Below are 57,671 nucleotides of genomic sequence, written 5' to 3' on the forward strand. Positions count from 1 at the left end.
CCCTGTATTCCACCTTGTCTCCCTCGCCCGGGTAAAACAGATAAGAAGGATTGTCGCTTAGACGCACGGGGAAAGTCTCCGCCAGTTTGCCGGACGGGCTGGCATCGCCGAACAGCAGATCGGCGATAGCGCCGCCGAGCGCCTGGCCTCCCAGATACGCTTCAAGCACAGCTTTGGCGCTGCCAAGCCAAGGCATCTCCACAGGCGCTCCGTTGCTCAGCACGACGATGAGATTCGGCTGGACAGCCGCTACCGCTTCGATCAGGGCCACTTGATTCGCCGGCATGCGCAGATGCTTGCGGTCGAAGCCCTCCGATTCATAGCGCTTCGGCAATCCGGCGAACAAGACGGCTGCGTCCGCCTGGGCAGCCTGCTCCAGCGCTTCCTTCGTCAGCTCCGCGGAGGAATCATCCAGATTCAGCTCATAGCCCTGGGCATAGGTCAGCTTCACGCCGTCTCCTGCCGATCGTGCCAGCTCCTCGCTAATATCCTCCAGGCGGGTCGGATTGATCTGGGAGCTGCCGCTGCCCTGATAACGCGGCTCCTTCGCCAGCGCGCCGATGACCGCCAGCTTGCCGGTCCGCTTTAAAGGCAGCATGCCGTCATCGTTTTTGAGCAGCACCATGCTTTCGCGGGCCACCTCGCGGGCCAACTGATGATGGGCTTCCGGATCGAATACAGTGCCCGGCTTACGTCCATCCACCGCTTGGAAGATTATACGAAGCAGCCGCTCAACTGCGCCATCGAGCTTCTCCACCGGCAGCGTGCCGTGCTTGACCGCCTCGATAATGGCGCGGTCTCCCTCGCCATGGCTGGACGGCATCTCCAGCTCCATGCCGGCCGCCAGCCCCTTCACGCGATCGTTCACCGCGCCCCAATCGGACACGACAAACCCTTCATGGCCCCACTCTTCCTTCAGGATCGCGGTCAGAAGCGTCTCATTCTCCGCGGCGAACTCGCCGTTCACCTTGTTGTACGAGCACATGACCGTCCACGGCTGAGACTGCTTCACCGCGCCCTCGAAGCTGGCCAGATAGATCTCCCTCAGCGTCCGCTCATCCACGATGGAATCGGAGGTCATCCGGCGGTGCTCCTGATTGTTGGCGGCAAAATGCTTTAGCGAAGTGCCGACGCCCTCGCTCTGCACGCCCTTGATATGGTAAGCCGCCATCTCGGAGGAGAGGTACGGGTCCTCAGAGAAGTATTCGAAGTTCCGTCCGCAAAGCGGAGAGCGCTTAATATTCGCGCCCGGCCCCAGCAAGACCGCTACGTTCTCCGCCTGGCATTCTACGCCTAGCGCCTGGCCCATCCGTTCGATCAGTTCCCGGTTCCATGAGCTGGCTACGCCTGCCGCTGACGGAAAGCATGTCGCGGGCACGCTGTTGAACAAACCCAGATGGTCAGCCGACGCCCGCTGCTTGCGCAGGCCGTGCGGGCCGTCCGTTACCATAACGGACGGAATGCCGAGCCTCTCGATCCCTTTCGTATGCCAAGTATCGAGGCCGGAGCATAGCCCGGCCTTCTCCTCCAGCGTCATCTCTTTGATCAGCGCCTTAATGTCGCGATTGTTCCCCATCGTAATTCCTCCCCGCATATTCATCGATTACTAATTCTATGACTTGCCCGCCGTCCATACGAATTCCGCCGCTTGCACATCGCGGCTGCTAGAGCCTATATACAAGCTGAATCGGCCTGGCTCCGCCGCGTAACCCTTGCCCGGCGACCAGAACGCCAGATCCGCCTCTCCAATCTCGAATACGGCATTCCCGCTCTCGCCTGGCTCCAGCCATAGCTTGCGGAAGCCCTTCAGCTCCTTGACGGGACGCACTATGCTGCCGTGGAGATCCTGAATATAGAGCTGCACGGTTTCTTCGCCGGCCGCATCCCCTCTATTCGTGACTGTAACCGCAGCAATCAGCTTTTCGTCCCCTTCTATCGCTGAGCGGTCCAGCTTTAGCTCGGAATATTCGAAGCGGCTATAGCTTAGGCCATAACCAAACGGGTACAACGGATCATTAGGTCCGTCCAGATACTTCGAAATATATTTGAGGTTCTTGTTCGCTTCCGTTAGCGGCCTTCCTGTCAGGAAGTGATTGTAATAGACCGGAACCTGGCCCTGATGCGCCGGGAAGCTCATCGTCAGCTTGCCGGACGGGTTGTATGCTCCCGTCAGGACATCCGCAATGGCAAGCCCCGCTTGCGAGCCAAGGAACCATGTCACTACGATGGCGTTAACATTCGCGGCATACCAGTCCAGCACAAGCGGACGGCCGTTCGTCAGCACCAGCACCGTCGGCTTGCCCAGCGCCGCAATCGCCTCCGCCAGTCGCTGCTGCGCCTCCGGCAAGTGAATGCTTAGACGGGACGCAGCCTCCCCGGACATGTCGCTGCTCTCGCCCAGCGCCAGCACGATTACATCCGCTTGCTCGCCAATTCGCAACGCCTCCTCGATGCCGCCCTCCAGCGAATCGTTAATACCGCTGCCCTGCGCGAATAGCAGGCGTTCCTCTTCTATGCCGCTTGCGGCAAGCCCTTCGTAGAGCGACACCGTCTCATGCCCGTAGCGGGAGAATTGCCATGGGCCAAGCAGATCCTTGCTGTCCGCGAACGGACCGACCAGCGCAATCTTGCCGCCGTCTTTTGCCAGCGGCAGCGCGCCGTCATTCTTAAGCAGCACGATGGACTTCCGGGCAAGCTCTCGGCTTGCCCGGAGATGATCCTCATGGAAGTGGTATTCCTGCTCCTTCTCCGGCCGAACGTAGCGGAACGGATCATCCATCAGCCCCAGCTTGTACTTCAGCCGCAGAATACGCCGGGCAGCCCCGTCAATCGTCTCCTCCGCCACGCTTCCTTCGCGGACTAGCTCCGCGAGGTGCTCATACGAGCGCGTCGCCATCTCGATATCCATCGTTGCGCCCACTGCCATCTTCGCCGCTTCGCGCACATCCTCGGCAAAGCCGTGCTCGACGATCTCGTCCACAGCGCCGTAATCCGAGATCAGCACGCCTTCGAAGCCCAGCTCCTCGCGCAGCAGCCGCTTCAGCAGCTCTTCGCTGGCTGCCACCGGTACGCCTTGATAGATATTGAAGGCGTTCATGACCGATGCGGCTCCCGCTTCAAGTCCGGCTTGGAATGGCGGCAAGAAGACGTTGCGCAGCGTCGCTTCGGACATATCCACCGTGTTGTAGTCGCGTCCCCCTTCGGAAGCGCCGTATCCGATAAAGTGCTTCAGGCAAGCGACGATCGTCTCCTTATGGAACAGCGACTCCCCTTGGAAGCCCTCAACCTGCGCCTTCGCGATTAACGCGCCCAGATACGGATCTTCGCCCGCGCCTTCCACGACGCGTCCCCAGCGCGGATCGCGGCCGATATCGATCATCGGGCCGTGATTGTAGACCGTGCCCGACGCGCTGGCTTCCTTCGCCGCAATGGCACATGCCTCCTTGATCGCTTCCATATCCCAGCTGCATGACCAGGCCAGCGGCACAGGGAATACCGTCTGCGAGCCATGAATGATGTCCGCGTTGAACAGCAGCGGGATGCCGTGCGGCGATTGCTCCACGGCGATCTTCTGCAGCTGGAACACCCGGCTGACATCGAATGCGCCCAGGACGGAGCCTGCACGTCCCTCCGCAATAAGCTTCTCCGGCGGATCGGTTGCAACCTCATTGCCGAACGAGAAGTTCGAGGCCAGCACCTGAAACATCTGGCCGATCTTCTGCTCCAGCGTCATGCGTCCCAGGAGGGATTCGACCTCCGAGTCGATCTCTTCGTCGGACCGTTCTCTGACCGATTCCTTCCGGTATGGTATAATCTCCTCGATAAGCGCCTCCGACAGATGCGGACCGCGCCCTCTTGCGCCTTGAAGCGGCAGCTTGCCGATCGCGGGGATATAGATTTCCCCCTCGAAGGCCTCTTCCTGGAAGGCCAGACGCACCTCGATTTCCTCGCCCGGCATCCAGAACGCCTTCGCCCTGGCCGTCAGCCGGTTATCCTCGACCAACAGCGTATCGATCTGTATTGGAATAGCAAGCGGCTCCGTCGCCATGTCCAGCGTATAGACGGCTTTCTTCGAAACCTTGAACTGCAGCTTCATCTTCATGGATGGCGTCTCCACGATCGCATGCCATAATCCGATCATATCTTGTTCTCCTCCTTAGCCTTTAACCGCGCCGATGGTCAGACCTTTGACAAAAAACTTCTGGAAAAACGGATACGCGATCAAGATCGGCAATATGCCGATAACCGCAATCGCCATGCGGAAGGTTTCGCTAGGCAGCTGAGCAATAATGCTGCCCGAACCCATGCTGGCATTGCTGGACAGAAACTCGATATCGCTCATAATCCGGTTCAGCACGTTCTGCAGATTGAACAGACCGGCGTCGGTCACAAATACAAGTCCGTTGTTCCAGTCATTCCAGTAGGCCAGCGCCTGGAACAGTCCGATTGTCGCCATAATCGGCAGCGACAGCTGGAGCACGATTTTGTAATAGATCGTAAATTCGCCCGCTCCATCGATGCTCGCCGACTCCAGCACAGGCTTCGGAACGCTGTTCATGAAGAACGCTCGCATAAGCAGCACGTTAAAGCCGTTCATCAGCAGCCATGGGACGATTTGCGCCAGCAGCGTGTTTTTGATATCGAATAATTGCGTGTAGACCATATAAGTAGGGACCAGGCCCCCATTGAACAGCAGCGTAAAAAAGACGATAAAAGCGAGCACCATGCCGCCGGGCATATCCTTGCGGGACAGCGGATAAGCGAGCATGGAGGTCATCAGCAGGCTTGCCGTCGTGCCGACCACCGTCGTCAGAATCGTAATGCCGTAAGCATTGAAGATCATCTTCGAGTTCTGCCACAAGTAATCATAAGCGGCAAAGCTCAGGCTGGAAGGAAAGAACGTGTAGCCTTCCGTCACAATGACCTTCGAATCCGTTACGGAGGAAGTGAACAGCAGCACAAACGGCAGGATGCACGCCAGCGCGAATAGACCTAAAATGATATGCGCCGACCAGCGCCAGCCCCGGTATTCCTTTGTCATATGAATCTCCCTCCCTAGAACAAGGCGTTGTCCTTATCGAATCTGCGCACAATATAGTTGGATACCAGGACCAGAATGAAGCCGACCAGCGATTGATAGAAACCTGCCGCCGCCGACATGCCAATGTCGCCAAGCTGCATCAGCCCTCGGAATACATAGGTGTCGATAACGTTCGTCGTCTCATACAGCGCGCCGGAATTCATAGGCACCTGATAGAATAGGCCAAAGTCGGAATAGAAAATGCGTCCGATGCCAAGCAGCGTCAGCATGGTGATGATCGGCGTGATCATCGGGAACGTAATTTTGCGGATCTGCATCCATTTCGATGCGCCGTCCAGCTCCGCCGCCTCGTAATACTCGCGGTCGATGCTTAATATAGCGGCCAGGAAGATGATGCAGGAGTAGCCTGCTCCCTTCCATATATGGACAATGGTTAAGATATACGGCCAATACTTCGGCTCCAGATACCATGAGATGGGATCAAGGCCAAGCATGGGCAGAATCGTCTTGTTGATAAAGCCCGCATCCACGCTGAGCATGGCATATACGAGATAGCTGACCAGAATAATCGAGATCAGATAAGGCAGCAGAATTACGCTTTGATAGAAGCCCCTCGCCATCTTGCCTCTAATCTCGTTCAGCAGAATGGCAATCGCGATTGCTATCAACAGGCCAAGCACAATAAAAACAGCGTTGTAAAGCAGCGTATTTCTCGTAATGATGTAAGCGTCGGTCGTTTTGAACAAATATTCAAAATTTTTAAGCCCTACCCAATCGCTGGCCCATATGCCCTTGGCATAGTTGATGTCCTTGAATGCGATGGACAAGCCGAACATCGGCAAGTAGTTGTTAATGAACAGATAAGCCAGCCCCGGCAGCATCATGATGTATAGCGGGATAAATCTGCGCAGACGGGCTCCTCTCTTGCGTCTAGTTGTCGTATTCACCCTGTTCTCTCCCTCTCCCTCCGAGACTGCCCGGAATAATAAGCCCGGCCAACTCGTCATTGGCCGGGCAGCATGTGTGGCATCCCACTATTACTGAACCGAGTTGTTTTTAGCCCACTCATCCAATTGCTTTTGCTTCTCTGCGATAATCTTGTCCATGCCGGCCGACTTCAGCTTGGCGATGAACTCCGGCAGCAATTTGTCCGGATCTACGCTCCCTGTCTCCAGCGGCAGCTTGTATTGGGTAACGACGTTGGACACCGCCGCCACTTCCGTCTTCACGGCAGACGCATCGAATACGAAGCCAAGCGCTTTGGACGGCCTCGAGGTGCTGTTGAATTCCGCCGTCTTTTTCCAAATATCCGGATCATCGGTTTTCATGACATAGGACAGGAACTGGTTGCCGAACATCCAGCCCAGCATGTTGTAGCCGATCGTCGTAGCATCCTGGCCGGCAGGGTAGGAGATGATATGGTCGGCTTCGCCCTTCTCCTTCACATAATGCTTGCCTTCAATCCCCCAGTCGAACAGGTTGACGATATCTGCATCGGAATACATCAGGTTCAGGAATTGCATTGCTTTCTCTTGATGCTTGGAGTTTACCGGAATGCCCCACAGCGCATTCGTCACGTTGCTTGTCGTCGCTACCGGCGCAAGCAATTCCTTCGTGACCATCTGTGTGCCGGATGCCTTCGACTCCTGCGCGGCGAAGCCCGGCTTCTGCAGCGCCATATAGGAGAAGGCTTTGCCGGATTTGATCAGCTCGAAGGTAGTGGTCTTATTCGTAGCCGCATCCGGCAGGATGTAGCCTTCCAGATACCACTTGCGGATACGATCGATAAATGCCTTGTATTCCGGCATCTCGTACATATTTACGATTTTCAGATCGTTATCGTAATCAGGCAATACGCCCATGAAGTCGCCAAGCGGATCGACGAACACATGGTTCTCACGGAAAGACTGTCCTACACCGCCCGGCACAAGCGGGACAACATGAGGCTCGTTTGCTTTGATCGTTTTGAACAGGTTCTCGACATCATCCAGCGTCTGAATCGCGTCGATATCAATGTTGTACTTGTCCACCATGTCCTTGCGCATCGTCAGGCCATAGCTGCCCGCCAAGTCGCGCACGGTCGGCACGCTGTAGATTTTGCCGTTGATTTTGGTTGCGTTCAGATACTTCTCGTCGAACGCTTGCTTGATGCCTTCGCCATGCGCATCCAGGAGCTCATCAAGCTCGATCAGCTGGCCTTTGGCAACCATATTGCTGTACATTAATCCGGAGACAAATGTCAGGTCGAGCGTCTCGCCGCCGCTGAAGATCAGGTTCATGCGCTGTGCCCATTCGCCTGCGTTGATCGGCAGAAACTTCACCCGCACTTTAATTTTCTCCTCGGAAATTTTGTTGATTTCGTCCTCCACCAGCTGCAAGTCCTGCTGAGAAGTGCTGACGAGCGGGAAGGCTACTGTAATTTCCTCTACCTTGCCATCCTGCTGATTCCCCGGATTGGCGCTGCCGCCCGGCTCGCTGCCGCTGCCATTGCCGCCTTTGCCGCAAGCCGATAGAATCAGGACAAAACACAGCATTAGCAGAGTAGCCCCGCGCATGATGTTTTTCATTTTGTTCTCCCCCGCTTTTCATATAATGGTTGGTGCTGTGTACATTGTACGATCGTCAGCCTATGCGCCTCTGCCCTCTTTACGACTTCCCGCTGTCACTTTCACGACTTGCATTCGAAGGGCTTGCAGCCTGATGGCGGCTTCGGTATTCAAGCGGGCTCAGGTTCAGGTACTTCTTGAACATTCTGGAGAAATGCGAGAAATTGGCATAGCCGACCTTGCTCGCAATCGCGCTCACCGGCAGCTCCGACTGCGCTAACAATCCTGCCGCTAGCGTAAGCCGCTGCTGCAGCACGTAATCGGAGACGGACATACCGGTCTCCTTCTTGAAGATCCGCGTCAAATAATCCGGGTTTAGGTAGACATGGCTTGCAATATCGTCTCTTGAGATATCCTCGGCAAGATGCTCATGGATGTACGCTTTCGCTTTATCGGTCACGCTCTGAGTATGGTCCAGAGCGGCGTCGAATTGTATCGACTTGTCCACGATATGGCGCATCCAGCTCAAGGCATCGGTCGATGTCCGCGTTGCCGCCGCATGCAGCGTAATGGAGTCATTGTCACCGAAGAGCTGATGCGCCTGGATGCCTTTCACTTGCATGACGTAATAAACCATCTGCTGAAAGTCCTGAATCAATTGATTGAGCCGGTCAAAGTCCAGACCGCCGGATGCGACTTGCTCCTCCATATAATCTTCAATCGCTCGCAGGAGCGGCTCGCGCGCGCCTTCCTTCAGTAGAATAGACCACATTCCGATATCGGGAGGCATGCCTACCGGAGACAAGGTCTGTTGATCCTGCAAGGAGAAGACGCCCTGATCATGAGCCACATTATTCTCATCCAGCTTGCGCAGGCGAAGGAACATATAAGCAAGCTGGTCGGGATGCGCCGTCTCGCCGATATAGCACGACACGCCCGCGAAGAAGTACGTGCGGCATGCTTCAATCCATTGCTCGCAGCCCGCCCTCAGCTTCTCGTTCACGTCCGATTGCGACTCCAGATTAAGCATGGCGAGCATATAACCGTCCGCCAGCGAAATCAGCAGCCCTCTCTCCAGCTCATTCAGAAGCAGCTCCTCGGCTGACTTGCGGATAGCGTACTCCATAATTTTTTCATCGCGCAGCGTAATTTTTTTATGCCATCTCCGCACATGGATCAGCACCGGCAGAAACCGCATTTCATTCGTATAAGGAATATTGCGCTCCTCTGCAGCCTTCCTGATCGCTTCCGCATCGCCCGGGATCGTCTGGTTCAGAATATCGAGCCAGAACCGCTCCACAAGCAGCGGCTGATACTGCACCCAATACTTCCCGTATTGGCTGAACTCGCTGTTCCGGTTATCCTGGTCCAGCTTGCGTATCGCCCTCTTGATCGTTTCCTCCAAATCGGGATACGGAATCGGCTTCAGCAAATAATCCAGGCTCCCCAGCTGAATCGCTTGCTTGGCGTACCCGAAGTCCGCATGGCAGGTGAGAAAGATCGTCTCCGTCCGGGGATAATGCAGCCGCACCCATTCCAGCAGCTCAAGACCGGTAGCCTGCGGCATCTCGATATCGCATAACAGGATATCTATCCTCTCTTGCCCGAATAAGGTCTTCGCCTGCTCTGCGCTATGCGCAGTGAATACCTTGCTTATGCCGATCGATTCCCACTGCACGCCCGACTTCAGCCCCTCCACCGCTATAAGCTCATCATCCACGATTAGAAGCTGACACATCATTCTTCTCCTCCTTAAGAGACGAATCCGCTCTGAGCGGTATGCCCAGCTCCACCACTGCCCCATGCGGCTCGTCATTATAACAATCCATCCACGACCGGTCCCCGTATTGCAGCCGCAGCCGTTCCCGGGCATTCCACATGCCGATATGCTCGCCCTTCTCATCTACTTGCTGCTTGCCTGAGCGAATCGCTTCCAACGCCTCATCCGAGAAGCCGGGGCCATTGTCGCGCACCGACAGGATGACCGTCGGCTCCTCCTCCAGCCCGCTTAGCGAAGCTTCAATCGTCACCGTGTTCGTGCCGTCCATCCGCACCGCATGCTTGACCACATTTTCCACGAAAGTCTGCAGAAGCAGCGGCGGCACTCTCGTCTCCTGCAAATAGTCCGGCACATCGATCTCAATCGCCAGCCGATGCGGGAACCTGAGCTGCTGGATTCGCAGGAAGTTGCGTACATGCTTCAGCTCGTCTCTCAATAGCACAAGAGATTGATTGCTTTGCAGCGTATAGCGGAAATATTGGACCAGGCACATCGTCATCTCTTGAATAAGGCTGTACTGTTTCACTTGCGCCAGATTGTACACAATATTTAATGAGTTCATAAAAAAATGGGGATTGATCTGCAGCTGAAGATGCTTCAGCTCCGCACGCTGCTTGCTGATCTGCTCTTCATAGATATGGATTTTCAATTCCTCAATCTGCGTAATCATATGATTGAAGGTCCGGTTCACCAGCTGGAATTCGTCCTGTACGGGAGACTCCTCAATTTTCGTGTTGAAATTGCCCTCTCCAATACGGCGCATCGCCTTGGTCATCTTCTGAAGCGGCAGCAGCAGCACCTTGCGAAGAAACCATAGGCTTAGCGGCAGCATAATAATCGCGATTATAATGACGACCCCGGCTGCCTTCGCCAAGTACGGGAGATTCTCCAAAATGAGCTTGTCCGGCACGACCGAAACCAGGCTGAAGCTTCCCTTCTGCGAGCTCTCGCCAACGACCAGATACTCCTCATCCGTCCCGGACAAGTAGTGGCTGGCGAATCCCCGAGTAAAATCAAGACCGGCATGCGACAGCTCCTCCGTGCCGGATAGGATTTGACCCGCTCCATCCACAATAAGAGAAGCGCCGTTCTCACCCGCATGCATATCGCTAAGGGGCTTCAGCATCGATGCTGCCTTCACCCAGGCGCCGATATAAAGATTGCCCTCACCGAACAAGCGCAGGATATAGAATTCGCCATTCATCTGCTGCACGCGCCATTTGTTGTTCAGATGAGTCGGCTGCTCGGCCAGTCCGGCAGCAAGCTGCTCTACCGTTGCCCGCAGGTTGGTCAGCTCCTTGTAGCTCATTTCGCCGCGGAAGGTCTCTACGATATCCCCCCTTGGGATGGAATAGACAAAAAAACCGTCAATATAGGGATAGACGATCAAATCCGAAGTCAGCCTGCGCGACACGCTGCTCTTCGCCATCATATAGTCATCCTCGGGACTGGCCTCTCCCATCGCCAGCAGGTTGGGCTCCGTCATCATCAAGCCCATCAAGTGGCGCTCCGCTTCGGAGAGCTGGTCATCCATCTGCTTCATGAAGACGGATACAAGATTTTTGTTCGAATTCGCAACCTGATTGTGAATGACATTGACGCTGTAGCGATTGTTATAGATCAACAGCGCAATCAATGGAATGGTAATGCATAGAAGGCCAAGCACCAGCCTGACCCTAATCGTTTGCCATGGGATACCGCTTAACCGTCCCCTCATGCCATCACCCTTTTCATGTTCGGTTATCCGGCAGCTATCATTTTCCGCAAAATCGTCCTTCTATCCTAACGTCTCTGCTCATTATGAGCTACCCGCCATACGACTATTCAATAGTACTTTCACGACTCTCGCAGCGGCAAGAGACCTCCGGCGCCAATCTGCGCATGCCAAAAAGACGCAGTCCGCTGGCTCATAGCCATGCGAGAACACTGCGCCATACGTTCAAGGCCTGTACAACAAGCTTTCTATAAGATAGGAAGCTCCATCATTCAATCTGCGGATTGTGCTTGCTCCGAGGTGATCGTACGATCCTTCTCTCCCGAGTTCTCGTAAGCTTCCAGAATGGAGGTGAGCAGCCCAGGGAATTTGGCCTCCAAATCCTCGGCGCGCAGCGAGATAAGCCGCTGCGTGCCGGCGCTTCGAACATAGATAATGCCGGCTTCCCTCAGCGTACGAACGTGATGGGATTGCGTGGACTTGGCCACAGGCAGCTCGAATTCGCCGCAGGCTCTCTCGCTCACACTCCGAAGCTGTGAGACAATCATAAGCCGGAGAGGATCGCTTAACGCATACAGCACGGAGGATAAGTGGATATCTGCACGGTCAGGATGCACTAATATTTTCATGTCTATAGCCCCCTGTAAAAAAATCATAACGGATGATTGCATTATAGCATAACGCGTGCTATCATTCTATTATTCGATAACAATCGAACTTTAAAACTCGGAGGTGAACCCCTTGATTCAAACAACTCATGATCCGGCTGTGCCGCAATCGATGAAGGAAGGCGCAGTGCTTGGACTGCTCGGCATTACGATCGTTGTCGTCATTATGAATACGATGATGTTCAATCTGGCCCTGCCTGATGTGGCGGAAGCCTTCCAGCTGTCGGCGTCCTCGACATCTTGGATCGTAACGGGGTACTCCATCGTCTTTGCGATCTCATCCATTACGTACAGCCGGCTGGCTGACTTCGTGCCGATCCGCAGGCTGTTCATCATCGGCATCATGTCACTCAGCCTGGCGGCTATCGCCGGCATATTCAGCAACAGCTTCCTGATGCTGATCAGCGCGCGCATTGTTCAAGCCTCGGGCGCAGGCGCGATTCCCGCCCTGGCGCTGGTCCTCATCTCCCGTTATATACCGCTTGAGCGGAGAGGGAAAGCGATGGCTCTTGTGATGTCCTCGGTATCCTTAGGTCTCGGCCTTGGTCCTGTAGTGGGGGGAGCCGTAGTAGAATACTTGGGCTGGCACATCCTATTCGTGCTGACAGCCGTTACGATTCTGCTTGTCCCGCTATATATGGCTTATATCCCGAGGGAAGAGATGAAGAAAGGCTCCTTCGACGCCCTTGGCGCCATCTTCATCGGCGGCGGAACGACAGGGCTGCTTCTGTTCCTGACGAGCCAATCCTTTATCGCATTGATTATCGGACTCGCATCCTTAATTTTGTTTATTGTGCGCATCCGCACCGCGGCCAATCCGTTCGTCCTGCCGTCGCTCTTCCGCAACCGCTCGTATTTGATTCTCGGCGGAGTCGGCATTGCCGCTTACCTCTGCAGCTTTGCGACGCTGTTCTTGATGCCGCAAATTCTTGTGAAGCAATACGGTCTAAGCGCCATTGAAGCAGGACTGATTATCTTCCCTGGCTCCATGCTCGCGATGTTCGTATCCAGACGAGTAGGACAATATATCGATACGCAGGGCAACGCATCGATCATCCGCTATATCCCGCTGTTCTTGCTTGCCGCGGTCGTGCTGTTCGCCTTGTTCGAAGGCCTGTCTTATTGGGCTATCCTGTTCATCTATATGCTGCTCAGCACGAGCTTTACGATTCTGTCCAGCAGCGTCTCGAACGAGATGTCCCGTATTCTGGAGCCGTCCCAGATCGGCTCTGGGCTTGGCTTGTTCCAGCTCTTGCAGTTTTTCAGCGGCGCCTTCGGCGTGGCGATATCGGCAAGTGCGCTGGTATGGCAGAAGAACCTGTCTCTCTCCCATGCCTACAGCAATATCTATTGGGGATTGACCGTCGTCGTGCTGGCGGCTATCGCTTGCTCGATGCTATACTTCAGAAGCGCATTTCGCAATCCGCAGGTCCAATCTTAAATGCCTGCAGAACCCAAAAGCCCAAGCTAATCGCCTCCCGGCGGCTGCTTGGGCTTTCTGGTTCCTGGTACAGTCAAGATTGCAAAGAATCTTGCACATAATCAAGGGCCCGAATGTATCCGCTGGCAAGTACAGCCTTATTCTCTGCATGAATCGCTTGAATCTCGATGGCATCAGACTCGGCTAAGCGAACCCCGGTATCTTCATCCAGCAAGCCGGCTGCTGCTGGAATCGAGATCGATACACTGCCTTTATGCCATGCTGAAGGCTCCAAGGCAGTAGGTTCCGCCAAGTCTCCGTTTACGCGGAGATGCTCCAATCCGATCAGTTCTCTCCACTTGCCATCATGAATGAAGATTTCAACATATACATTCTCCGCTGCGGCTGCTTCATTCCCAAGCAGATACTCGAACGTTACAAGCTTATCCTTGCCGTCAATGTCTATGATTGTTGCTTTCAATTGATCTTGGACAAATCGTATAGCTTCCTCTGCTGCGTCAGCTTCTGGAAGCTCAGCTTCGAGCTCATCTTGTACAACCTCTTTATGTTCGTCCGCTTTATAGTCTGGATAAGTATCCTTGCTTTCTTCATTCGCGCAGCCCCACAGCAATCCTGCAACGATCATCACTAGCGCCAGCTTGCCGAACATGAATATACAACCTCCGCTTCGTACTTGGCTTCACTTCTTATTAAGCCATACAAAGGGAAAAATTGTAAAGCGTCTTCAACTCTTATCGCCAAATAACCTACCCCTTCACCGCTCCCATCGTAATCCCCTGCGTGAATGACTTCTGGAAGAGCACGAAGATGGCGATCATCGGCACGGACGCAATGGCCGCGCCTGCCATCAGCACGCCGTATGGCGTCGTGTATTCCCCTTGAAGCGTCGCAACGCCAAGCGGCAGCGTCATCATCGGCGTCGAGCGCGTTAGGATCAGCTGGCTGAAGTAATCGTTCCAGCCATTAATGAAAGTAAAGATCGCAAGCGCGCCCATGGCCGGCTTCAGCAACGGCAAAACAATGTTGTAGAATAGCCGAAGCTCCGAGCAGCCGTCAATCTTGGCAGCCTCGATTAGTTCGCTTGGAATCGTCTGGGCGAATTGCTTCATTAAGAAGACACCGAACGGCCATCCTATAGCCGGAAGAATCAGACCATGATAGGTGTCGACCCAGCCGAAGTCGGCCAGCATCGTGAACAGCGGTACCAGAATGACCTGCTTCGGCAGGGCCATTGCCGCCACGAACAAGGTGAAGATGATGACGCGGCCGGGAAAAGATTTTTTGGCAAGCACATACCCTGCCAGCGAGGCAGCCAGACAGACGCCGATCATCTCGCAGGATGCGATGAAGAAGCTGTTGAACGTCCAGCGCCATACCGGATTTTTGAACAGATCGGCGAAGTTTTGCAAGGTCGGCTCAAGCGGGAACCATTCCGGCGGGATCGCCACCGCCACAGTCTGGATCTTAAAGGCGCCCGTCACAATCCAATAGAAGGGAAAGATGAACAGCAGCGCAAATAAAATGACAAGCCCATTGGAGATGACGGGACTTCTGTTTGTTTTCATCGATATCCTCCTTAATACTCCACGTCGCTGCCGAGATATTTGAATTGGATAATAGAGATGATGCCGATCACGATCGCCAGAATGACGCCCATCGCTGAAGCGAGACCGAAGCTGCCCAGCATAAAGGCTTGCTCGTATACGCCGTACATGACGGTCGAGGTCTCATACATCGGGCCTCCGGAGGTCAGCAATTGAATAATGGCGAACACCTGGAACGAATTGATCGTCGTGATGACGATAATGTACAGGTTGGTCGGCATGAGCATGGGCCATATAATTTTGCGGAAAATTTGGCCGGAGCTGGCCCGGTCGATCTGGGCAGCCTCGATATAGGATGCGGGAATGTTGCCGAGCGAAGCGACATACAAAATGATCGGCTGGCCGACGGAGGTCGTGATCAGCACCAGAATAATGGACAGCAAGGCAGTCCGGGGTTCGCCCAGCCATGCAATCGGCTCCGCTCCGAAGAAGCCCGTAATATAGTTGAGAATCCCATAGTTGGGATGATAGATCGATGCCCATACCACCGTTATGCTCACAACCGACGAGACGGCGGGCAAGTAGAAGATGCCCCTGAACAAGGAGCGCAGCCACTCCGACTTCCGATAGATCGTCATTGCTACGAAGATGGAGAACGAGATGACGACAGGGACCGCGATGATGACAATCATCACTGTATTGCGCATCGACTTGATAAAGGTCTCATCCTGGAACAAATGTTTGTAATTGGCCAGCCCGACAAAATCGAATTGGCTAAGCGTATAGTTAAAAAAGCTGATATAGACGCCCTTCAGCATCGGGTAAGCTACGAACAGCAGAAAAAATCCCATCGCGGGCAGCAGGAACAGATAGCTCATCAGCCAGTCGCGCCATACGTAGCGTTTCACTCTTATGATGGAAGACAACATGCGGACTTCCTCCTTCTGCAGTTATGGCAAGGAGCAGCGCGGGTAAGCACGCTGCTCCTTCCGTTTCTTATGATTGCGCCTTCGCCTTGCCGATCGCTTCATTCGCCTTGGCGGCAAAAGCGTCCAGCGCTTCCTTGCCCGACACCGCGCCAAGCAAAGCGCGCTGCAGCTCAGGGAACCAGAAGGTGCGGATTTCGGCAAATCCGTCGGCTATGGTAGGAGGGTCTGTGATGAACTGGCGGGCCAGCTCCGCATATTCATATTCCGCATCGTCGTATAGTCCCGTTATGGAGCTGCGCGCAGACAAGCCGCCGGTCTGAATCAGATTTTTGCGTCCCCACTCCGGATCATTGGCAATGAAATCGATCAGCTTCTTCGCAGCTGCAATCTTGGCATCATTGCCGTTGTTGAAGATCGCCATCCCGCCGAGATAAGGCTCCAGCTTCGGCGGGGAGCCGTCCAGCGTCGGGAATGGCAACAGCACTTCCTCGAACTCCGCTTTCTTGTTCGGGACATTCTGCGCCTTAAGCACTGCCGAATAGTTGATGGTAAAGGCCAGCTTGCCTTGCAGGAACAGGTCGTTCACATCTCCTGCGGCAAGGGAGGAGGAGCCGCCCACGACAAGCTTGTCCTTCTGCGCCTGCACAATCCAGTCCAGCGCCGCGGCTGCTTCGTCGGTATTGATCGCAACCGCGCTGTTGTCTTCGTTCAGGAAGCGGGATACGCCCAGGTTAGCGAGGTAAGCGCGCGTGCCTTGATCGCCCGCCTGGCTCTTCGCGAAGAAGCCGGACGGAATGACATCAGGCGCGTTCTCCTTCACCGCTTGCAGCGCCAGCTTGTATTCCTCGAATGTCCAGGTGCGGTCAGGGCGGTCAAGCGGAAGCAGGTCCAGCTTGCCGATCTTCTCGAATACCGTCTTGTTGACCGCCATCATGAAAGGCGCTGTGTTGATCGGATACATATACGTCTTATCCCCAACCATGGACTGCTTCCACAGTGCAGGGGAGATATCGCCGCGTACCTCGCTAGTAATCATATCGTCCAGGGGTGCCAGCAGCTCCTTTTTGCCCCAGTCGATAATGCGTCCCGGTGCGTCATAGATCACGTCAGGTGCCGAATTCGTGGCGATGGCCACATTCAGCTTCTGCGGTCCCCCGTCGAACGTAATCATCTCCAGCTTTACTTTGATTTCCGGATGCTTCTCGTTGAATGCTTTAATAATCTCTTTCTCATATTTCCCGACCTCTCCGTCCAGCGTCTGATAGCTTGGGAAGTTCCACCAAGTAATCTCGACCGGCTCGGCTTTGGCCGGCTCTTCGGAAGGCTGGCTGGTCGGTTCAGGCTGCGAGGAAGCCTCTTTCGTCGGCTTCGGTTCACCATTGCCGGAGCTGCATGCCGAGATCAGCGTGAGAAGAAGCGTCATAATCAAGCCAAGCGCAAGCCATTTGCTTTTTGCTGCCATTTCATTTCCCCCGATTCGATGATTTATGGAAGAACGTGTCAACGTTTACTTCCGTGCATCAAGCATAGACTACGTCGCAAGGAATGGAGAATCCCTATCCTTTTACATTCATGGGCCAATTTTGACCTCTTGCTTAAAAACGGCTAAAGCGGCATCCTTATCCGATGTATGCGCTTTATAATTCCGTTATAATGGACATATTCCACATCATTATCCCTTAGGAGAATGTTATGTACAAACTGATGATCGTAGAGGATGAACCGCTGATCCGCGCAGGACTGCTGCAGTACTTCCCTTGGGAGGAGCTTGGCGTAGGGCCTGTACTAGAAGCGGAGAACGGCATGGAAGGCGTCCGGCTGGCGCTTCTGGAACAACCGGATATGATCATTACCGATATTCGCATGCCGGAGCTGGACGGCCTCTCGATGATTGAGAAGCTGCGCTCCATGCTGCCGGATACGTTATTTATTATTTTGACTGGTTACAACGAATTCCATTACGCTCAGCGCGCGCTTAAGCTCGGCAATGTCAAAAACTATTTGCTCAAGCCTCTGGAGTATGAGGAAAGCATGGCTACGCTGCGGGACTGCCTGGATCAGCTGCGGCGCAAGGCGAGTGAAGCCAGCTCGCTGAGAGAGCTTGAAGAGGCGGCGCATGGACATGCCAAGCTTCAGTACGATACCGTCGTTCAGCATCTTCTGGAGGGTGCCGATCTCGAGACGACAGAATTCCAGCCGCTGCTGGAGCTGGAGGCGCAGCGCTATCATTATGTTCCCCTTGTCGCAGCATGTACCGGAGGAATCACAGCAGGCACCCGTCTTGATACTCTAAAGGATATGGCAGGCCGGGCATCGGACTTGCTGGGGCAGCTTCCCGAGGTCCGACGAATCATGAGCTTTTATCGCCATTCCAAGCTGTATTCGCTAATCGCCTATGATGGCTCTGACTCTGATGAGGCTCTGCCAGGCAGCATTCAAGAGGCATGGGAACAGACAGCAAATGATTCCCAGGCACGCATCTATCTGTCCATAGGCGGACCAGCTGCAAGGCTGTCGCTTGGCGGACCTGCGCTCAAGTCGGTGGACAAAGCGTTGTATCTGCGTTACTTCCATACTGGGCAGACGATATTCCGCCCAGATGCCTCTGCTCTCGCAGCATCTTCTGCCGACCGACCGATGCAGCTGAGGCACGAGGACAAGCAGGCGCTTGCCGCTTGTCTGGAGCAAGGCGATCGCGCAGCCGTCGAGGCCTTAATGCACCGGCTCGCAGAAGAGACTAAAGCACTGGCTGCCCCCGCCGATATCGCCCCGTGGCTGGCCTGCCTGCAAGAGCTGATGAGCCTGACGCTTCGCTTCGCCCATAAGAATGGCATTCCCGTGCAAGGCGTATACAATGACAAGGTATTGTCGCTTGCCTTCACAGACGACTTCGGCACGGCCGATGAGCTGTTCGCCTGGGTCGGAGACTGGATTCTGCAGGTAAGCGCCGACTTCAAGGCTGGCGGCCAGCGGGCACCCTTAAGCGACAACCATATTTTCGAATCGATCGAAGCCTATATCCGGCAGCATCTGGATGAGGAGATCACCCTCCAGACGGTAGCCGACCGCTTCTTCTACAATCCTTCCTATTTGAGCAGGCTATTCAAGACCAAGATGAACAAAAACTATATGAGCTTCGTGACGGAAATCCGTATTCAGGCGGCACAGCATTATTTGCGCGATCCGAATTATTTGGTGACGGATGTGTGCGGCATGTGCGGCTACAAGAGCTACAAGCATTTTGTCAAAACATTCCGGGTCGTCACCGGCATGACGCCAACCGATTATCGGAAAGGAATAGGACTGTGAGGCTATGAACCCGCTCAAGCGACTAAGCAAGCGCATGCAGATGAAGCATGTCAATCATCAGATCTTCCTGCTGTCCATCGTGACCATTACAGTGCCGCTCTTGATCATGTCTGGAATTGCCTACGGATTCATGCTCCAGAGCATGAAGAATGAATATCAGGACAGCGCGAGCCTGATCCTGAACAATCTGTCCTTCAATATTGACCAGTACCTGCAAAGCATCGAGAAAGGCACCGTCACGGCGCAGCTGGACGAGCAGCTTCAGGATTCACTGATGAAGTGGCGGGACGGAGACCATATCGACCAGTCCATCCAGTATCGCAATGTGATTGAGCACTTTGTCAGCACCATTGAGATGACGATCAAAAACGTCGACAGCGTGCGCATCTATGCCGGCGACCGGGTATTCTATTCGCTTAACTTTTATAGGGCCGATTATGAGGAAAGCGACTTTACGAAGGAGGGTTGGTACGAGGCAGCGCTCGCGGGCAAAGGCAAAGCAACGCTGATCGGCGCGCATCTTCCCTTCCACCGGATAGGCGCCAAGGAGCCCGTGATCTCCATCGCCCGCGTCATCAATAAAACCGGAACAAGAGATCCGCTTGGCGTTATCCTCGTGGACATCCGGTTGGATTCGCTGCGCGAAATCTTGAACATGTCGGAGAGCCGCAACCGCAGCTTCCTGATTGTCGACGACAAAGGCGGCATCGTCTATTCCTCCGAGCATGAGCAGCAGGATCCGCCGATCGGGAACGAAACGATCCAGCAGGTGCTCTATGCGGACAGCGGCGACTTCTATGCTGCGGTATCGGGCGAGAAGACCTATCTGAACTTCGTCACCTCGCCGTACTCAGGCTGGAAGGTTATCCAATACATTGCGGAGAAGGAGATGACGAAGGATGCCAAGCTCTTCCGCAAGCTCATGCTCGGCTTTGCCTTCTGCTCACTTGGGGCGGCGCTGCTGTTCCTGCTTATTCTCGCCGCGCGCGTGACCAAGCCGATCATCTTCCTCAGCAGCCAGGTAAGGGCTGTAGGGATGGGGAAATTCGACGTCGACCTAAGCAGCGACCGTCAAGACGAATTCGGCGTGCTCTATCGGGGCATCCGCAAGATGGTGGAGGATTTGGAATCGCATATTGAACGCTCCTCCCATACGATGGCCCAGCATAAGCTGGCGCAATACGGCGCGCTCAAGAGCCAGATCAATCCGCATTTTCTGGCCAATGCGCTGGAATCCATCCAGATGAAAGCGATTCTGTCGGGGCAGCGGGACATTAGCGAGATGGTCGGCTTGCTCGGCCGCCTGTTCCGCCTCCATATTCAGACGGGCAAAGAGATCGTCACCCTGAAGGAGGAGCTGGAGCATACCAGACTGTATGTAAAGGTACAGCAGATGCGCTTCGGCGACCGGATTCGCTATAGCGAGCAATTGGAGGCGGGCACGGAGACGCTGGCCGTTCTTCACTTTACTTTGCAGCCGATTGTGGAAAATGCCATTGTCCATGGCTTGGAGGGCAGGAGCGGTCCCGGGCATCTGCGCATCTCCTCTCTGATTGACGGAAGCGACCTGATCATTCAGGTGGAGGATGACGGGACCGGAATGACCGCGGCCAAGCTGGATGAGCTGCGCCGCAGCCTGAGCCAGCCTTCCGATACGCTCGGCAGCGAGCATATCGGCGTCAAAAATGTCCACGACCGGATCCGCTACTACTACGGCGAGGGATATGGGCTTGAGCTGATGAGCGCGCAGGGCGAAGGAACAACCGTAACCGTCCGTATACCGGCAGCGGCGTTGGAATTAGCGTCGGGGGAAGACTTAAAGCCTTAAATGATACAAGTAGTGAAATGATCTAGTCTTTCTTCGCAGTCGATACAATTGTGGCGCCGATAACAAGGGTTGCAACTATAACGGTGAGTCTAATAATGATGTCAATCGGACCATGAGGATAATACTTAAGATTATTCAACCGCAAAAAAGTGGGCTTCCTCTCCAAGAAGGAACCCACTTTTTTGATGTTATTTTAGTATAGCGCGTTAGAGCGATGCGGCTTCTACAAATCTGGCCGTTATTTCCTTCGGACGCGTAATCGCGCCGCCCACGACAACCGAGGATGCGCCCAGCTCCAGGCAGCGTCGGTACATATCCGGCGTCATGACATTGCCCTCGGCAATGACAGGCACGCGGACGGCTTTAAGCACGGCTTTCAAAAAGGCAAAGTCATTGTGATACAGTTTAGACTGCGACGTATACGGCGTATAGCCGTGCAGAGTCGTCGAGACGCAATCGAATCCAAGCGCTTCTGCTGCTTTCGCTTCCTCGACCGTCGAGATATCCGCCATCAGCTGCACCTTCGGATTGCGCTCGCGGGAGTAGGCCACCAATTCCGCGAGCAGCTCCTTGCCTGGCCGCTCGCGCAGGGTGGCATCCATCGCAATCATCTCGCAGCCGCTCTCCAGCAGCTCGTCGATCTCCTTGGCTGTCGCTGTAATGAACACTTCACTGTCCTCATAGTTGCGTTTCACGATGCCGATGACGGGAAGCTCGACCTCCCGCTTGATCGCTTCAATATCCGCTTTGGAATTGGCTCTGATGCCCGCAGCACCGCCTTCCTTCGCCGCCAAGGCAAGCTTGCCCATAATATAGGAGCTGTGCAGCGGCTCATGCTCCAGCGCCTGGCAGGATACGACGAGTCCTCCTTTAATGATGTTCAGCATCTCTACTCATCTCCTTAGACTGTTGCATATTGCCGAATAAGGGCCAATATATCCCCATTCAACACCGACAACGATTCATGATGCTCCGGCAGCACAGGCAGCAGCGGCAATCTCGGCTGTCCCGTCTCTACCCCTCGAAGGGACAATATATATTTGCTGGCGCCATAAAGCGACGGATAGGCAAGCAATCGTTTGATAACGGCATTGATTTTGTACTGCAGCTCCTGCGCCTCCGTTATCCGGCCCGATCGAAACAGCTCGTTCAGCTTGCAGAACAGCTCCGGCATAACCCCGTACGTTCCGCCGATGCCGCCATTGGCGCCCATAATGCGCCCCGCAAGAAATTGTTCGTCCGGACCGTTAAAGACGAGAAAATCGTCGCCGCCTGCGACCTTGTACTGCTGCAGATCAAAGGTGCTTTCCCCCGACATCTTCACGCCGATCACCTTGTCCTGCTTGGCCAGCTTCGCCAGCAAGGCCGTGGACAGCTGGAAGCCGGTCGTCTGCGGGATATTGTAGATAATGAACGGCAGATTGCTGCTGTCGATCATCTCCTGCCAGTGACGCTCTACCGCCGCTTCGGACAAGCGATAATAGATCGCTGGAACAGCGGAGATCGCATCCGCTCCATGCTGCTCCGCATGCCGGGACAATTCTGCGCTCACGCGCGTGGAATTCGCGCCGACATGAACGATAACTTTCAGCTCGCCGCGGACCTCCTCCATGACCGCTTCCAGCACGAGCTTGCGCTCCTCCGCCGTCTGCAGGATGCCCTCGCCGGAGCTGCCTCCGACATACAACCCCTTCACGCCTGTGCCGGCATAGTAGCGGGCCAGCTTCTTCACGCGTGAAGCGTCTACTTCTCCCGCTTCGTTATATGCGGAATACATGGCGACATAGATGCCTTCGAATGTTGCTACATGGTTCATAATCACAGCTCCGTCTCTTCTATATAATATGGATACACCGCGCCGTAGAGCGCGGCTTTGTTGCCTAGCTGCGCCGCTGCAAGCTCCGTCTGCGAGAAGGCTGGCGGCAAATAAGAAGCGACATGGCGGCTGATCTTCTCCAGCAAATAATCACCCTGCTCCGACACGCCTCCGCCAATGACAATGAGCTTCGGATCAGCCAGCACGATGACGCCCGCAATGCCCCGGGCGATCTCTTCCGTCCAGCCGTCGATAATAGCTGCGGCAGCCGTATCGCCCGCCTTCGCCGCACCGAACAGGGCATGACCGTCACCGGAGAAGCCGGGCAGCCTGCGGCGAGCCAGCTTCAGCAGCGCGGACATCGATGCCCGCTGCTCGTACGTAGTGCCCGTGGCCCTGTCATATAAGGAATGTCCGATCTCGCCAGCGCGGTAATGAGAGCCCAGCACAAGCTTCCCTTCATGAAAGAGCGCTCCGCCAATTCCGGTGCCAAGCGTCATGCAGAAGAAGGAATCGACGCCTCTTGCAGCCCCTCTCCACCATTCGCCCACAGCCGCCGCATTTACGTCATTGGCCACCATGACTGCCAGGCCAAGCTTGCCTTCGATCTCTCGCTTCCAGTTCGTTCCCTTATATCCCGGTATAGTTCCGCCGGCAAAAATAATCTCGCCGCTATCGGGATCGACGACACCTGCCGTGCTGATCCCGACGCCTTGAGCCTTGCCGAAGTTCACCGTCAGCTCCTGGACAATGCGAGCTGCCGCTTCCGGTATGAGAATGTCGGCTTCGCCGCCGCTTGGCGTATCGCATTTGCCATGATGGAGGAATTCGCCTTTCTCGTTCAACACGGCATACTTGATCTCCGTGCCGCCCACATCTACGCTGAACCAATGTCTCATGGGCTGTATCCGCCTATTCTTTCACCGCGCCAATGGAGAGGCCGCGGGTGAAATATTGCTGGAACAGGAGAAAGATGATCAGCATCGGGATCGCCGCTACGGTCGCACCGGCCATCTTGTAGGCAAAGTTAGGGTTCAAATCCTGCATGAGCGTGGCGATCCCTACCATCAGCGTCTTCATTTCCTTGTCCTGGCCGATGACCAGCTGCCACAGATAGTCATTCCATACCTGGACGAAGTTCAGGATGAAGAGCGCACCGATGCCCGGCTTCACAATCGGCAGCATGATCTGCAGGAACGTCCGTACCTCTCCGGCGCCGTCGATTCTCGCCGCTTCCCGCAGCGCATCGGGTGCCGAGTCGAAAAATCCTTTCAATAAGAAGACGCCAAAAGCGGTCGCGACGTTAGGCCAAATCATCCCGTGCAGGTTATTGACCAGCCCGAAGTCCTGCGCAATGCGGAACAACGGCACAATCATTACTTCCTTCGGAACCATGAGGCTCGATACGAAGATGACGAAGAGCACATTGCGCCCCTTGAACCTCAGCTTGGAGAATGCATAAGCCGCCATAGAGCTTGTAATGACAAGCAGCACGGTAGACAGACCTGCTACGTACAAGCTGTTCAGCGTCCAGCGGAGCGCCGGCTGGCTGTTGAAGACTTCCACATAATTCGAGAATGTGAACGTCTGCGGCCACCAGTCAGGCGGCATCTTGACGACATCCGAGCTGTTTTTCAGCGAGCTGGTGAACAGCCAGTAAAGCGGGAACAGATTCAGTACCGCAAAAAAGATAACTATGATATTGGACAGGACATCAAAGGATTCCCGTTGTTTCTTCGCTTTTACTTGCTGCATCGTTTGATCCCTCACTTATCCTTGAACATGGCCCGGAGCTGAGGCACCGAGAGCAGCATCGTAATAAGGAACATAATAACCCCTACTGCCGAAGCGACGCCGAGCTGGTTGAACTTGAACGCATTGTTGTAGAGATAATACATCATGGTCACGGAAGCATTGTTCGGGCCTCCGCCGGTCAGCAGTTGAATCACCACGAATATTTTGAGCACGGCAATGATGTTGATGATTGTAATGTAAATCGTGGTCGGCTTGACGAGCGGGATGAGAATTTGAAAGATAACTTTGAATCGGCTCGCGCCGTCTACTTCCGCGGCTTCGAACAGGTCCTTCGGCACGCCGATCATGGAAGCGATATATAGAATAATGGCCTGGCCTACATTCGTTGCGAAGGTGACGAGAATGATAACCGGCAGGACCGTGCTTTTATTCCCCAGCAAATTGACGATGCCCAGCTCCATCTCGCGGGCCGCATAGGAGATGAGGCCGTTGGCGGGACTAAGCAGGAAGCTCCATACCATACTCATGACCACCATGGATACCATGACCGGAATATAGTAGCTTCCGCGTATGAACGAGACGTATTTCGCATTTTTGTCGAAGACGGCAGACGCTACGAATAACGAGAAACCCACTGTCAGGATGACGATAAAGACGACAAAGATAACGGTATTGATAATGGACTTGAAAAACACCGGATCGCTGAACAATGTGGCGTAATTGTCGAAGCCGACGAACGTTTCCTGTTGATACTGAACCTTGTACAAGCTGAGCCTGATGCCTTCGATGATGGGATATACGATAAACAGCAGGAACAGCAGAAATTGCGGTAACACGAACAGATAGCCGGTTATGTTTTCTTTCAAGTAAGGATTGCGTAATTTCATGGTTATCCGTTACCTTTCTTCCCGCTGCCTGATGGGCATTCAGCCCGTCAGGCAGCGGGAACGTTATTTTGCTGGCTTTGTGAAAGGAGTTACTTCAGGCTGGAGTTCTCCCGCGCTTTGGCGATAACCTCATTGCCTTTGGCCTGATAGTCCTTGACGGCCTGAGCCGGCGTTTTCTCCCCAATATAGAGCGCCTGCAATTCCGGGAACAGCACTTGTCTGAGCTCGCTGTAGCCTGGCACATTGCCGGTGAAGGCGAACATGTAAGCCGCATTGGCATCATAAGCAGCGAAGAACGGGTACTCCGACTTGTATTGTTCGGCAACGGAGCTTCTTACCGGAACGCTGTTCTTGGAGGACTTCACAAAATCGGTATCCGTAGAGAAGTAGCGGATGAAATCCTTTGCCGCTTCCTCGCGCTTCGCGTCGCCCGTCTTGAACGCGCTGGCTCCGACCACATAAGTGAAGGTCAGCGGGTCGCCGCCCTCAGACGGAATATTGGCAAGGCGGATATCGAATTTAGGCGCTTTGCCCGCAGCCATATCGGCCTTCGCATTGTTGAACAGAACCGCATTCGTGAAGCTGATGCCTAGCTGCTGATTTTGGAACATCGCATTGGCGTCGTTGGAGGATACGGATTCCGCACCCGGGTTGGTGTAGCCTGCGTCATAGATTTTTTTGAGCCACTCTGCCGCTTTCACGCCCTTCTCGTCGTCAAGCACGATGCTGCCGTTCTCGTCGAAGAAAGAATTGCCGAACATGCGGAGGTAAGCAAGATTCCAGGTGTCGCCTTGGTTGTTCAAGCCGTATAGAGCCATCGGATAAGCATTGGAGAACTGGTCCTTCGGCATATTTTTTAGCCCTTCCAAAATTTGCTCGTACTGGTCCAGCGTCCATGTCTTAATCTCTGTCTCGCCGCCGATCATATTTTCAAGGCCAGCCGCCTTGAACATGTCCGCGTTGTACGCGAGGGTGCCTGGATTGTGGGCGAACGGATAGAAGTACACGTCGTCGCCGAAGGTTACGTTGTCCCAGTAGCCCTGCGCAATGTCGGCGCGCGCCTCGTCGTCCACGATGTCCGTCAGCGGCAGCAGCGCGCCGCGATGCGCGTAGTCGCCCATGGCGAACACGCTTTCAAAAAACACATCGGGAGGCGTTCCGCCGCTCAGATTGACGTTCAGCAGCTCATCCCGCTGGTCGCCCGCCACCACTTGAACGTTGACTTTCACATCGTATTTGTCGTATTGCTTGGCGAACTTGTCCGCCGCGTGCTTGAAGAAGCTGTCGTAGTCGGCATTCTCTTCTGTTGCGTCAAGCACGCCCTTCCATTGCGGCGTCAGCCATACGGCGATTTCCACCTTTTCCTTGGAGCCGCCGCTAGCGCTGCCCCCCGTGTTGCCCGGCGTACCTGCGTTCTTATTGCCGCCGTTATTGCCCGAGCAGCCGGCAAGTATAGCCAAAATGAGCACAAAAATGATTCCTGTCGTGAAAACCTGTTTTTTCATCTTCGATAAGCCCCCTTAGAGTGTGTTCGAACGTTGAATACAGCGCTTACACTTGCAGCAATGCGAGATGAATCTTGATGACAACCTTGCGAATGCGGGATGGAGCGTCTTCAGTCAGACAAGGGCGATGCAGATCCTCCGGGAACAGCACAGCCAGCATACCGGGCGTCAGCTTCACCAGGGACTCATTCGCAAGCTCTCCGTACAGCGCATAGTCCTGCTCCGGATCGTAGGCTTGCACAGGGCTTGCGGCACCGTCATCCTGCATCCAGCCGATCGTCTCCTCGCCTTCCAGCAAGTAGTGCACGTCGATATACGACTGATGCCGTTCTGCGGGCTGCTCGCTGGCAGCCTTCGTCGACAGCGTCATAATCCGCGCATACATCTCCTCGCCTTGGATAGGATGCTTCCCGTCCTCCATCGCGGAGAAATCCGCAGCAGACAAGTATTCAAGCGCCTGCGCGATAGCCGGATGAGCCAGCTTGCGCTCCCAGCATCCATGCTTCAAAGAGCCGACGATCATGTGCTTACCTCCTGTTGCTTGTGGAATGGCCCTCCATGCCTTTGCCGGCGATGGGCCGTGAGATCAGTATAGATCGCTGCCGAGCGGTGGAACATGAACGCATTTTCGCGATTTGTTCACGATCTTTGTCTCTTTATCCGAATGTTCACAATATTCCGCCTCCACCCCGCCAGCATTCACGATTTTTGGATAGACGCCCGGCCCCTGCTCTGATCAGTGCGGTATTTCTGCGGGCTGACCCCTTTAATCTTCTTGAAAATCCGGCCGAAATAATTGCTGTTCTCATAGCCTACCCGCTCCGAAATCAGATAGCTCGGCAAATCCGTCGCCGTCAGGAAAGAGGCTGCCTTCTCCACCCGCAGCTGGTTAATCCAATCGACGAAGCCTATTCCCGTCTCCCGCTTGAACACCGTGCTCAGATAAGCCTCGCTCATGCAGATCCGCTCGGCGGCATCTCTTAGCGTCACTTGTTCCGCATAGTGCTCCTCCAGATAGCGAAGCAGCGTCCGAATGTCCTCGCGTATCGCCTCCTTTTGCCGGGGGATCCCTTCCTCCAAAGCATCAAGCAGCTCCGCGTACAGGCGCTTGGCATCCCTCCATCCGTTCATAGGCGCGCTAACGCGCGCAGCAGCCTCAATGCCGAGCAAGCTCCCTGACGCATTCAACAAGCTGCCCAGCCTCGCATCCATACCCGCTAGCTCATCTTCATCCGGCTTCAGCAGTGCGGCGAAGTCCCGGTCGCTGATCTGAACCGGCTCTCCTTCTATCAAGCCTTTCAATTCCGCCTCGATCATATGCTTCATCAGCCCTGCCGCCGAGTGATGCGGCACGCCTTCCCGAATTTGGACAATGCGCACCGCCATCAGGATCGCTCCCTGGTTCAGCGGCGAAGCAGTTGCTTCTGGCGGAAGACCGTTGCCGTCATACGCCAAGACGCTCCCCAGCCAAGACGCTGCTTCTGGCTGAGCTGTACTCTGTTGATTCGGGATAGAAGGTGACAGCTCAGGCAATATCCCCCGCTCCTGCAGCTTGCCCGATGTCGCGATCAGCAGACCCAGCAGCTCTTCCGGCCGAAGAGAGGTTTTGAGCAAATAATCTTCTACGCCCAGCTTCATCGCTTTCCGCACATAATCGTATTCATTATGGCTGCTGAGCACGATGATGAGCGTGTCCGGATAGCGGCGCCGCACCGCTTCAATCAGCTCAATGCCGTTCATATTCGGCATGACAATGTCTGTGAGCAAAATATCCGGCGGCCCATCCTCCATCAGCTCCAGCGCCTTCGCTCCGTCCGGAGCATCCCCCATAAATTGAAAGCCGTGCGCCTCCCATTCGATAAGCGACTTGATGCCCAGCCTTACCAGCATCTCGTCATCCACCAGCATCACTTTAACTGCCATGAGCCCTGCTCCTCTCCGCTTTTCTGACTGGCAATACATACGTTACGATGGTCCCTTCTCCCAAGCTGCTGCTGATGGAAAGTCCGGCTCCTTCCCCGTATTGAAGCTGGAGCCTGTCATGCACGTTTTTGACCCCGATCCGCTCCGGCGGCGGCTCGCCTGCATCTGCGGACAGCCGCCCTTGCAGCTCCGCCAATCGGTCCTTTGGAATTCCAGCGCCATTGTCTGCAACCGTGAGCACGAACAGCTCATGTTCGATACGCGCCTGAATGCGGATCACCCCAGTTCCCGCTATCCCTTCAATGCCGTGAACCAGACTATTCTCGATAATGGGCTGCAGCATTATCCGCACGACCTCCTGATCCATAAGCTCCTCCGGAATGTCCAGCTCCATCGCCAGCTTGTCGTGGAACTTCATCTTCATCAGCCCGATATAATTGTCGATATAAGCGATCTCTTCCCGCAGCGGAATAAGATTTCCCTTACGGCCGATGCTCCCTTCCAGAATGCCGCCTAAATTCGAAAGCATATCCCCCACATCGCGGTTGTCCCGGAGATAAGCCATCCATTTGATATTGTTCAGCGTGTTCAGAATAAAGTGAGGATTGATCTGCGCCTGAAGCGCCTGGAACCGCATCTCTTCCTTCTGCTCGTATTCGTCCTTGACCCGAAGCAGCAGCCCGCGTATCTCCTTGACCATGTTGTTGTATGTGCTGATCAGCGATGATATTTCTTCAGGCCCGCCGACGGCGATAGCGGAATAAAATTGCTTCTCCTCCAGCTCCGCCATACGCTTCTTAAGCAGCTTGAGCGGCCTGGTAATGCTATAGGAAATCGACAGCGTAATGATCGTGAACAGAATAAAAATAAATCCGATGATTTCAATATTGGCCTGCCTGATGTCAAAAATTTCTTTGAATACGGTATCATAAGAAACGACCTGAACGATCTTCCAGCCGTTCAACTGGACGGTATCATAATTAAGAATCCATTTGCCCTCATCCGTCTCCATAATCCGTTGTCCCTGCGCCTGTCCCTTCAGCTCCTCATAATGAATCTCCGCCGGAAGCGGCTTGCCGATTCGATCCTTGGACGGGCTGGATACAACGATGCCTTCGTTGTTCACAAGATAGGCCTGTCCTTCTAGCCCGTTCAGATAAGGCCGGATATCCTCCTCCGCCACGCTGAAGGCGATCATGCCGATATTGCGTGTCGTCTGCAGATCCGTCACCGTTCGGGCGAGCGTAATGATCGGCTTGCGGTCTGCATAAAGCATCTCCTTATCGTTGAACATCCAGCGCAATTGATAAGGCCGCTCCATCATCTCGCCATACCAGCCGGCATTCACATATTGTGCAAGCAGCGTATGCACGATATAGCTGGTGCTCAGCCAATTGCCCTGCCGATCGAACACCGTCACATACGTATTCGTAAAGTAAGAGCTGAACAGCCGGTTCAGCACCTCGTCATTCAGCCTTAGCTTCTCGTAGCCGGACATCGAATCCGGATTTTTCAGCAGCTCGGTCATCTCCGGATTGATGGTGATCTCGACGGAGGACTTCAGCATGTCTTCAAAAAACAGCCCGATGTTCAAATTGACCAGAAACAGCGCATCCTGAGCCGCGCGTCCGATCTTTCGCTCAATCACGCTCTCCAGCGGTTTATCCATGAAATAAAAGGTCAGCATGACCGGAATGATGAGAAATGCCAGGATGGAGAAAAAAATCTTGTTGCGAATGGAGTTGAATTTGCCTAGCCTGTCGCGAAGCCTGCTCATGCTGTTAGCCTCCCCTGCGGACGAAAGCGCGCCCGTTATCGGATGATCGAGACCAGTGTAACGCAATCCGCCGCCGGCGATATCGCGCTTTATTGACCTCTTTGGGGCTCATTTTTGACTACTTGCCCGCAAGCCGGAAGACCCTTCCTGAGATGGATATGGGTTCGCTCCGAAGCTTGAAGAAACCATGCGACAACTATCCTTCGGTCGTATGGAACAGGGCAAATTTGGGGTCCAAGTATGCCGGATGGTATAATGGGACTAACATCCTACAAGGAGGGCAACATGTTTATCGCAATCGGCATTGTTTTTCTGTTGGTTTACGGACTTATTGTGTTCTACATAGGCTGGAGCGGCTGGTCCTGGATGCGGCCGTCCGTATCCAGAAGATTCCGCCTGCTCTACATCGCTGTACTGGTCTTTCTTGCTGTATCCTTCATTCTGGCCAGAGTATTCGCCGGCTCGGCCATTCTGAACGTCATCGGCTCCTATTGGCTCGCCATCTTCAGCCTGCTTGTCCTGATGCTTCCTATTGTTCATCTGATCGTATGGCTGACAAGGCTCACCTCCTTGCCTCGCCATCATGTGCAGAAGTGGGCTGGCGTCATTACACTTACAGCGCTGGTCCTGCTTATTGGCTACGGCAGCTACAATGCGTATACGCCGACCGTTCGCTCCTACGAGATCAGCATCGACAAGCCGGGTCCCGCAAGCGGCGAACTGACAATCGCAATGGCTTCGGATATGCACTTCGGCTATTTGTCCGGCAAGAATCACGCTATCCGGCTAGTCGAAGAAATCAATGCGCTTCAGCCGGACATCGTGCTGTTCCCCGGGGACATTATCGATGACGATATCGTTCCGTATAAGGAGAAGGGAATCGGCGAGATTCTGGCCGGGATCAAAGCGCCGTATGGCGTCTATGCCTCGCTCGGCAATCACGACCGCTTCAACGGCGAGATGCAGGAGCTGATCGATCTTCTAGAGGAAAGCGGCATGACGGTGCTGTATGACGAATCCGTGGAAATCGAGGATTGGCTGACGCTGATCGGGCGCAAGGACCACAGCGACAAGAACCGTGCAGAGCTCGCTGAGCTGACTGAAGGCATCAATTCTGCGAATGCCCTGATGATGCTGGACCATCAGCCGCTTGGGTTCGATATCGCGCAGCAGCAAGGCATCGACTTGGTCGTCTCCGGCCACACCCATCGCGGCCAGATCGCGCCTGCGCATCTGGTTACCCAGCGTTTATTCGAAAATGACTGGGGCTACCTGCAAAAGGATCAGCTCCATACGATCGTCTCCTCCGGCTTCGGCTTCTGGGGACCGCCGATTCGGATCGGATCGCAAGCGGAAGTTGTTCTTATTCAAGCTACTTTCTCGAACAAGGCGGATTAGCGCCTGCCATGTGAACGGGATGCCCCTCAAGCGGGGCATCCCGTTTGTATTTCTACAGACAAGTGGTGTGAGGAAAACATTGACAGCCTCCATTTATGTAAAGTATACTTTACGTAAAGTTAGCTTTACATTATGATTGCCGCATTTGGAGGGGGTCCGCATTAAAAATCATATCCGGGCATTGCGCAACGAGCATGGCATGACGCAAGAGCAGCTGGGGGAGATTATCGGCGTCTCCCGGCAATCGGTCATCGCGATCGAGACCATGAAATACAATCCGTCGCTGGAGCTCGCTTTCCGAATCGCCAAGGCTTTCCGCATGCAAATCGAGGATGTATTCGTATTTGAAGAAAAGGAGGAGAAGTAGATGGTATACCTAGGCATATATGGCGGACTCTTGTTCGGGATTGCAGGCTGGTACTTCGGCAGGCGCGCCGCAGCCAAAAATAACGGTCTGGATGAGATGCTGGCTTATATGACAGCCAAGTCCCGCTCGATCTCATGGTACTTTACAATTGCAGCGATCTATGTGCTGCTGTCTCTGGAAGTATTCGGCCTGTCCGTCGGCACGATTCCGGCGCTGGCGATTCTGCTGTTTGTTCTTCTGGGCAGCTGGGGGCTGTCGTTTTTCATCCTTCAGGCCCGTATGACGGCTGATCCCGACGACGACACCGGCAAAGGAAAGCTTCAGCTCGTAATCAGCATTACAATCGGCGCATCCATGCTGATCCTGTTCGCCATTATCTCCGCTCTAACCGGCGAATGGCGCTTCCTGCTTGCCGCTATCCCTCCCGTCATGTTGAACGTGCTTATTATGACGTCCCTCAGAAAGAAACAAGCGGACAGCGGAAAAAAGGCGGGGTGACTGGACTCAGCACCCCTGCTAATCAAGCCTCGTTAATGCAGTCAGGCTATTGGATAGGAGGACTGGAGCAGCAGCTCCTGCCGCCGCCATCAGACAGAATATCAAAGGAGCCCTCTATTCCACTTGGTCAGTGGAACGAAGGCTCCTTTTTCATACGTAAATCATTTAGCTTCCCTGAAGGTTTACAGCTCTGCAGCCGCTGCACGCCCCGCTGCTCTGCCGGAGAACAGGCAGCCGCCGAGGAATGTTCCCTCCAACGCCCGGTAGCCATGCACGCCGCCGCCGCCAAAGCCGGAAGCCTCTCCTGCCGCATAGAGTCCTGGAATCGGCTCGCCTGCGGCATTCAGCACACGGCCCGACAGGTCAGTCTGGAGACCGCCCAGCGTCTTGCGGCTGACGATGCTCAGCCTCACGGCAATGAGCGGCCCGTTCTTCGGGTCCATCAGCTTGTGGGGCTTGGCGGTCCGGATCAGCTTGTCGCCGATATAATGGCGCGCGCCGCGGATTGCCGTGACTTGCAAATCCTTCGTAAACGCATGATCCATCTCCCGGTCGCGCGCCACAAGCTGGCGCTCGATTGCTGCGGGGTCAAGCAGGCTGCTGCCCGCAAGCTTGTTCATTCCATCAACCAACTGCCTGATGCCGCGAGAGATCACAAAATCCTCTCCCTTATCCATAAAGGCCTGCACCGGTCCTGGCGCTCCCGGCAGCACCCGCGACAGCACCTTGCGGACGCTCTTGCCGGTCAGGTCAGGATTTTGCTCCGAGCCGGACAATGCAAATTCCTTTTCGATAATCTTCTGCGTCAGGATGAACCAGGAATAATCATAGCCGGTCTTCTGAATCGCCTCCAGCGTGCCAAGCGTATCAAAGCCGGGGAAGTTCGGCGCCGGGAATCGATTGCCTGCCGCATCCAGCCAGATCGACGAAGGCCCCGGCAAGATGCGAATGCCATGATTGGCCCATATCGGATTCCAGTTCTTCAGTCCCTCCGTATAGTGCCACATCCGGTCCCGGTTGACGACCCGGCCGCCCGCTTCCTCCGTAATCCCGAGCATTCGGCCGTCCACATGCGCCGGAACACCTGACAGCATTCGTGCCGGCGGTTCGCCCAGCCTGCCCGGCCAGTTACGGCGAACCAGCTCATGATTGCCGCCGATGCCTCCGCTCGTCACAAGCACCGCACCCGCTTCAAGCTCGAACGTGTCCTCGACTTCGCTAGAGCTGGCTTCACCTCGCGCGGCCTGGCTCGGTACCAGGATGGAACCGCTTGCACCAACAATCGCCCCATCCCGCTGAATCAGCTGATCGACGCGATGGCGCGGACGGTATTGGATCCGTCCCTCAGCTATGTGCTCACGGACCCGCCGCTCGAACGGAGCTACAATGCCGGGGCCTGTACCCCATACGATATGAAAGCGAGGCACCGAGTTGCCATGCCCCTCCGCCAGATAGCCGCCCCGCTCCGCCCAGCCGACGACCGGGAAGAACCGGACGCCCATGCCATGCAGCCAAGCCCGCTTTTCACCCGAGGCGAAGTCGACATAGGCCTCCGCCCATAGCCTGCCCCAATAATCTTCATCGTCATCGCGGTCGAAGCCGGCTGAACCAAGCCAGTCCTGCCAAGCCAATTCCCTGGAGTCTCTGATGCCCAGCCTGCGCTGCTCCGGCGAGTTGACCAGGAACAGCCCTCCAAACGACCACCAGGCTTGGCCGCCGAGCGAAGCCTCCGGCTCCTGATCCAGCAGCATCACCCTCTTCCCCGCATCGGCAAGCTCCGCCGCCGCCGCAAGTCCCGCAAGCCCCGCGCCTATTACGATCGCGTCCGATCGATGCATCCTATACCCCTCCATTGACCTGTTTCTTCTATCATCTTATGCGAGGAAGGAAATGACAATAGCTAATTTAGGCAGGATGGCGGACAAGAAATATTGCCGCCGGTTAATTGCAAAAAAGACGATACCCGCCAGGGCATCGTCTCTATTCATTCTCCAGCAAACTGCTAAATTCATCAGGATCTTCTTTCTCTGATTATCATCCTAGTTTCCTTGTTTTTTCACGCGTCCCATAAAACCATGCAGCGTACGAACAAAATCATTCCCCGTCAAATGTCCCAACCCTCCATATGCGCAGTCCATTTCATTGAACTCTGTGACGCGGTCTTTACGGATACTGGGCCCGCTTATGAGAACCGGAACGGGGTCTCCCGTATGCTCGCCGATTTCGCACGGAGTAGAATGATCCGCTGCTATAGCCAGATATACATCCTCAGGGATGCCTTTCTCAATTAAACCTATCATCTCATCGAACATTTCGATTGCTTTGGCCTTCTGAAAGGGCTCATTGTCATGACCTTGCAGATCCGGCGCTTTTAAATGAACTAATATCATATCGTTCTCAGCCAAAGATTCCGTAGCCAGTTTCGCTTTCAATTGAATATTCGTATCCATATTCCCAGTCATGCTGCTATGAGTCACGGTCTGAAAGCCAGCCATTCGGGCAACGCCTAATACCGTGCTCTCCCCTGCGATGCAACACCCTTTAATATTCAACTTGTCCGTAATGGGTTCCAGCTCTGTCATCTTGCCGGCGCCTCTTGTAAGAATAAAATTCGCAGGAAGCTTTCCTTGACTGATTCTCTCTGCATTGACTGAATGATCCTTTAATATCGAATGCGCTTTTAAGAGAAATGAATTCAAAACCAAAGCCGTTTTCTGTGCTTCTTTGGTAAGGTCCAGCGGTTCTATCCTAAGAAAAGGACTTCCGTCGTTCGGCGCTTTGGGATCGGAATCGCTCACTTGATCGCTTAAACCGTCACCACGAAGAATGAGTACAGCTCGATGCTCGGTAGCGGGTTGGAAATAAACCGTAACCCCATGAACGATGATCCCGTTAATGGCATCCGCAATCTTATCTGTTCCTTCACGAATTCTCCCTGCCCTGCGATCAACAACAACCCCATGCTCATCAACCGTCGCAAAATTGCATCTGAACACGATATCTCCCGGTCGAACATCCATACCGATCCCTAAAGCCTCTATTGGTCCACGCCCTGGATAATTTTGCGGCTCATAGCCGAACAATATTAAATGCCCCATATCCGTTCCGACCGGAATGCCTGAAGCGATTAAATCCATCATTCCGGTAATGCCCTTTGCGGCTAGCCGATCCAAATTGGGCGTAGACGCGTATTCCAATGGAGTTTTGTGACCGAGTATAGGGTTAGGACGATCTCCTAAGCCATCCGCTATGGCCAAAACAACTTTTCTGTACAATATAGTTTCCTCCCGTGTATCTATATGCCAATCACTTTAAACCAAGTAAAGACGGCCAGACTGATTACGCAAGCTCCGATAAAACAAGTGATAATCGCATATTTCACTTGATCCAAAACCGAAAAATATCCTGTACCGAAATAAATAGTGTTGACCTTCGAATGCGGTGGAAGAGTAATCGTATAGGTCATCGTCATGGCGGCAGCTAACGCCAGCGGAACGGGATCCATCCCGAGTGTCTTTGCCAATGCAATGAAAGCAGGAATCAAGATCGTAACCCTTACCGTCTTGCTTGTAAAAATCAGATGGCTGTACATGCTAAGGAAAACGACCACAACATAAACCCAGACATGATTCATTTTCTCGATTCCCAAAGCTACAACCAGTTTGTTAATCATCCACAGTGCGCCTTCCGATTTATCCAGTGCATTGCCGACGGCATAAGCGCCTGCGGCGAAAATCATTAACTCCCATTTAATATTGGCCTCTTTCCATGTCATTAAGCCGATTTTCGGGAGTAAGCACAGGAGCGCTGCAAGAACGGCCGTCTGCTCCGTGCTGATTTCAAAGCCGAACCAGCCGCTATGATAATCTCCGGTAGCCCAAAGGATGACGGTAAATAGAAAGATGGACACCGCTTTTTTCTCATCCAGGGAGAATGATCCCAATTTGGCCAGCTCGTCCTTTAAAGTATCCATTGCTTGATGGAAATTGGATTCGCCTTTTATCGGGAATATCTTTAAGCCTATAAAAAAAGTAAGCGTCATAGTAATGATTGCGGTAGGCATAGATGCCAGAAGCCAATCCATATAGCCGATGTTTCCGCCAGCTTGGTCGTTAATGAAACCGACCGCGATAATGTTGCCTGCCGTTGCGGTCATGACACCCGAGGTAGCGAGCGCATCCGACTGTACGCCCTGGAGCATCATCACTCTGCCAAGGTTGCTTTTACCAGGAATCGCTCTATAAACTTCTAACAAGATCAGACAGATCGGCACCATTAGTGTCGCTCTGGCTGTTGTTGATGGAACAAAAAATGCCAGAATGAAATTGATGAGCACCAATAGAAACAACGTCATCTTAGGCGTTTTGCCAAATCTCGTAATCATCCACAACGATAATCTTCTGCCCAGATTCGACTTCACCATAGCCGAAGTAAGAATAAATGCCGATACCATTAGCCAGATGACATCGAAGCCAAGCGTTCCGAATGCGACCTTCTGATCGTCAACGGCTCCTACCAGAGGAAGCAAAAGAATCGCCGAGAGTGAAGTCAAATAGATGGGGATTGGCGTCGTTACCCAAAGGATCAGGGCTCCGGTAAAAATAGCAATGGATTTCTGCGCTTCAATGCTCATGCCCTCGGGAGTAGGCATTAAAAATAGCAGCAGAGCAACCGCTATTGCAAGCGGAACCCCAATTTTCTTCATCATTTGTTCCGTCTTGCTTTTCTTGTCCGGCGCCATATTATTGCCGTCTTGTTGTACGGTCGATACGCCATCAGTCATCTTACATCCCCCTTGTCGGTTGTATGTTACCGCTTACATCATATCCAAAGCAAATCGATAAAACAATTTGATTTAATTGTCGTTATCATAACGATTCGTTATAATAGGTTTGACGATATACAAAATCCGAAATAGGCGGACAATATGAACATAAACAAACTGCAAACCTTTCTTACGCTTACCCAGTGCCTCAGCTTTACTGAAGCTGCTGATCGGCTTTATTGCTCCCAGCCTTCCGTAAGCATGCAAATACAAAGCTTGGAGGATGAATTGGGCGTCCCTCTCTTTGACCGAATAGGAAAGAAACTGTATTTGACCAAACAAGGTGAGCATTTCAAGCCTTATGCGGAGCAAATCATTAATTTATTCCATTCAGCCAAAGACCACATACGCCAGTTCGAGGACCTGTCTTATGGCACCTTGTCATTCGGGGCAAGCAATTTTGTCGGCGTCTACCTTCTGCCTTCCATTTTGAAGGAATTCACTACCGAATATCCGGAAATAAACATCAATATGAACATTACTTCATCTGCTCAACTCATCCGAATGCTTGAAACAAACAAGTTAGAATTTCTGGTTCTGTCAAGCCGGATACATATAGACGAATCCCAATTTCAGCGTACGACGTTTTACCAGGATAAACTTGATCTCGTCGTTCATCCGTCACACCCGCTAGCACAAAAAGAGAGCTGTACGTTCGCGGATTTGGAAAATGAAACTTTGATCATTAAACCTGATAAGTCGGCAACACGAACGTATTTGGAAGAAACATTTAAACAATACGGTTTTCATTCACCCAAATATTTGGAAATCAGCAATCTGGAAGGCATCAAGCAAGGGGTCATACACAATCTCGGGGTCTCCATTATTTCAAGCTTTGCCATCCAACAGGATATAGAATATGGCAGATTGGTTAGAGTCCCGCTTAAAGACATTGCCTTTCAGAGGGGAATCAGTTACGTCTACCACTGCAACAAACATCTTTCGCCTGCTGCCAAGGCTTTCATTGCCAAGCTCGATCAGAAATATAAAAACAGCATACTGTCATTGGATATATGACTTGGATGCAGATAACGCATGATCCGGCAATTCAAAGGGATCATGCGTTTCTTTATACGGCTTCCCCGCCGTCCGTCCCAGTCCCTCCCCGACTCAAGGCCAGCATCAAGAATAGACCTGGGACCGTTACCGGAACGCGGGGCGACCGGTAGAATAAGGACATAGACATGAGCGAGAGGAAAGGATGAGGAACATGAGAAAACTATTTCGATCTCACACGGACAATAAAATAACGGGGCTTTGCGGAGGTATTGCTGAATGGTTCGGCATTGACTCCACCATTGTACGATTGCTGGTCGTCATTGCCGCATTCTTCAGCTTCGGAGCTGTAGTTGTGCTGTACTTCGTAGCATCGATCCTTGTGCCGAAGGCGCCGCTTGGCGATATGTCCTTCATGAATCACTACAACCACAACCACTATTAATCTAATAAGCCAATCTGCTAAAAAACACATTTAAGGAGAGATGAGATATGGGAATTTTGCAACGCATGGTTAATATGACGAGGGCTGCTGCCAATGAAATGCTGGACAAGATGGAAAATCCGGTGATGATGCTGAATCACTACTTGAGAGATTTGGATGAGGAAATTGACCGCGCCGAGCGCGCACTGGTCCAGCAACAAGCTCAGGAGCGCATGATGGGCTCCAAATTTGAAGAGTTGAATACGCAAGCCCGCTATTATGAAGAAAAAGCTGTACAGGCAGCTGGGGAAGGCCGAGAGGCTGAAGCCCGCACTGCTCTGGAAGCGAAGCTGCTCTATCTGGAGCAAGCCGAGGACACGGATAGACTTCGCGGTATCGCCAAGCAAGCTGCAATCGACTTGCAGCTGCGCGTAGAATCGCTCAAAGAAGAGAAGACGCGTCTGCAAAGCAAGCGTGCCGAGCTGGTAGCCCGCGTTCGCCAGAATACAGCGCATACCGGCGGCAACGGATACGCTGCGCCGCATCTGCAAGGCAGCTCCGCTGCACGCGGCTTCGAGCGCATCGAGCAGAAGGTCATGGAGTGGGAAGCGGCTCGCGAGCTGTCCAGAACTTCCACTGGCGGCCATTACGGCAGCACTGTCATCCCTGACCAGAAGCAAGAGCAGCGCAATGCGCTTGTCGAAGAACAGCTTGAGCGCCTGCTGCAGAAGAAATCCGGCAGCTAGCCTTCATATAGACGAAGACCGCCCTGCTATCTGGCAGGGCGGTCTTTGCTTTATCCGGCAGCAGGCCAGTACAGACGAATAACCGTTCCTTGTCCCGGCGAGGTGTCCACCGTGATTCGCCCCCCCATCGCCTCGGCCAAATCCTTGGCGATCGCCATCCCGAGTCCTGTTCCTTCGACCATAGCCATGCTGTCTATGCCGCGGTAATAACGGTCGAACAGCCGCGCCGCCGTCTGCTCATCCATGCCTTTGCCATCATCGGCAAACGTGATCGCGATGCCGCCATTATGATCGTCTTCCGCCACGCTAACGGTCAATTGAGTTCCAGGCGGGTTATGCAGCAGCGCATTGGCGGTCAAATTCATCACAATCCGATTGAGCCACGGCGCATGCAGCTTGATGTACATTTCTTTACCGGACGGGACGAAGCTTACTCTTTGCTCGCCAAAGGACGGATGAGACGCGGCTTGCTCCACCGATTTGCGGAGCCACTCATTCAGCTCCAGCACTTCCCCCTCCGGCGGCTGTATGCCTGCGCTTATGCGATAGGTCATCGCCAGATCGTTGATCAGCGTATCCATATGACCCGACTTCTCCAGCATGGTTCGGGAGAATTGGCGCACCTCATCGGCGCTCCACTCATACCGCTCCTCCGATAACATATGAGCGTAGCCTTGGATGGAGGAGAGCGGCGTCTTGAGGTCATGGGTAATGCCTGATATCCATTCCTCTCGCAGGCTTCGGTTCTGCTCGCGCAGCTCCCGGTCACGAAGCAATGTGACGGACAAACGCTCGATGGAATGGAGCACATCGGAGAACACTCGGTAACGGGAACGCCAGCCTCCTTGCTGGTCGCGGCTTCTCGGGATTCCTTTGCGGTCGACCGGCTCTGTATATATGCCTTTGCCAAGCGAGTCCAGCCAGGCCAGCATATGCAGCATCGGCGATCCGAAGCGCCGCGCATTCCATAAGGACAGCAGGAAGAATACCAGCAGCAGAGAAAGAAGCATAACCGAAATCGCGATCAGCAGCACCTTCGCCTCAGGAGGCAGCCATGACGTCTCCGATTGTGCTGTCTTCATTGCATTCGGTACAGCCACGATCCAGGTCATCCCCGTCTCCGGAACATATTGGACATGCATGCGATAGCCGTAGCGGGCATTGTACATGGTACGCAGCGCCATCTCCTGCACGCTGTACTGATCAATTGCATCCGCCGGCTTGTTGAACGAAGCCAGCTCCGCCCCGGTGTAATTCAGCACCTGAGCATATCCTCCCAGTGCCAGAAGCCGCTCCTCCGCCGTCTTCGGAAGCTGCAATCTTCCGTCCGCAGCCGCTTGTCCCTGTGCTACCGCTGTCTCAAGCAAAGGTCCCGTCTCGTCTTTAATCCCATAGACAACCGTAAATAATCTGCCTTGCTTCTCTTGAATCCACAAATACAAGTGATAGGGGAACGGCCTCTCTCCTGTCCAATAAGAGATCATCTCCCCCGGCGCATAATTCAGCGGCACATCGGACGGCGTATTAAAGGACTGCTCTACATTCCCGTCTTCATCGAGGCTTTGCAGCCATCCGTTGTTCAATTTCACCTGCTCCAGCAGCTTCGGATCGAATTTGATGCCGTCCTTTGTCAGCTTCGAGGATTCCACTAGTCTCTCCAGGCCAATGGATGAAAAATCGATTGAAATATTAATTTCCGCATAACGCTGAGTGATCCATATAATGCCTGCTGCTACAATCAGCAAAGAAAGAACCACCGCTATGGTGAGCTGAAGCGTAAATCGCAGAATAAGCCGGCGCTTCATCATGCGTTCCTGCCTTCGGCATTCGGCCTCTGAACCAGCTTATAGCCCATGCCTCTTACATTCACGATAAACTTCGGGCGGGAAGGATCTTCTTCAATCCTCTCCCGTATGCGATGAATATGCACCATAACCGTATTGTCGTCATTCAGCGCATCGACGCCCCATACTTGCTCGTACAGCTCGCTTTTGCTGAAAATCCGGTTTGGATTTTTGCACAGGTAGAGCAGCAGCTGGAATACGAGAGCCGGACATCCGACGGACTGGCCGTTCACCATAAGCTCGCCCGCTTCTTCATGCACCTGAAATCTGCCGTAATCGTAGATCGTGCCGTTTTTCCCTTCGCTTCGCGCCTCCCCCTGACCGTTCTGCTGAAGAACAGCCATGTAGCGGCGGAGCTGAGACCGGATCCGGGCGACAACCTCCATCGGGTTGAACGGCTTGGTAATATAGTCATCGCCGCCTACTGCAAAGCCGGATAATTTGTCAAAGTCGGATGTGCGTGCGGTAAGGAATAGGATAGGCGCATCCGTCAGCTGCCTAAGGAATGGGGCAGCCTCCAGACCGCTGCGCCCCGGCATCATCACATCCAGCACGATGATATGATAGGTTTTGGCTGCGCATGCCTCCAAAGCCTCCTCTGCGGAGCGTACAGTATCGATATCGGCAAAGCCTTCTTTCCGCAATACAGTCTTCATCATTTCAAGTATAGAAAGCTCGTCATCGACAAGCAGAATAGAAGCATGGTTCATCGTCGTACTCCTTTGGGGACTGACTTTGACTTTATTTTAACATGACTTTCGGGAGGCGGAAGCTGCGCCATTCTTAACGGAGCCTTAATTCTCCGCGCTGCATCTCCCTCATCCTTAAGATTCCGTACATATTCCGTTTCATGTGCCTTTAAACTCAATTGTTACGATAGAAACGAACCAAAGATAGAGAGACGGACGAATAAATATAAAGGAGTGGAGTTTGATGACAAACAAATTGCCAAAACGCTTCAGAATAGCTGGAGCCATCATCGCAACTGGAGCTATTGCGGGAATGCTGACTGCCTGCAGCGGGGATGCGAAGCCTGCTGCTACGCCGCAAGCCACACCAATTAGCACGGGAGGGGAACAAACGGTGAATGAATCAAGCAGGATTGAGCCGGATGATTTGGCCAAAGCTATTTTGGACGGGGAATACTCGCGCATTTACAAGCAATTATCCCAGGATTTCCGCTCTCAAGTAGGCGAGGAAGAATTCAAGACCATCGCAGCTGACACTACGGCGGGCATAGAATCCTTCAAGGAATCAAGCTCACTCAAGTTGAATGGCCTCGATCAGCGGATATGGCTAAGCAGCTCCAATGATATCGGCATGCTCGCTGCATTTGATCAAGACAACGTAATTGTCGCCCTTCAATTCCAGCAGCTTGAGCAGCACGCTGATACCGACCAGCTCTATACGAAGGTAACCTATGATTGGCCAATGAACGGCGATTGGTTTGTATTCTGGGGCGGGACCAATGTATTCGACAACTACCACTATGCGCATCCTTCCCAGCGATACGCCTACGACCTTGTACAAGTGAAGGATGGCATGTCGTATGAAGGAGATCCCGGGAAGAATGAAAGCTACTTCGCCTTCGGCCAAGACGTGGTCGCTCCCGCTGACGGCACAGTCGTTGCAGTCGTCAATGATATCGCGGATAACGAACCCGTAGGCGTGATGAACGAAAAGGCTCCCGCCGGCAATGTCGTCGTCATCGACCATGGCGGAGAATTCAGCTACCTTGCGCACCTGAAAAAGGGCTCGGCTACCGTCAAAGCCGGCGATCAAGTGAAGCGCGGCGATAAAATCGGCGAGGTCGGCAATTCCGGCAACTCCAGCGAAGCGCATATGCACTTCCAGGTATCCGATGGCAGCGATCTATTCGAGTCCAAGTCCATTCGCGTCAAGTGGTCGAACGATCTTGAACCGGTTCGTGGAGGGATCGTTAGCGCTGATTAATAGAAAATGTTAAGCAAAGAAGACTGCCCATTCGCTAAACCGAATGGCAGTCTTTTTGTAAGGTATGGGCATGTCTGCAGGCAAGGCCGCTACTCCTCGTATATCATGCGCCGGCTCATCCCGCCATCGACATCCAGATGAATGCCTGTGACAAAGTCGTTGTCCGGATCCGTCAGATAGAAGCAGGCTTTGACAATATCCTCAGGCCTGCCTACCCGTCCAGCCGGATGCTGGGTATGATCCTCCTTACGCAGGGCGCTGTAATCCCGGGTCTCGATCCAGCCGGGGCATATCGCGTTCACGCGGATATGATCCGGGCCAAGCGAGACGGCCATGGCATGCGTCAGTCCCAGAATGCCTGCTTTCGACGCCGCATAGGCCTCGGAGTTCGGCTCGGACATATGCGCTCGTGTGGAGGAAAGATTCACGATAGCGCCGCCTCCGCGCGTCCTCATCTGCATCGCAGCCTCGCGCGAGCATAGGAAGGTTCCCCGCAAGTTGGTATGAATGACGCTGTCCCATTCCTCCAGCTCCAGATCGTACGGCGACTTCCATATGCCGAAGCCGGCGTTGTTGATCAAGATATCGACGCCTCCGGTAATCTCCCCGATTCTCGTGAACATGCCGGAGATCTCGCCAGGAACGCTTAGATCGGCTGTAATCGAAATGGCTTCATATCCCTCTGCTCCGAGCTGCTTCGAAGTGTCCGCCAGTCCGTTTTCATTGCGGTCAGCAATGATTACGCGCGCTCCCTCTCTCGCATATGCCAGCGCAAGCGCTTGTCCGATTCCCGCTCCGGCTCCTGTAATGAGAACGACTTGCTGTGTATAGCGTGCTTGCTGCTGCTCTTTTCCCATCATACTGCACCTCCTCTATCTTCTATAAATCACGCCGCATGAGATTTACTGTTATTATAGCTCTTCCCTTGTTGCGGAACAAAATAAGGAGGCATATGGCGGAAGACTGAAAAATGAGATATGATTTGTCAGCATGCATCTAATGATCAGTCTGATTAAAAGAACGGGATGAACGACAATGGGAATAGAATGGGAATGGACTTGGCAAGTCATATTGATTATTGTCGCAGGCGGCTTTATTGCGGCGTTCGTTGACTCGGTCGTAGGAGGCGGAGGCCTGATTGCCGTCCCGGCGCTGCTCGCCGCGGGCTTGCCGCCGCACTTGGCGCTCGGCACGAATAAGCTTGCCGGATCGATGTCTTCTCTTACGAGCACGATCGCTTTTTTCCGCTCAGGAAATATTGACCTCCGGTTATCCGGTAAGCTTGTGCCCGTGACCGCTGTCGGCGCGGTGGGAGGAACGCTGCTCTTGCAGCTCGTGCCTTCAGATTGGCTTCGTCCGCTGGTTATTGTCATGCTGCTGCTCGTGACGGTCTACACCCTCTTCCGCAAGGACTGGGGGAAGGTCAGCACCTTGCGCGCGCTGTCCCGCCGAAGCTGGCTTGCTATGGCGGCTGCCGCTTTGCTCATAGGCGGGTATGACGGATTTTTCGGGCCGGGCACAGGGTCGTTCCTGATCTTCGCTTTTCTCTTGATCGGCATGGACTTTGTGAAGGCGGCAGGGAATGCGAAGCTGCTGAACTTCACGAGCAATTTTTGCGCCTTGATCGCTTTTGCCGCGCTTGGCTCCGTATCGTATGGAGTAGGTCTGCTGATGGGCGGAGCTATGGTGCTGGGGTCCATTGCGGGGTCGAGAGTAGCCATCAAGCAGGGGGCAAAGTATGTGAGGCCGCTCTTTATCGGAGTAAGCGCATTGCTGATAGCAAGGCAAATATGGGTAATGGCGGTGGGGTAAGAGACCTCCCGCCATTTTTTTGTCACATGTTGTGAAAAAAATCACATAATTATTCCGGAGTCTATTGCGCTCCTCTTTCCGATCGAATATGATAATAACAAATAGATGTTTGTGAATCGTTTCACATTGTATTGTGGGTTGTGAAAAGATTCACTTAGTGCGAGGGGCGAACCTAACGTCCCTTGTTCCACACAAGGAGGAGATTGGAATGAGAAACATGAACATTGCTGTTATCGGATGCACGCACGCTGGCACGGCCGCTATTACTGGAATGGCTAAGCAATACCCTGACGCCCAAATTACCGTCTTCGAGCGGAATGATAACATCTCCTTCTTGTCGTGCGGCATCGCGCTTCATGTCGGCGGCGTCGTGAAGGATTCGAAGGGATTATTCTACTCGTCGCCTGAGCAGATGGAAGAGCTTGGCGTGACCATGAAGGTTCGTCATGATGTGCTCGATGTGGATACGGACGCCAAGACGCTAAGAGCCAAAAACCTGCAAACCGGCGAAGAATTCGTCCACTCGTACGACAAGCTGGTCGTAACGACCGGCTCGTGGCCGATTATCCCTCAGCTGGAGGGCATCGATCTGGAGAACGTCGTGCTTTGCAAAAACTACAACCACGCGCAAGCGATCATTCAGAAGGCAAGGCTTGCCCGCCGCATCGCCGTCATCGGCGCAGGCTATATCGGAATCGAGCTGGTGGAAGCCTTCGAGATGCTGGGCAAAAACGTAACGCTAATCGACAACATGGAGCGTGTGCTCTACAAATATTTGGACCGCGAATTTACGGATGTCGCGGAGTGCGCATTCGCCGATCAAGGCGTGAAGCTGGCGTTGGGTGAGACCGTCACCTCGTTCCAAGGCAATGCGAAGGGCGAAGTCAGAGGTGTCGTTACGAACAACGGCGTGCATGAAGCAGATATGGTGGTGCTGTGCATGGGCTTCCGGCCGAATACGGAGCTGCTGAAGGGACAGGTCGATATGCTGCCGAACGGCGCAATCATCGTCGATGAATACATGCGCACCAGCAAGCCTGACGTATTCGCCGCCGGAGACAGCTGCGCGGTCAAATACAATCCGACTGGCGAGCATGCCTACATCCCGCTGGCTACCAATGCGGTCCGCATGGGAACGCTTGTCGCCAGAAACCTGGTTGAGCCGGCCGTCAAATATCTCGGCACGCAAGGCACATCGGGCATCAAAATCTACGACTACAACATCGCTTCGACCGGCATGACCGAGACGGCTGCCATTGCTGCGGGATTGAACGTGAAAAATGTCACAATCATTGACAATGACAAGCCGGAGTTCATGCCGACGTACGAGAAGGTTACGCTCAAGGTGGTCTATGAAGCGGACACGGGCAAAATTCTCGGCGCCCAGCTGATGTCGAAAATCGATCTGACCCAGTCGATCAACACGCTGTCGGTCTGCATCCAAAACGGCATGACGATGGATGAGCTCAGCTTCGTCGACTTCTTCTTCCAGCCGCATTACAACAAGCCATGGAACCTCCTGAACCAAGCCGGCTTGCAGGCGGTGTAAGCTAGGCGGGCTAATAGAGGCGGCGTGACCGAATTGATCGCGGTTAAGAGCAATAAGTCGATCTAACCGACTTATTATACTGGACGCGGCTCGCGGCAGCTTTTTAATCATGCGAAACACACCTAAAAGGCGACGAAGGAACCATTCCTCCGTCGCCTTTGTCTCTTTCATCATCTTGCAGCTGCCTGTCGCCTACCAAGCATTCACGCCGATCTTCTCCACTATTTCGCTAATAAAGGCAGGCTCGTCCTCAGGTGTGCGCGATGTAATCAAATTCTGGTCCACAACGACCTTTTTATCGATAAAGCGGCCGCCCGCTTTCTCCACCTCGGATGCGATGCCCGGATATGACGTCAGTGTGCGCCCCTCCAATATTCCGGCTGCAGCCAGAATTTGCGGCCCGTGGCAAATCGCAGCGATTGTGATGCCGGCAGAGTCTGCCTCCTGGACAAATTGCTGGACCTTCTCGTTGTCCATTAGCTTGCCCGGAGAGCTTCCGCCCGGAATGATGACGGCAGCATAGTCGCTTGCTTCCGCTTCATTGATGGAAAGATGGGACGTATAGGCGATCGTTCCTTTTTTGCCCCGCAGCTCCTCACCTGCCCGCTCACTGATAATTACGGTCTCATGACCGTTCTTCACCATTTCGTCGAACGGATTCCTCATCTCGGAATCCTCGAATCCATCCGCCAGCAGAAACGCAACCTTTTTTGCATTCGTCATTGTCAATCGCTCCTCTCAAACCTGGAATACGTATACTTTACCCTGCGCACTCCGATTTGAAGCAACCGTCTCTGCTTCTAAAATAAATAATCGCATCCATATCTTCTCAATCCCGTATATCAAATTGGGACAAACTTCTAGCCCAATCGACTTTAATCTATTAATATAAGAAGAGATCAATTGCAGGGACTATTTTCCCATATTACATAAAAGAGGTGATGACGCAATGTCCTTGATTGATATCGTCAAATATGACGGCACGCCGGATGTGTACGCTTGGAAATTTCCGCATCAGGAGCTGGGCACTTGGACGCAGCTGATTGTCAATCAATCGCAGGAAGCGATCCTGTTCAAAGGAGGCCAGGCGTTAGACAGCTTCGGACCAGGCAGACATACGCTTAGCACAGCCAATATTCCGCTTTTGAACCATATTGTCAATCTGCCGTTTGGCGGCAAATCTCCGTTCACCGCAGAAGTTTGGTTCGTGAACAAAGGAAGCGTTCTGGATATTAAATGGGGCACAGCCACTCCGATTCAGGTGAAGGACCCCCTGTATCATATTTTGGTGCCCGTGCGCGCTTTTGGCCATTTTGGACTGACCGTCGAGGATAGCCGGAAATTCCTAATCAAGCTGGTCGGAACGCTCGGCGAATTCTCGAAGGAATCGATCACGAAGCATATTCGCGGCGTGATGATGATGAATATTACCGAAATCATAACGTCGTATCTGATTCATAAAAAAGTAAGCTCCTTGGAAATCAACGCGTACATTAGCGAAATTTCCTCGCATGCACAGGCCAAAATCGCAGCAGAGCTGGATGAATTCGGGATCAAGATCCATCATTTCTACATTGAAAATGTCAGCGTGCCGGATGGCGATCCTTCCATCGAGAAGCTGCGCAGCTTGCTGAACAAGAGACTAGAGATGGAAATGGTCGGCTTCTCCTATCAGCAGCAGCGCTCTCTCGACATCCTGGAAGGCGCCGCCAAAAATCCGGGCAGCGTTCACCCGCTCTTTGTCGGCGCGAATCTCGGTAGCACGCTTGGCGGCGCATTCAGCGGCCAGATGGATCGGGTCAGCGACGCGATGAATGCCTCGCCTCCGCCTGCTCTAGCGCGGTGTCCGCATTGCGGAACCAGCGGCTCGGCTGGCGTGCCATTTTGCAGCAATTGCGGTAAAAGCATGCGCGAGAAGGAGCCTGCGGCTGCAGAAGCCCCGGCCAAAAAGGTGCACCATTGCGACAAGTGCGGGACCGCTTTAGCCGAAAACGCCAAATTCTGCGCCAATTGCGGCGACAAGTACCATGCGTGCCCGTCTTGCGGAGCCGATACGGCTGAGGACAGCGCCAAATGCCATGAATGCGGGACAGCGCTGCCGATGTCTTGTATTAGCTGCAAAGAAACCATAACCGGCGGCTCGGCGTTCTGCAGTCATTGCGGCGCAAGCCAGAAGCAAGGAGGTTGATCAGGCTATGACATTGCGTCCGCAAGTGTTGAATTCGATCATCTTCTTGCTTATTGGAGGACTTACGTTATTCATCTATTTTGGCCTTAATCCGATTGCCGCCTGGGACTTGCGCCAGATCATAGCGCTCTCTGCCATCCTATTGGCAGAGCTGACTATTTATCTGATGATCTCCCGCTTAATTCAGGGAGCTAAGGCAGGCTATCAAGGCTCTTATATCACTTATGGAATCATCGCCGGCCTCTATTTCGTTGCGGTTGTTGTTGCGGCATTTCTGGCTTTTCTTCCGCTTGGTATATATATAACGCTTCATGGCGTCCTGCTGCTTGTTGCCATAATTGCTTCCGCACTGGTTCGCGTATCCTACTCGCATATTCAGAACGTGGAGCAGGGAGACAGCGAGCGTACTGCAGACTGGAAGCTTATGCTGACAGCAGCTCGGAATGCCAAGCTTTCGCTTCAGCGATGGGGACCGGCGGAACGTTCAAAAGTAGCACCCGCTATGGATGCTCTTATTGACGATATTACCTATAGCGACCCTGCTTCCCTTCCCGCTCTTGCCGAGCTAGAATATACGATGCAGCTGGATATCCAATATATCAATGGCGTCATCGAATCGGCGAAACAACCTAATGAGCAAACCGGCTCCGCAGAGGAGCTCATCCGTTCCATTCATCATCTGCGGGGACAAGTCAAAGCCCGCAACCAGCAGCTGGTTGCGAGCAAATAACGGAGGATATAGAACGCTATGCGTAATTTTGCTTTCGTCATTTCTATCATATTAACAGTGGCTGGTGCTATTCATACATTTCTTTCTATTATGTTTACATTCATTATTATGTCGGAAGTATCAACACAACCTTCACCTGTGTCAGCCAGCATCGTCTTTCTATTAATCCTTTTCATTATGTTCTATCTGCCTACATTCGCATTCTATTACTTCGGGCATCGCATTCGGAAAAAGCTGAAACTTACAGCAACGAACGTGGCCGCTGAATACAATCCAGGATATAGTGTCCCACCTGTTCAACAGCGCGTAGAAACCAGAACGGTCTTCCATGCCGCTGAACCCAAGCCTGCACCCGCTCCGAGAAAAGCACCTTCCGTGTCCGTAGAATGTAAAGGCTGCGGTTCCCGGAAGGCTGTAGCAGCAGGAGAAAGCACATCTTGCGACTATTGCGGATCGCCACTGACAGCCAATGCTTAATACTGAAAGATATATGGCGATTGTGCCGATAAGTTAACGGAGGATGAATTTTGCCTATGCGTATATTCAAAATTATAATCGGGAGTATTTTACTCGTACTCGGTATCCTGTATTCCATTCTTTCCATTATGTCCTCTATTGAGATGAGCCCTGGCAATTCCGCTGGCGAGGTAATTGGACATTACATTGGTGAGCTCTTGCTTTTTTATGGTCCTTCCTTTCTGCTCCTGTTCTTTGGCTATCGGTTGATCAGAAAGAAGAAACCCAAGAAACAAGCTTTGCCAAAGCAACACCCCAATCCTGCTTCATTTGTTCCGCCAGTGCAGCAACAAGTCAATACAGTCAATACAGTTAATAAAGCCATAGAAACCAAACCAACACCGCCGCCTGTACCGAAAAAGACTGTATCTGTAGAATGCAAGGGCTGCGGCGCTCGAAAGGCTGTTCCATTAGGCGAGAGCTCGCCTTGCGATTATTGCGGATCGCCTCTAACAGCATAGCTTGCTGTGCTGAGCCTTGTGTTCTTTCCGTGTGGTTGATCGTTCATATTGGAGGTACAGAAAGAAATGCGAGATTTAAAATATGTACTGTCAATTGCCATGACCATTCTCGGAGCCGTTTACATCCTGTTTTCTATAGGATTTACATTCATTATTTTTTTACAAATTGCGGGTGACGACGCTTCTCCATGGATGATTCTCTTTATTTTATTAATCAATACGCCGCCTGTTTTGCTATTGTACTACGGACAGCGCATTCGAAAGAAAGTACATCAAAACGAAGTGATACCAATGAGCAGGTATGGCAAAGCGTATCTGTATATAGGTATAGGGGTTTTGCTTTCCGCACTATCAATAACAGTTACATTTATTGTGGGAAAGGATTTATTTGACTTTATCCTTCTTTTTTTAATACTCTACCTCCCTTCTTACCAGTTCTTAATGCGCGGATACCGCATGAGGAAAAATCTGAAGTTAGAAGAGCTGGCTTTATCCCAGCCTGTTCCGCAGTGCTATCCGGTTCACAACTATCCGCCTTTCCAACAACAAACAGAACCAAAAACAATCATTAAAGTCGTGAAAGTCAAACCGGATCCTGTACCCAAAAAAGCGGTGCCCGTGGAATGCAAGGGCTGCGGTGCCCGGAAAGCTGTTATAAGGGACGAGCTTTCGTTTTGTGACTACTGCGGCTCTCCTTTAACATCGGGAGCTTAAGCCGCGGCAACGCGAACACACTTTTGATTGTCTATTGAAGAGTTTGCTTAGCGGCATCCTGCAACGGATCTTAAATTATGATATGTAAAAATTTAATTTGCCCCGCTAGCCTGGGGCCGGTTGCCAGTACATGACGAAGGGTTTGAAAGCCATGCGTTTTTTCTCACATATCCTGACCACTCTTGGCGTCTTGCTCGCCTTTGCTTCGCTCTTGTTCACAGTTGTAGTCGGGCTGATCACCTCGGAATCAGGCAGCTCTGATCTTTCTACATCCATATGGGCACTTGTCTTCATGTTCTATCTCCCAACGTTCCTGCTGTTGTTCTTCGGCCATCGCATCCGAAGAAATCTGCGGTTGAAGCTGGAGGCAGCGTCACAGCCAGTCCAGCAGCCTAGACCGGTTCAAGTCATTCAGCCGCCCCCTCAGCAGCGTGTGGAAACAAGAACCGTGATCAACGTCGTAGAGTCCAAGCCAGCGCCAGCTCCCAAAAAAGCGGTATCCGTATCCGTCGAATGCAAGGGCTGCGGCGCCCGGAAGGCTGTTATTGCCGGCGAAAGCTCGCCGTGCGACTATTGCGGGTCTCCGTTAACTGCTCGCGGTTAAATTCAGTTTCTTGGCATCACAAAAGGCCGGCCAGACGTTCAAACGTCTAGCCGGCCTTTCTTCACGAAACTCGCAGCTTAAGCCATCAGCTTCGCATGCTCCTGCCCTCTCCTTCTCCCCAGCAGCCGGCTAAGCGAGACGCGCGCGCACCACAAGGCAAAGGCTACAAATACGAAGCCCCATAACAGAGCAGGCACGCCTGTTGCTTTGGCTAAGTTAGTGGCGTCGCCCGCAGAGCCTGGAGATTGCAAGGCCAGATAGAGAATTACAAAGGCGGAGACAACGGACTCCACCAGGCACAAAAAAGCGATCAGCAAGTAATAGCCTTGCTGCAGCCATCTCGGAGCCAAGAAAGCGACTGCGGCCGTCACAGCCGCAAAGCCGACGCTCCATGCAAAACCGTAACCGTTCCGGACAAACAGAATAGCTGCAAGTCCCGCCATTATAGCAATGATCGTTAAACCCGTTTTCAGATTATCCTTGCGGAACAGGATAAACAGCAGCATGGCAAATAGCGACGCTCCCACATATCCCGCCAGACCGATCGGGATGATCATCCAGCCTTCCTGAAACTGAGTCCACGTCACGCCGCTCTGATCCGCATACAGATGTATCTCCATCACCCGGCCCTGCAGCAGCAGCGCGGCCAGCCCGTGAGACAGCTCATGCACCAGCGTATTCACGTTGCGGAAAAACTCCGAAAACGGTATGAAACGCGTCAAAATTAGAACAACAATAAACAGCAGCGCCGTACGAAACCATGAAAACAATAAAGTTCCCCCTCTATGCTGAAAATAGCCCCTTCATTCCCTTATTATCCTCACGGGATTCCAATATCTACTATACCATTAACCGCACCGCCAAGCCGCAAATAACGCTATTCGAACCGGGCCATCCGCTTGTATTTCTCCACCTGCATCAGAAACTCGCTCAGAAAAGCCTCGCTTGCCGCCGACATTCCTTTCCGGTCATGAGCCCAATACAAATGAACAGAAGGCTTCTCTTCGATCGGAATTGGAACAATCTTGCCCATTGCGACATGAGGATCGTTCCGAAGCGAGATATCCATGGAGAAGCTGATGGCAACACCTTCAGCCGTAACATATTTGGCCGCCTCCGTGCCTTTCGAATGGAACAGCTGCTTGGGCGTGCCGTAGCTCAGCAGCAATTCCTTCATATGCCCGGACACGCCAACGAGCGGATAATGAAGAATATCAGCGAACGAGATGCTCTTCCTGGCCGCAAGCGGAGTCTGTACCCCGACACAAGCCATAATCTCGCAGGAGAGAAACCGCTCCGCCCTAAGATGCTTATTCGCATATTCTCCCGTAATGCCCATCAACCCCAGATCAAGCCGGTTCTCCAGCAGCTTCTCTTCAATGCCGCCGGAATGCTCCTCCAGAATCTCCAGCTCGACATAGGGATGGCGGATGGCAAAAGCGGATAGCGTCCGCGGCAAAAAGCTGGTGCAGATTCCGGAGATCGCCCCGATCACAAGCTTCCCCCGAAGCACCTCCGTATGCTCATTTGCCGTCGCCTTTAATTCATGAAGCTTAGCCAGAATATGTCTGGCTTTCGCGATGACAGCCTCGCCCGCCTCGGTAGGCACCGTTCCGCCTCTGGTGCGATGGAATAGCTGTACACCCACCTCTTGCTCCAGCGCCGCTACCGACTGGCTGATGTTAGGCTGTGAGACATGAAGCTTCTCCGCCGCGATGGAAAAAGATCCGGTACTGGCGATTTCGACAATATACTGCAGCTGCTCAATTCTCATAACAACCTCCGTTGTATAAGTAAAAATAATACGACAATAACTATTAACTATTGTACATTACACCTATGAATATGAGTTAATAGTATCAGTTTATACCCTACTATTTCAATGAGATTAGGTGATATATTGACGATCAAAGGCGAGTTGATTATTCAAAACGTGAATAAAAGCTTCCAGCGCGACGGCTCCAGCCTCCACGTTCTCTCCCATATTAACGCCCATGTGAAGCCAGGCCAGTTCGTATCGATTATCGGTCCAAGCGGCTGCGGCAAAAGCACATTGCTCAAAATTATTGCCGGGCTGGATGCCGAATATGACGGAGACGTGTTCCTAAGCGGCGCCCCCGTGACGCGCCCCGGCAAAGAAAAAGGCTTTATCTTTCAGGAGCATCGGCTGTTCCCTTGGCTGACCGCCGAACAGAACATTGCCGCAGACCTGTCGCTTAAGAATCCGGCGGTCAGAATGCAAGTAGACAGCATGATCGAGCTGGTGAAGCTCAAAGGTTTTGAGAGAGCGTATCCCCGCGAGCTGTCGGGCGGCATGTCCCAACGGGTCGCCATAGCGCGCGCCCTGCTCCGGCAGCCGGACGTGCTGCTGCTGGACGAGCCGTTCGGCGCCCTGGACGCTTTTACCCGGAATCACTTGCAGGAAGCGCTGCTTGAAATATGGGCTAGAAACAAGACGACCATGGTGCTCGTTACGCATGACATTGACGAAGCGGTATTTCTGTCGGACAGAGTATTCGTCATGGGCGCGGGACCGGGAACCATCAAGCATGAGATTGCAATCGACCTGCCTCATCCCCGCAGCCGGACGGGTCCGGCCTTCCAGCAGCTTAGAGCCAGCGTCATGAACGCACTTCATCAATCCGAGACGACAGCGCAGGACTGGGAGATTTAATAGGCAAAAAATCGTATACGAGCTTGAAAGGAGCAACGGCATGAACAAAGCAACGCGGCCCGCCACCCGCAAGAAACGAAGGAATGGGCTGAGAAGAACGCTAACCGGCCTTATTGTGCCGCTGGCGCTGCTGATCGCCTGGCAGATTGCTTCTGGCGCAGGCCTGATCTCGGCACAGCTCTTCCCCGCCCCAAGTTCCATCTTGAAGGATTTCTATGACTTGCTTGCATCAGGAGAATATATCGGTCATTTGAAAATCAGCGTGTACCGGGCGCTGCTGGGCTTTGCGATTGGGGGCTCTGCGGGACTGCTGATCGGACTTGCCGTTGGCCTGTCCAGGAGAACGGAAGAAGCGCTCGATCCTACGCTTCAGATGCTTCGCACCGTTCCGCTGCTTGCCATCACGCCGCTGTTCATTCTGTGGTTCGGCTTCGGCGAGCTGTCGAAGGTGCTGCTGATCGCAGTCGGGGCTTTCTTCCCGCTCTACGTCAACACATTTCTGGGCGTCCGCAGCGTGGACCTCAAGCTGTTCGATGTGGCCCGCATCCTGGAATTCAGCCGTGCCAAGCAGATTCGAAGGCTTGTTCTGCCTGCGGCGCTGCCGAATGTGCTGTTAGGACTGCGCCTGTCGCTCGGCATGGCCTGGCTTTGCCTAGTCGTAGCCGAGCTGATGGGCGCGGACAGAGGCATCGGCTACCTGATTCAGGATGCGCGATCCTTCATGCAGACAGGCGTCGTGTTTGTCGGCGTCTTCACATTCGCCATCGTCGGCAAGCTGGCCGATTCATTCGTCCGGCTGCTGGAGAGCAAGCTGCTGAAGTGGCAGGACAACTACAGAGGGTAACCCGTTCTTCCAGCGATTATGAATGGACGCCTGGTTGATTAACGGAGATTGAACCTTGCGCTCGTCTTTCGCAAACAAATAATTACGAGGTGAATCAAGCTATGTCCACCCTATCATTGAAACCCTATTCCTTTGCCCGCAGGCTGCCGGCCATCGCGCCGATGGGAGCCGCCCAAGCTGCGAAGAAGCGCCAGGTGATTCCGCTCTCCTTCGGCTCGCCGCATTCGGATACATTCCCGTATAAGCCTTTAATCGGAGCCGCGACCGATGCGATTTGGACTCACGGCCGGGATTCGCTTCAATATGGCGGCGCAGGCGGTCCAGTCATCGTGCTGGATTGGGTTGCCCGGCGCTCTGCGCTCCGCTCGATCCACGTCGACCCGAGCCAAGTGCTGATGACGTACGGCTCGCAGCAAGCGCTGGATTACGTTGCCCGCGCACTGCTCGATCCTGGCGACCATGCATGGCTGGAGGGGCCGACTTACTTCGGAGCAGTCAGCACATTCCGCACAGCTGAAGCCATCCTCACTTCCTTCCCGATTGACGAAGACGGCCTCATCGTTGAGGAGGTGGAGCGAGCCCTTGAGGAAGCCGAGAGATTGGGCAAGCCGCTGCCGAAGCTCTTCTATACGATGCCGAACTTTCATAATCCGGGAGGGATCAGCCTATCGCTTGAGCGACGGCAACGGCTTGCCGAGCTGGCCTACCGCTACAACTTTTTTATTCTGGAGGACGACGCCTACACGGAGCTCTCCTATACCGGGCAATCGCTTCCTGCCATCTATTCCTTTGCGCCGGAGCGAACCATTTATTTGAGCACCTTCTCCAAGATTATCGCCCCTGGCATTCGGCTTGGCTGGGCGATCGCAAGCCAGGACACCATTGCGAGGGTCAATACCTTCTTCCAAGGAAGCAAAGCGAGCGTCTTCTCGCAGGAAATCGTCGCGCAGCTGCTGACGAGACTTCCATTTGACGAACATCTCGCCAGCTTGAATAAGCTGTACCGCGATAACCGCGACGCGATGGTGGATGCGCTAAAGATCAGCTTCGGAGATGATGTGACCTTCAGCATACCGGAAGGAGGTTTCTTTGTCTGGCTCTCCTTCCCTGAAGGAATTGACACCAGCGAGTTCGTGAAGGATGCGGAAGAGCGGGGCGTCAGCTTTATTGACGGCAAGCAATTCTTCATTAATGGGGGCGGTGCCCGCCATGCGCGGCTATCCTTCAGCTATTGCAGCGAGGAGCAAATCCGGGAAGGCGTAGCCCTCTTGGCACAATCCTACTACAGCTATCTCGATAACCGCCGCCGTTAACCGGCATTATCCCACTCGATAAACCACATCAAGAAAGGTTAGGTGTACCTTGAACGTGAACCGACAACGGAAACAAATGAGCCTTGGGGCATTCTTGTTCAGCTTCGGCCACCACTTTGCGGCATGGCGCCATCCTCTGACGGATGCCGACGGCGTCATAGATTTGAATTTCTACAAACGGAATGCGCAAGCTGCGGAACGGGGCAAGATGGATATGATTTTCTTTGCGGACGCTCTCTCGCTGCCGGATAAGGAGGATGTTGCGCATGATGTCAGCTCCGTCTATCCTGATGCTTCTACCGTCATCTCGGCCCTCGCCGGCGTTACGGAGCGGATTGGGCTGGCTGCAACCGTATCGACGACTTTCAATGAGCCCTATAACATTGCACGCAGATTTGCCACATTGGATCATTTGACTGGAGGAAGAACGGCATGGAATGTCGTAACTTCGACCAAAAATACGGAAGCGCGCAACTTTGGAGCTGAGGAACTTCCTGACCACGGCGACCGGTACGGCCGGGCGCATGACTTCCTGCATGCGGTTAATTCCCTGTGGGACAGCTGGGAAGACGGCGCCCTGGTCTTCGACAAGGAGAGCGGGCAATTCGCCGACACTGCGAGAATCCATGCGACTCAGCATAATGGGCTGTACTTCCGGGTACAGGGCCCGCTTAATATTCCTCGCTCTCCGCAAGGCAGGCCGGTTATCGTAGAAGCCGGCACATCTGAGGCTGGGCAAAGGCTGGCAGCGC

The 57,671-nt window shown here is 53.5% G+C and carries 52 protein-coding genes (2 of these 52 only partly in view); 22 read left to right on the forward strand and 30 right to left on the reverse strand.

Features of this window, described 5'->3' with window-relative positions:
- The 8 genes from D3P09_RS14025 to D3P09_RS14060 form a co-directional block, all read right to left on the reverse strand.
- Nucleotides 1–1,576, reverse strand: partial view of a beta-glucosidase family protein gene (locus D3P09_RS14025; RefSeq protein WP_120111098.1) — the 5' portion only. The gene continues 701 nt to the left of window position 1, outside the view; the window shows 1,576 of its 2,277 coding nt (coding positions 1–1,576); it begins with the start codon at nt 1,574–1,576; its stop codon lies beyond the left edge, outside the window.
- 36 nt (nt 1,577–1,612) lie between these two features.
- On the reverse strand, nt 1,613–4,141 hold the full coding sequence (locus D3P09_RS14030; RefSeq protein WP_120111101.1) for a glycoside hydrolase family 3 N-terminal domain-containing protein: 2,529 nt from the start codon (nt 4,139–4,141) through the stop codon (nt 1,613–1,615).
- Between the two features lie 15 nt (nt 4,142–4,156).
- Nucleotides 4,157–5,041 carry a carbohydrate ABC transporter permease gene (locus tag D3P09_RS14035; protein ID WP_120111104.1) on the reverse strand — a complete coding sequence of 295 codons (885 nt, stop codon included), beginning with the start codon at nt 5,039–5,041 and terminating at the stop codon, nt 4,157–4,159.
- A gap of 14 nt (nt 5,042–5,055) precedes the next feature.
- The gene (locus D3P09_RS14040) at nt 5,056–5,925 is read right to left on the reverse strand and encodes an ABC transporter permease (RefSeq protein WP_120112442.1); all 870 of its coding nucleotides are present in this window, start codon (nt 5,923–5,925) and stop codon (nt 5,056–5,058) included.
- A gap of 153 nt (nt 5,926–6,078) precedes the next feature.
- Complete coding sequence (locus D3P09_RS14045; protein WP_120111106.1) at nt 6,079–7,608, reverse strand: ABC transporter substrate-binding protein; 1,530 nt, start codon at nt 7,606–7,608, stop codon at nt 6,079–6,081.
- Nucleotides 7,609–7,687: 79 nt separating this feature from the next.
- Nucleotides 7,688–9,328, reverse strand: a complete 1,641-nt coding sequence (locus tag D3P09_RS14050) for a helix-turn-helix domain-containing protein (protein WP_243644175.1) — start codon at nt 9,326–9,328, stop codon at nt 7,688–7,690.
- On the reverse strand, nt 9,300–11,084 hold the full coding sequence (locus tag D3P09_RS14055; protein WP_120111110.1) for a cache domain-containing sensor histidine kinase: 1,785 nt from the start codon (nt 11,082–11,084) through the stop codon (nt 9,300–9,302). Before D3P09_RS14055 ends, D3P09_RS14050 begins: the two co-directional genes overlap by 29 nt.
- Before the next feature lie 269 nt (nt 11,085–11,353).
- On the reverse strand, nt 11,354–11,710 hold the full coding sequence (locus D3P09_RS14060) for an ArsR/SmtB family transcription factor (protein WP_120111112.1): 357 nt from the start codon (nt 11,708–11,710) through the stop codon (nt 11,354–11,356).
- 103 nt (nt 11,711–11,813) lie between these two features.
- Here D3P09_RS14060 and D3P09_RS14065 point away from each other — a divergent pair, with 103 nt between their 5' ends.
- Entirely contained in the window at nt 11,814–13,190 is a 1,377-nt protein-coding gene (locus D3P09_RS14065) for an MFS transporter (protein ID WP_424452433.1), read from the forward strand.
- A 73-nt stretch (nt 13,191–13,263) separates the two neighbouring features.
- Here D3P09_RS14065 and D3P09_RS14070 read toward each other — a convergent pair whose 3' ends face one another.
- From D3P09_RS14070 to D3P09_RS14085, 4 genes are all read right to left on the reverse strand, one after another.
- Nucleotides 13,264–13,839, reverse strand: coding sequence for a hypothetical protein (locus D3P09_RS14070; RefSeq protein WP_120111114.1), 576 nt, complete (start codon nt 13,837–13,839; stop codon nt 13,264–13,266).
- A gap of 97 nt (nt 13,840–13,936) precedes the next feature.
- Nucleotides 13,937–14,755: a carbohydrate ABC transporter permease gene (locus tag D3P09_RS14075; RefSeq protein WP_120111117.1), complete on the reverse strand. Its 819-nt coding sequence runs from the start codon at nt 14,753–14,755 to the stop codon at nt 13,937–13,939.
- An 11-nt stretch (nt 14,756–14,766) separates the two neighbouring features.
- The gene (locus tag D3P09_RS14080; RefSeq protein WP_120111120.1) at nt 14,767–15,663 is read right to left on the reverse strand and encodes a carbohydrate ABC transporter permease; all 897 of its coding nucleotides are present in this window, start codon (nt 15,661–15,663) and stop codon (nt 14,767–14,769) included.
- Nucleotides 15,664–15,730: 67 nt separating this feature from the next.
- Nucleotides 15,731–17,125, reverse strand: a complete 1,395-nt coding sequence (locus tag D3P09_RS14085; protein ID WP_120111123.1) for an ABC transporter substrate-binding protein — start codon at nt 17,123–17,125, stop codon at nt 15,731–15,733.
- A gap of 230 nt (nt 17,126–17,355) precedes the next feature.
- Here D3P09_RS14085 and D3P09_RS14090 point away from each other — a divergent pair, with 230 nt between their 5' ends.
- Both D3P09_RS14090 and D3P09_RS14095 read left to right on the forward strand, forming a co-directional pair.
- A complete protein-coding gene (locus D3P09_RS14090; protein ID WP_120111126.1) occupies nt 17,356–18,972 on the forward strand; it encodes a response regulator transcription factor in 1,617 nt (538 codons plus the stop codon).
- 4 nt (nt 18,973–18,976) lie between these two features.
- A complete protein-coding gene (locus tag D3P09_RS14095; RefSeq protein WP_120111129.1) occupies nt 18,977–20,800 on the forward strand; it encodes a cache domain-containing sensor histidine kinase in 1,824 nt (607 codons plus the stop codon).
- Nucleotides 20,801–21,006: 206 nt separating this feature from the next.
- Here D3P09_RS14095 and D3P09_RS14100 read toward each other — a convergent pair whose 3' ends face one another.
- The 9 genes from D3P09_RS14100 to D3P09_RS14140 all read right to left on the reverse strand — a co-directional run bounded on the left by D3P09_RS14100 (nt 21,007) and on the right by D3P09_RS14140 (nt 30,463).
- Nucleotides 21,007–21,687, reverse strand: coding sequence for an N-acetylmannosamine-6-phosphate 2-epimerase (locus tag D3P09_RS14100; RefSeq protein WP_120111132.1), 681 nt, complete (start codon nt 21,685–21,687; stop codon nt 21,007–21,009).
- Between the two features lie 14 nt (nt 21,688–21,701).
- Nucleotides 21,702–22,616, reverse strand: a complete 915-nt coding sequence (locus tag D3P09_RS14105) for a dihydrodipicolinate synthase family protein (protein WP_120112445.1) — start codon at nt 22,614–22,616, stop codon at nt 21,702–21,704.
- Nucleotides 22,617–22,618: 2 nt separating this feature from the next.
- Complete coding sequence (locus tag D3P09_RS14110) at nt 22,619–23,515, reverse strand: ROK family protein (RefSeq protein WP_120111134.1); 897 nt, start codon at nt 23,513–23,515, stop codon at nt 22,619–22,621.
- A 13-nt stretch (nt 23,516–23,528) separates the two neighbouring features.
- Nucleotides 23,529–24,371: a carbohydrate ABC transporter permease gene (locus D3P09_RS14115; RefSeq protein WP_120111136.1), complete on the reverse strand. Its 843-nt coding sequence runs from the start codon at nt 24,369–24,371 to the stop codon at nt 23,529–23,531.
- Nucleotides 24,372–24,382: 11 nt separating this feature from the next.
- Nucleotides 24,383–25,258, reverse strand: a complete 876-nt coding sequence (locus tag D3P09_RS14120; RefSeq protein WP_120111139.1) for a carbohydrate ABC transporter permease — start codon at nt 25,256–25,258, stop codon at nt 24,383–24,385.
- Nucleotides 25,259–25,347: 89 nt separating this feature from the next.
- Nucleotides 25,348–26,763 (reverse strand): ABC transporter substrate-binding protein, encoded by a 1,416-nt coding sequence (locus tag D3P09_RS14125; RefSeq protein WP_120111141.1) that lies wholly within the window; start codon nt 26,761–26,763, stop codon nt 25,348–25,350.
- A gap of 46 nt (nt 26,764–26,809) precedes the next feature.
- On the reverse strand, nt 26,810–27,286 hold the full coding sequence (locus D3P09_RS14130; RefSeq protein WP_120111144.1) for a NanQ anomerase/TabA/YiaL family protein: 477 nt from the start codon (nt 27,284–27,286) through the stop codon (nt 26,810–26,812).
- A gap of 176 nt (nt 27,287–27,462) precedes the next feature.
- Nucleotides 27,463–28,686 (reverse strand): response regulator transcription factor, encoded by a 1,224-nt coding sequence (locus D3P09_RS14135; protein WP_165867442.1) that lies wholly within the window; start codon nt 28,684–28,686, stop codon nt 27,463–27,465.
- Nucleotides 28,676–30,463: a sensor histidine kinase gene (locus tag D3P09_RS14140; protein ID WP_120111149.1), complete on the reverse strand. Its 1,788-nt coding sequence runs from the start codon at nt 30,461–30,463 to the stop codon at nt 28,676–28,678. Before D3P09_RS14140 ends, D3P09_RS14135 begins: the two co-directional genes overlap by 11 nt.
- A gap of 285 nt (nt 30,464–30,748) precedes the next feature.
- Here D3P09_RS14140 and D3P09_RS14145 point away from each other — a divergent pair, with 285 nt between their 5' ends.
- The 3 genes from D3P09_RS14145 (at nt 30,749) to D3P09_RS14155 (ending at nt 32,726) form a co-directional block, all read left to right on the forward strand.
- Nucleotides 30,749–31,861 carry a metallophosphoesterase gene (locus D3P09_RS14145; protein ID WP_120111152.1) on the forward strand — a complete coding sequence of 371 codons (1,113 nt, stop codon included), beginning with the start codon at nt 30,749–30,751 and terminating at the stop codon, nt 31,859–31,861.
- A gap of 160 nt (nt 31,862–32,021) precedes the next feature.
- Complete coding sequence (locus tag D3P09_RS14150; RefSeq protein ID WP_120112447.1) at nt 32,022–32,228, forward strand: helix-turn-helix transcriptional regulator; 207 nt, start codon at nt 32,022–32,024, stop codon at nt 32,226–32,228.
- Complete coding sequence (locus D3P09_RS14155) at nt 32,229–32,726, forward strand: hypothetical protein (protein ID WP_120111155.1); 498 nt, start codon at nt 32,229–32,231, stop codon at nt 32,724–32,726.
- Nucleotides 32,727–32,908: 182 nt separating this feature from the next.
- On the opposite strand, the gene D3P09_RS14160 is transcribed toward D3P09_RS14155, so the two are convergent.
- The 3 genes from D3P09_RS14160 to D3P09_RS14170 form a co-directional block, all read right to left on the reverse strand.
- A complete protein-coding gene (locus D3P09_RS14160) occupies nt 32,909–34,564 on the reverse strand; it encodes an FAD-binding dehydrogenase (RefSeq protein ID WP_120111157.1) in 1,656 nt (551 codons plus the stop codon).
- A 201-nt stretch (nt 34,565–34,765) separates the two neighbouring features.
- Complete coding sequence (locus D3P09_RS14165) at nt 34,766–36,001, reverse strand: 2,3-bisphosphoglycerate-independent phosphoglycerate mutase (protein WP_243644180.1); 1,236 nt, start codon at nt 35,999–36,001, stop codon at nt 34,766–34,768.
- Nucleotides 36,002–36,021: 20 nt separating this feature from the next.
- Nucleotides 36,022–37,509 carry an SLC13 family permease gene (locus tag D3P09_RS14170; RefSeq protein WP_120111163.1) on the reverse strand — a complete coding sequence of 496 codons (1,488 nt, stop codon included), beginning with the start codon at nt 37,507–37,509 and terminating at the stop codon, nt 36,022–36,024.
- 144 nt (nt 37,510–37,653) lie between these two features.
- Between D3P09_RS14170 and D3P09_RS14175 the strand changes: the two genes are divergently transcribed.
- The 3 genes from D3P09_RS14175 to D3P09_RS14185 all read left to right on the forward strand — a co-directional run bounded on the left by D3P09_RS14175 (nt 37,654) and on the right by D3P09_RS14185 (nt 39,717).
- Nucleotides 37,654–38,568 (forward strand): LysR family transcriptional regulator, encoded by a 915-nt coding sequence (locus D3P09_RS14175; protein WP_120111166.1) that lies wholly within the window; start codon nt 37,654–37,656, stop codon nt 38,566–38,568.
- 193 nt (nt 38,569–38,761) lie between these two features.
- On the forward strand, nt 38,762–38,992 hold the full coding sequence (locus D3P09_RS14180) for a PspC domain-containing protein (RefSeq protein ID WP_120111169.1): 231 nt from the start codon (nt 38,762–38,764) through the stop codon (nt 38,990–38,992).
- Between the two features lie 47 nt (nt 38,993–39,039).
- Nucleotides 39,040–39,717 (forward strand): PspA/IM30 family protein, encoded by a 678-nt coding sequence (locus tag D3P09_RS14185; RefSeq protein WP_120111172.1) that lies wholly within the window; start codon nt 39,040–39,042, stop codon nt 39,715–39,717.
- 50 nt (nt 39,718–39,767) lie between these two features.
- On the opposite strand, the gene D3P09_RS14190 is transcribed toward D3P09_RS14185, so the two are convergent.
- Together D3P09_RS14190 and D3P09_RS14195 are read right to left on the reverse strand one after the other, a co-directional pair.
- Nucleotides 39,768–41,525, reverse strand: a complete 1,758-nt coding sequence (locus D3P09_RS14190; RefSeq protein ID WP_120111174.1) for a sensor histidine kinase — start codon at nt 41,523–41,525, stop codon at nt 39,768–39,770.
- Nucleotides 41,522–42,271, reverse strand: a complete 750-nt coding sequence (locus D3P09_RS14195; protein WP_120111176.1) for a response regulator transcription factor — start codon at nt 42,269–42,271, stop codon at nt 41,522–41,524. The genes D3P09_RS14190 and D3P09_RS14195 overlap by 4 nt, the downstream gene beginning before the upstream one ends.
- Nucleotides 42,272–42,494: 223 nt before the next feature.
- Here D3P09_RS14195 and D3P09_RS14200 point away from each other — a divergent pair, with 223 nt between their 5' ends.
- Nucleotides 42,495–43,514: a M23 family metallopeptidase gene (locus D3P09_RS14200; protein WP_243644182.1), complete on the forward strand. Its 1,020-nt coding sequence runs from the start codon at nt 42,495–42,497 to the stop codon at nt 43,512–43,514.
- 89 nt (nt 43,515–43,603) lie between these two features.
- On the opposite strand, the gene D3P09_RS14205 is transcribed toward D3P09_RS14200, so the two are convergent.
- Entirely contained in the window at nt 43,604–44,374 is a 771-nt protein-coding gene (locus D3P09_RS14205) for an SDR family NAD(P)-dependent oxidoreductase (protein WP_243644184.1), read from the reverse strand.
- Nucleotides 44,375–44,549: 175 nt separating this feature from the next.
- On the opposite strand from D3P09_RS14205, the gene D3P09_RS14210 reads away from it, so the two are divergent.
- Together D3P09_RS14210 and D3P09_RS14215 are read left to right on the forward strand one after the other, a co-directional pair.
- Nucleotides 44,550–45,326, forward strand: coding sequence for a sulfite exporter TauE/SafE family protein (locus tag D3P09_RS14210; protein ID WP_120111182.1), 777 nt, complete (start codon nt 44,550–44,552; stop codon nt 45,324–45,326).
- A gap of 217 nt (nt 45,327–45,543) precedes the next feature.
- Nucleotides 45,544–46,875 (forward strand): FAD-dependent oxidoreductase, encoded by a 1,332-nt coding sequence (locus D3P09_RS14215; RefSeq protein WP_120112451.1) that lies wholly within the window; start codon nt 45,544–45,546, stop codon nt 46,873–46,875.
- 192 nt (nt 46,876–47,067) lie between these two features.
- Here the strand turns inward: D3P09_RS14215 and D3P09_RS14220 are convergent, their stop codons facing one another.
- Complete coding sequence (locus D3P09_RS14220) at nt 47,068–47,598, reverse strand: type 1 glutamine amidotransferase domain-containing protein (RefSeq protein ID WP_120111185.1); 531 nt, start codon at nt 47,596–47,598, stop codon at nt 47,068–47,070.
- Between the two features lie 226 nt (nt 47,599–47,824).
- On the opposite strand from D3P09_RS14220, the gene D3P09_RS14225 reads away from it, so the two are divergent.
- The 6 genes from D3P09_RS14225 to D3P09_RS14250 all read left to right on the forward strand — a co-directional run bounded on the left by D3P09_RS14225 (nt 47,825) and on the right by D3P09_RS14250 (nt 52,088).
- Complete coding sequence (locus tag D3P09_RS14225) at nt 47,825–49,063, forward strand: SPFH domain-containing protein (protein WP_120111188.1); 1,239 nt, start codon at nt 47,825–47,827, stop codon at nt 49,061–49,063.
- A gap of 7 nt (nt 49,064–49,070) precedes the next feature.
- Entirely contained in the window at nt 49,071–49,793 is a 723-nt protein-coding gene (locus tag D3P09_RS14230) for a hypothetical protein (protein WP_120111191.1), read from the forward strand.
- 18 nt (nt 49,794–49,811) lie between these two features.
- On the forward strand, nt 49,812–50,270 hold the full coding sequence (locus D3P09_RS14235; protein ID WP_120111194.1) for a hypothetical protein: 459 nt from the start codon (nt 49,812–49,814) through the stop codon (nt 50,268–50,270).
- A gap of 56 nt (nt 50,271–50,326) precedes the next feature.
- A complete protein-coding gene (locus D3P09_RS27390) occupies nt 50,327–50,770 on the forward strand; it encodes a hypothetical protein (protein WP_133305007.1) in 444 nt (147 codons plus the stop codon).
- A gap of 66 nt (nt 50,771–50,836) precedes the next feature.
- Nucleotides 50,837–51,484: a hypothetical protein gene (locus D3P09_RS14245; protein WP_120111199.1), complete on the forward strand. Its 648-nt coding sequence runs from the start codon at nt 50,837–50,839 to the stop codon at nt 51,482–51,484.
- A 130-nt stretch (nt 51,485–51,614) separates the two neighbouring features.
- Nucleotides 51,615–52,088 (forward strand): hypothetical protein, encoded by a 474-nt coding sequence (locus D3P09_RS14250; protein WP_133305008.1) that lies wholly within the window; start codon nt 51,615–51,617, stop codon nt 52,086–52,088.
- Between the two features lie 77 nt (nt 52,089–52,165).
- Here D3P09_RS14250 and D3P09_RS14255 read toward each other — a convergent pair whose 3' ends face one another.
- Together D3P09_RS14255 and D3P09_RS14260 are read right to left on the reverse strand one after the other, a co-directional pair.
- Nucleotides 52,166–52,858, reverse strand: a complete 693-nt coding sequence (locus tag D3P09_RS14255) for a M50 family metallopeptidase (RefSeq protein WP_120111204.1) — start codon at nt 52,856–52,858, stop codon at nt 52,166–52,168.
- Between the two features lie 107 nt (nt 52,859–52,965).
- On the reverse strand, nt 52,966–53,862 hold the full coding sequence (locus D3P09_RS14260) for a LysR family transcriptional regulator (RefSeq protein ID WP_120111206.1): 897 nt from the start codon (nt 53,860–53,862) through the stop codon (nt 52,966–52,968).
- Nucleotides 53,863–53,970: 108 nt separating this feature from the next.
- On the opposite strand from D3P09_RS14260, the gene D3P09_RS14265 reads away from it, so the two are divergent.
- The 4 genes from D3P09_RS14265 to D3P09_RS14280 form a co-directional block, all read left to right on the forward strand.
- Entirely contained in the window at nt 53,971–54,762 is a 792-nt protein-coding gene (locus D3P09_RS14265) for an ABC transporter ATP-binding protein (RefSeq protein WP_120111208.1), read from the forward strand.
- A gap of 40 nt (nt 54,763–54,802) precedes the next feature.
- Nucleotides 54,803–55,606: an ABC transporter permease gene (locus D3P09_RS14270; RefSeq protein WP_120111211.1), complete on the forward strand. Its 804-nt coding sequence runs from the start codon at nt 54,803–54,805 to the stop codon at nt 55,604–55,606.
- Nucleotides 55,607–55,707: 101 nt separating this feature from the next.
- Entirely contained in the window at nt 55,708–56,919 is a 1,212-nt protein-coding gene (locus D3P09_RS14275) for an aminotransferase-like domain-containing protein (protein WP_120111214.1), read from the forward strand.
- A gap of 55 nt (nt 56,920–56,974) precedes the next feature.
- Nucleotides 56,975–57,671 carry the 5' portion of an LLM class flavin-dependent oxidoreductase gene (locus D3P09_RS14280; RefSeq protein WP_120112453.1) on the forward strand. Its footprint extends 650 nt past the window's final position, so the window shows 697 of its 1,347 coding nt (coding positions 1–697); the start codon lies at nt 56,975–56,977; its stop codon lies beyond the right edge, outside the window.

It is taken from the genome of Paenibacillus pinisoli, assembly GCF_003605435.1.
In the GTDB taxonomy this organism is placed as follows: Bacteria; Bacillota; Bacilli; order Paenibacillales; family Paenibacillaceae; genus Pristimantibacillus; species Pristimantibacillus pinisoli.

Bases quoted from the DNA above. Each gene is read 5' to 3' on its own strand.
- D3P09_RS14105 (WP_120112445.1), bottom strand. From the start codon at position 22,616: ATGAACCATGTAGCAACATTCGAAGGCATCTATGTCGCCATGTATTCC.
- D3P09_RS14175 (WP_120111166.1), top strand. From the start codon at position 37,654: ATGAACATAAACAAACTGCAAACCTTTCTTACGCTTACCCAGTGCCTC.
- D3P09_RS14110 (WP_120111134.1), bottom strand. From the start codon at position 23,515: ATGAGACATTGGTTCAGCGTAGATGTGGGCGGCACGGAGATCAAGTAT.
- D3P09_RS14140 (WP_120111149.1), bottom strand. From the start codon at position 30,463: ATGAGCAGGCTTCGCGACAGGCTAGGCAAATTCAACTCCATTCGCAAC.
- D3P09_RS14215 (WP_120112451.1), top strand. From the start codon at position 45,544: ATGAACATTGCTGTTATCGGATGCACGCACGCTGGCACGGCCGCTATT.
- D3P09_RS14155 (WP_120111155.1), top strand. From the start codon at position 32,229: ATGGTATACCTAGGCATATATGGCGGACTCTTGTTCGGGATTGCAGGC.
- D3P09_RS14195 (WP_120111176.1), bottom strand. From the start codon at position 42,271: ATGAACCATGCTTCTATTCTGCTTGTCGATGACGAGCTTTCTATACTT.
- D3P09_RS14245 (WP_120111199.1), top strand. From the start codon at position 50,837: ATGCGAGATTTAAAATATGTACTGTCAATTGCCATGACCATTCTCGGA.
- D3P09_RS14260 (WP_120111206.1), bottom strand. From the start codon at position 53,862: ATGAGAATTGAGCAGCTGCAGTATATTGTCGAAATCGCCAGTACCGGA.
- D3P09_RS14270 (WP_120111211.1), top strand. From the start codon at position 54,803: ATGAACAAAGCAACGCGGCCCGCCACCCGCAAGAAACGAAGGAATGGG.
- D3P09_RS14060 (WP_120111112.1), bottom strand. From the start codon at position 11,710: ATGAAAATATTAGTGCATCCTGACCGTGCAGATATCCACTTATCCTCC.
- D3P09_RS14135 (WP_165867442.1), bottom strand. From the start codon at position 28,686: ATGGCAGTTAAAGTGATGCTGGTGGATGACGAGATGCTGGTAAGGCTG.
- D3P09_RS14115 (WP_120111136.1), bottom strand. From the start codon at position 24,371: ATGCAGCAAGTAAAAGCGAAGAAACAACGGGAATCCTTTGATGTCCTG.
- D3P09_RS14275 (WP_120111214.1), top strand. From the start codon at position 55,708: ATGTCCACCCTATCATTGAAACCCTATTCCTTTGCCCGCAGGCTGCCG.
- D3P09_RS14170 (WP_120111163.1), bottom strand. From the start codon at position 37,509: ATGACTGATGGCGTATCGACCGTACAACAAGACGGCAATAATATGGCG.
- D3P09_RS14180 (WP_120111169.1), top strand. From the start codon at position 38,762: ATGAGAAAACTATTTCGATCTCACACGGACAATAAAATAACGGGGCTT.
- D3P09_RS14220 (WP_120111185.1), bottom strand. From the start codon at position 47,598: ATGACGAATGCAAAAAAGGTTGCGTTTCTGCTGGCGGATGGATTCGAG.
- D3P09_RS27390 (WP_133305007.1), top strand. From the start codon at position 50,327: ATGCGTATATTCAAAATTATAATCGGGAGTATTTTACTCGTACTCGGT.
- D3P09_RS14190 (WP_120111174.1), bottom strand. From the start codon at position 41,525: ATGATGAAGCGCCGGCTTATTCTGCGATTTACGCTTCAGCTCACCATA.
- D3P09_RS14030 (WP_120111101.1), bottom strand. From the start codon at position 4,141: ATGATCGGATTATGGCATGCGATCGTGGAGACGCCATCCATGAAGATG.
- D3P09_RS14235 (WP_120111194.1), top strand. From the start codon at position 49,812: ATGCGTAATTTTGCTTTCGTCATTTCTATCATATTAACAGTGGCTGGT.
- D3P09_RS14210 (WP_120111182.1), top strand. From the start codon at position 44,550: ATGGGAATAGAATGGGAATGGACTTGGCAAGTCATATTGATTATTGTC.
- D3P09_RS14225 (WP_120111188.1), top strand. From the start codon at position 47,825: ATGTCCTTGATTGATATCGTCAAATATGACGGCACGCCGGATGTGTAC.
- D3P09_RS14050 (WP_243644175.1), bottom strand. From the start codon at position 9,328: ATGATGTGTCAGCTTCTAATCGTGGATGATGAGCTTATAGCGGTGGAG.
- D3P09_RS14035 (WP_120111104.1), bottom strand. From the start codon at position 5,041: ATGACAAAGGAATACCGGGGCTGGCGCTGGTCGGCGCATATCATTTTA.
- D3P09_RS14075 (WP_120111117.1), bottom strand. From the start codon at position 14,755: ATGAAAACAAACAGAAGTCCCGTCATCTCCAATGGGCTTGTCATTTTA.
- D3P09_RS14095 (WP_120111129.1), top strand. From the start codon at position 18,977: ATGAACCCGCTCAAGCGACTAAGCAAGCGCATGCAGATGAAGCATGTC.
- D3P09_RS14200 (WP_243644182.1), top strand. From the start codon at position 42,495: ATGACAAACAAATTGCCAAAACGCTTCAGAATAGCTGGAGCCATCATC.
- D3P09_RS14070 (WP_120111114.1), bottom strand. From the start codon at position 13,839: ATGTTCGGCAAGCTGGCGCTAGTGATGATCGTTGCAGGATTGCTGTGG.
- D3P09_RS14080 (WP_120111120.1), bottom strand. From the start codon at position 15,663: ATGTTGTCTTCCATCATAAGAGTGAAACGCTACGTATGGCGCGACTGG.
- D3P09_RS14125 (WP_120111141.1), bottom strand. From the start codon at position 26,763: ATGAAAAAACAGGTTTTCACGACAGGAATCATTTTTGTGCTCATTTTG.
- D3P09_RS14250 (WP_133305008.1), top strand. From the start codon at position 51,615: ATGACGAAGGGTTTGAAAGCCATGCGTTTTTTCTCACATATCCTGACC.
- D3P09_RS14055 (WP_120111110.1), bottom strand. From the start codon at position 11,084: ATGAGGGGACGGTTAAGCGGTATCCCATGGCAAACGATTAGGGTCAGG.
- D3P09_RS14145 (WP_120111152.1), top strand. From the start codon at position 30,749: ATGTTTATCGCAATCGGCATTGTTTTTCTGTTGGTTTACGGACTTATT.
- D3P09_RS14185 (WP_120111172.1), top strand. From the start codon at position 39,040: ATGGGAATTTTGCAACGCATGGTTAATATGACGAGGGCTGCTGCCAAT.
- D3P09_RS14040 (WP_120112442.1), bottom strand. From the start codon at position 5,925: ATGATGCTGCCGGGGCTGGCTTATCTGTTCATTAACAACTACTTGCCG.
- D3P09_RS14045 (WP_120111106.1), bottom strand. From the start codon at position 7,608: ATGAAAAACATCATGCGCGGGGCTACTCTGCTAATGCTGTGTTTTGTC.
- D3P09_RS14085 (WP_120111123.1), bottom strand. From the start codon at position 17,125: ATGGCAGCAAAAAGCAAATGGCTTGCGCTTGGCTTGATTATGACGCTT.
- D3P09_RS14265 (WP_120111208.1), top strand. From the start codon at position 53,971: ATGAGATTAGGTGATATATTGACGATCAAAGGCGAGTTGATTATTCAA.
- D3P09_RS14130 (WP_120111144.1), bottom strand. From the start codon at position 27,286: ATGATCGTCGGCTCTTTGAAGCATGGATGCTGGGAGCGCAAGCTGGCT.
- D3P09_RS14205 (WP_243644184.1), bottom strand. From the start codon at position 44,374: ATGATGGGAAAAGAGCAGCAGCAAGCACGCTATACACAGCAAGTCGTT.
- D3P09_RS14120 (WP_120111139.1), bottom strand. From the start codon at position 25,258: ATGAAATTACGCAATCCTTACTTGAAAGAAAACATAACCGGCTATCTG.
- D3P09_RS14160 (WP_120111157.1), bottom strand. From the start codon at position 34,564: ATGCATCGATCGGACGCGATCGTAATAGGCGCGGGGCTTGCGGGACTT.
- D3P09_RS14100 (WP_120111132.1), bottom strand. From the start codon at position 21,687: ATGCTGAACATCATTAAAGGAGGACTCGTCGTATCCTGCCAGGCGCTG.
- D3P09_RS14230 (WP_120111191.1), top strand. From the start codon at position 49,071: ATGACATTGCGTCCGCAAGTGTTGAATTCGATCATCTTCTTGCTTATT.
- D3P09_RS14090 (WP_120111126.1), top strand. From the start codon at position 17,356: ATGTACAAACTGATGATCGTAGAGGATGAACCGCTGATCCGCGCAGGA.